General features: G+C 61.2%; 45 protein-coding genes, 2 tRNA genes and 2 riboswitches. Of the genes, 19 read left to right on the top strand and 28 right to left on the bottom strand.

Translation table 11 applies throughout. The features are described 5' to 3' along the window. Positions 1 to 925 precede the first annotated feature (925 nt). Positions 926 to 1,924, top strand: coding sequence for a hypothetical protein (locus KF827_RS13685; RefSeq protein WP_291006533.1), 999 nt, complete (start codon positions 926 to 928; stop codon positions 1,922 to 1,924). Between the two features lie 155 nt (positions 1,925 to 2,079). On the opposite strand, the gene KF827_RS13680 is transcribed toward KF827_RS13685, so the two are convergent. The 7 genes from KF827_RS13680 to KF827_RS13650 all read right to left on the bottom strand — a co-directional run bounded on the left by KF827_RS13680 (position 2,080) and on the right by KF827_RS13650 (position 9,671). Continuing rightward, positions 2,080 to 3,492 (bottom strand): hypothetical protein, encoded by a 1,413-nt coding sequence (locus KF827_RS13680; RefSeq protein ID WP_291006531.1) that lies wholly within the window; start codon positions 3,490 to 3,492, stop codon positions 2,080 to 2,082. 1 nt (position 3,493) lies between these two features. Next, the gene (locus KF827_RS13675; RefSeq protein ID WP_291006529.1) at positions 3,494 to 4,015 is read right to left on the bottom strand and encodes a Mov34/MPN/PAD-1 family protein; all 522 of its coding nucleotides are present in this window, start codon (positions 4,013 to 4,015) and stop codon (positions 3,494 to 3,496) included. Continuing rightward, positions 3,969 to 4,454, bottom strand: coding sequence for a hypothetical protein (locus tag KF827_RS13670; protein ID WP_291006526.1), 486 nt, complete (start codon positions 4,452 to 4,454; stop codon positions 3,969 to 3,971). Before KF827_RS13670 ends, KF827_RS13675 begins: the two co-directional genes overlap by 47 nt. Further along, positions 4,455 to 4,943 carry a hypothetical protein gene (locus tag KF827_RS13665; RefSeq protein WP_291006523.1) on the bottom strand — a complete coding sequence of 163 codons (489 nt, stop codon included), beginning with the start codon at positions 4,941 to 4,943 and terminating at the stop codon, positions 4,455 to 4,457. It lies immediately after the preceding gene. An 83-nt stretch (positions 4,944 to 5,026) separates the two neighbouring features. Further along, positions 5,027 to 8,386 (bottom strand): ATP-dependent helicase, encoded by a 3,360-nt coding sequence (locus tag KF827_RS13660; protein ID WP_291006521.1) that lies wholly within the window; start codon positions 8,384 to 8,386, stop codon positions 5,027 to 5,029. A 2-nt stretch (positions 8,387 to 8,388) separates the two neighbouring features. Next, positions 8,389 to 9,021: a hypothetical protein gene (locus KF827_RS13655; RefSeq protein WP_291006518.1), complete on the bottom strand. Its 633-nt coding sequence runs from the start codon at positions 9,019 to 9,021 to the stop codon at positions 8,389 to 8,391. Beyond that, positions 9,018 to 9,671 carry a hypothetical protein gene (locus tag KF827_RS13650; RefSeq protein ID WP_291006515.1) on the bottom strand — a complete coding sequence of 218 codons (654 nt, stop codon included), beginning with the start codon at positions 9,669 to 9,671 and terminating at the stop codon, positions 9,018 to 9,020. Before KF827_RS13650 ends, KF827_RS13655 begins: the two co-directional genes overlap by 4 nt. A 584-nt stretch (positions 9,672 to 10,255) precedes the next feature. Here KF827_RS13650 and KF827_RS13645 point away from each other — a divergent pair. Both KF827_RS13645 and KF827_RS13640 read left to right on the top strand, forming a co-directional pair. After that, on the top strand, positions 10,256 to 10,735 hold the full coding sequence (locus tag KF827_RS13645; RefSeq protein WP_291006512.1) for a DUF2924 domain-containing protein: 480 nt from the start codon (positions 10,256 to 10,258) through the stop codon (positions 10,733 to 10,735). Beyond that, the gene (locus KF827_RS13640; RefSeq protein WP_291006509.1) at positions 10,728 to 12,398 is read left to right on the top strand and encodes a recombinase family protein; all 1,671 of its coding nucleotides are present in this window, start codon (positions 10,728 to 10,730) and stop codon (positions 12,396 to 12,398) included. Before KF827_RS13645 ends, KF827_RS13640 begins: the two co-directional genes overlap by 8 nt. A 244-nt stretch (positions 12,399 to 12,642) precedes the next feature. Here KF827_RS13640 and KF827_RS13635 read toward each other — a convergent pair. From KF827_RS13635 to KF827_RS13605, 7 genes are all read right to left on the bottom strand, one after another. Further along, a tRNA-Ser gene (locus tag KF827_RS13635) sits at positions 12,643 to 12,735 on the bottom strand. A gap of 67 nt (positions 12,736 to 12,802) precedes the next feature. Beyond that, positions 12,803 to 13,333, bottom strand: coding sequence for a YbaK/EbsC family protein (locus tag KF827_RS13630; protein ID WP_291006506.1), 531 nt, complete (start codon positions 13,331 to 13,333; stop codon positions 12,803 to 12,805). Positions 13,334 to 13,338: 5 nt separating this feature from the next. Next, complete coding sequence (locus tag KF827_RS13625; RefSeq protein ID WP_291006503.1) at positions 13,339 to 14,019, bottom strand: 2-hydroxychromene-2-carboxylate isomerase; 681 nt, start codon at positions 14,017 to 14,019, stop codon at positions 13,339 to 13,341. A 5-nt stretch (positions 14,020 to 14,024) separates the two neighbouring features. After that, a complete protein-coding gene (locus tag KF827_RS13620; protein WP_291006500.1) occupies positions 14,025 to 14,651 on the bottom strand; it encodes a glutathione binding-like protein in 627 nt (208 codons plus the stop codon). 3 nt (positions 14,652 to 14,654) lie between these two features. Next, positions 14,655 to 15,089 (bottom strand): GNAT family N-acetyltransferase, encoded by a 435-nt coding sequence (locus KF827_RS13615; RefSeq protein ID WP_291006496.1) that lies wholly within the window; start codon positions 15,087 to 15,089, stop codon positions 14,655 to 14,657. A gap of 10 nt (positions 15,090 to 15,099) precedes the next feature. Then, a complete protein-coding gene (locus KF827_RS13610; protein ID WP_291006491.1) occupies positions 15,100 to 15,804 on the bottom strand; it encodes a glutathione binding-like protein in 705 nt (234 codons plus the stop codon). Positions 15,805 to 15,930: 126 nt separating this feature from the next. Then, complete coding sequence (locus KF827_RS13605; protein WP_291006488.1) at positions 15,931 to 18,243, bottom strand: PAS domain-containing sensor histidine kinase; 2,313 nt, start codon at positions 18,241 to 18,243, stop codon at positions 15,931 to 15,933. A gap of 243 nt (positions 18,244 to 18,486) precedes the next feature. On the opposite strand from KF827_RS13605, the gene KF827_RS13600 reads away from it, so the two are divergent. Beyond that, entirely contained in the window at positions 18,487 to 19,857 is a 1,371-nt protein-coding gene (locus tag KF827_RS13600) for a flagellar hook-basal body complex protein (RefSeq protein ID WP_291006485.1), read from the top strand. A 3-nt stretch (positions 19,858 to 19,860) separates the two neighbouring features. On the opposite strand, the gene KF827_RS13595 is transcribed toward KF827_RS13600, so the two are convergent. Beyond that, on the bottom strand, positions 19,861 to 20,253 hold the full coding sequence (locus KF827_RS13595) for a hypothetical protein (RefSeq protein WP_291006482.1): 393 nt from the start codon (positions 20,251 to 20,253) through the stop codon (positions 19,861 to 19,863). Positions 20,254 to 20,412: 159 nt separating this feature from the next. Between KF827_RS13595 and KF827_RS13590 the strand changes: the two genes are divergently transcribed. The 6 genes from KF827_RS13590 (at position 20,413) to KF827_RS13565 (ending at position 25,731) form a co-directional block, all read left to right on the top strand. Continuing rightward, the gene (locus KF827_RS13590; protein WP_291006480.1) at positions 20,413 to 20,835 is read left to right on the top strand and encodes a hypothetical protein; all 423 of its coding nucleotides are present in this window, start codon (positions 20,413 to 20,415) and stop codon (positions 20,833 to 20,835) included. A gap of 66 nt (positions 20,836 to 20,901) precedes the next feature. Then, positions 20,902 to 22,242 (top strand): TolC family protein, encoded by a 1,341-nt coding sequence (locus tag KF827_RS13585; protein ID WP_291006477.1) that lies wholly within the window; start codon positions 20,902 to 20,904, stop codon positions 22,240 to 22,242. A gap of 15 nt (positions 22,243 to 22,257) precedes the next feature. Next, positions 22,258 to 23,538 (top strand): copper oxidase, encoded by a 1,281-nt coding sequence (locus tag KF827_RS13580; RefSeq protein ID WP_291006474.1) that lies wholly within the window; start codon positions 22,258 to 22,260, stop codon positions 23,536 to 23,538. A gap of 4 nt (positions 23,539 to 23,542) precedes the next feature. Continuing rightward, the gene (locus KF827_RS13575; protein ID WP_291006470.1) at positions 23,543 to 23,824 is read left to right on the top strand and encodes a copper-binding protein; all 282 of its coding nucleotides are present in this window, start codon (positions 23,543 to 23,545) and stop codon (positions 23,822 to 23,824) included. Between the two features lie 89 nt (positions 23,825 to 23,913). Then, on the top strand, positions 23,914 to 24,540 hold the full coding sequence (locus KF827_RS13570) for an FMN-binding negative transcriptional regulator (RefSeq protein ID WP_291006467.1): 627 nt from the start codon (positions 23,914 to 23,916) through the stop codon (positions 24,538 to 24,540). A 45-nt stretch (positions 24,541 to 24,585) separates the two neighbouring features. Beyond that, positions 24,586 to 25,731, top strand: a complete 1,146-nt coding sequence (locus KF827_RS13565) for a 2'-deoxycytidine 5'-triphosphate deaminase (protein WP_291006465.1) — start codon at positions 24,586 to 24,588, stop codon at positions 25,729 to 25,731. 77 nt (positions 25,732 to 25,808) lie between these two features. On the opposite strand, the gene KF827_RS13560 is transcribed toward KF827_RS13565, so the two are convergent. Further along, positions 25,809 to 26,447 carry a redoxin domain-containing protein gene (locus KF827_RS13560; protein WP_291006462.1) on the bottom strand — a complete coding sequence of 213 codons (639 nt, stop codon included), beginning with the start codon at positions 26,445 to 26,447 and terminating at the stop codon, positions 25,809 to 25,811. 17 nt (positions 26,448 to 26,464) lie between these two features. Beyond that, a complete protein-coding gene (locus KF827_RS13555) occupies positions 26,465 to 28,648 on the bottom strand; it encodes a protein-disulfide reductase DsbD (RefSeq protein WP_291006459.1) in 2,184 nt (727 codons plus the stop codon). A gap of 117 nt (positions 28,649 to 28,765) precedes the next feature. On the opposite strand from KF827_RS13555, the gene KF827_RS13550 reads away from it, so the two are divergent. Further along, on the top strand, positions 28,766 to 29,302 hold the full coding sequence (locus KF827_RS13550) for a carbonic anhydrase (protein WP_291006457.1): 537 nt from the start codon (positions 28,766 to 28,768) through the stop codon (positions 29,300 to 29,302). Positions 29,303 to 29,325: 23 nt separating this feature from the next. Here the strand turns inward: KF827_RS13550 and KF827_RS13545 are convergent, their stop codons facing one another. The 6 genes from KF827_RS13545 to KF827_RS13520 form a co-directional block, all read right to left on the bottom strand. Then, complete coding sequence (locus KF827_RS13545) at positions 29,326 to 31,797, bottom strand: methyl-accepting chemotaxis protein (RefSeq protein ID WP_291006454.1); 2,472 nt, start codon at positions 31,795 to 31,797, stop codon at positions 29,326 to 29,328. Between the two features lie 180 nt (positions 31,798 to 31,977). Beyond that, entirely contained in the window at positions 31,978 to 32,520 is a 543-nt protein-coding gene (locus KF827_RS13540) for a hypothetical protein (RefSeq protein WP_291006451.1), read from the bottom strand. Between the two features lie 2 nt (positions 32,521 to 32,522). Continuing rightward, positions 32,523 to 33,077, bottom strand: coding sequence for a hypothetical protein (locus KF827_RS13535; RefSeq protein WP_291006449.1), 555 nt, complete (start codon positions 33,075 to 33,077; stop codon positions 32,523 to 32,525). A gap of 233 nt (positions 33,078 to 33,310) precedes the next feature. Continuing rightward, positions 33,311 to 33,814 (bottom strand): 30S ribosomal protein S9, encoded by a 504-nt coding sequence (gene rpsI, locus KF827_RS13530; RefSeq protein ID WP_291006446.1) that lies wholly within the window; start codon positions 33,812 to 33,814, stop codon positions 33,311 to 33,313. A 2-nt stretch (positions 33,815 to 33,816) separates the two neighbouring features. Further along, positions 33,817 to 34,284, bottom strand: a complete 468-nt coding sequence (gene rplM / locus KF827_RS13525) for a 50S ribosomal protein L13 (RefSeq protein WP_291006444.1) — start codon at positions 34,282 to 34,284, stop codon at positions 33,817 to 33,819. A 165-nt stretch (positions 34,285 to 34,449) separates the two neighbouring features. Then, positions 34,450 to 34,878 (bottom strand): PaaI family thioesterase, encoded by a 429-nt coding sequence (locus tag KF827_RS13520; RefSeq protein ID WP_291006441.1) that lies wholly within the window; start codon positions 34,876 to 34,878, stop codon positions 34,450 to 34,452. Positions 34,879 to 34,999: 121 nt separating this feature from the next. On the opposite strand from KF827_RS13520, the gene KF827_RS13515 reads away from it, so the two are divergent. Then, positions 35,000 to 35,074: transfer RNA gene (locus KF827_RS13515), tRNA-Asn, on the top strand. Between the two features lie 268 nt (positions 35,075 to 35,342). After that, positions 35,343 to 36,536 (top strand): hypothetical protein, encoded by a 1,194-nt coding sequence (locus KF827_RS13510; protein ID WP_291006438.1) that lies wholly within the window; start codon positions 35,343 to 35,345, stop codon positions 36,534 to 36,536. Positions 36,537 to 36,593: 57 nt separating this feature from the next. Here KF827_RS13510 and KF827_RS13505 read toward each other — a convergent pair whose 3' ends face one another. Both KF827_RS13505 and KF827_RS13500 read right to left on the bottom strand, forming a co-directional pair. Continuing rightward, on the bottom strand, positions 36,594 to 37,001 hold the full coding sequence (locus KF827_RS13505; protein WP_291006435.1) for a type II toxin-antitoxin system VapC family toxin: 408 nt from the start codon (positions 36,999 to 37,001) through the stop codon (positions 36,594 to 36,596). Further along, positions 36,998 to 37,276 (bottom strand): AbrB/MazE/SpoVT family DNA-binding domain-containing protein, encoded by a 279-nt coding sequence (locus tag KF827_RS13500; RefSeq protein ID WP_291006432.1) that lies wholly within the window; start codon positions 37,274 to 37,276, stop codon positions 36,998 to 37,000. Before KF827_RS13500 ends, KF827_RS13505 begins: the two co-directional genes overlap by 4 nt. Before the next feature lie 140 nt (positions 37,277 to 37,416). Then, a riboswitch (SAM-I-IV-variant riboswitch) is annotated at positions 37,417 to 37,556 on the top strand. 50 nt (positions 37,557 to 37,606) lie between these two features. Here KF827_RS13500 and metA point away from each other — a divergent pair. After that, entirely contained in the window at positions 37,607 to 38,527 is a 921-nt protein-coding gene (metA, locus tag KF827_RS13495; RefSeq protein ID WP_291006429.1) for a homoserine O-succinyltransferase, read from the top strand. 22 nt (positions 38,528 to 38,549) lie between these two features. Here the strand turns inward: metA and KF827_RS13490 are convergent, their stop codons facing one another. Both KF827_RS13490 and metE read right to left on the bottom strand, forming a co-directional pair. Beyond that, positions 38,550 to 39,320, bottom strand: coding sequence for an acyl-CoA thioesterase (locus KF827_RS13490; RefSeq protein WP_291006426.1), 771 nt, complete (start codon positions 39,318 to 39,320; stop codon positions 38,550 to 38,552). Position 39,321: 1 nt separating this feature from the next. Continuing rightward, on the bottom strand, positions 39,322 to 41,694 hold the full coding sequence (gene metE, locus KF827_RS13485; protein ID WP_291006422.1) for a 5-methyltetrahydropteroyltriglutamate--homocysteine S-methyltransferase: 2,373 nt from the start codon (positions 41,692 to 41,694) through the stop codon (positions 39,322 to 39,324). A gap of 99 nt (positions 41,695 to 41,793) precedes the next feature. Beyond that, positions 41,794 to 42,019: riboswitch (cobalamin riboswitch) on the bottom strand. 179 nt (positions 42,020 to 42,198) lie between these two features. Between metE and KF827_RS13480 the strand changes: the two genes are divergently transcribed. The 5 genes from KF827_RS13480 to KF827_RS13460 all read left to right on the top strand — a co-directional run bounded on the left by KF827_RS13480 (position 42,199) and on the right by KF827_RS13460 (position 48,064). Further along, positions 42,199 to 42,993 carry a response regulator transcription factor gene (locus KF827_RS13480; RefSeq protein ID WP_291006419.1) on the top strand — a complete coding sequence of 265 codons (795 nt, stop codon included), beginning with the start codon at positions 42,199 to 42,201 and terminating at the stop codon, positions 42,991 to 42,993. Between the two features lie 103 nt (positions 42,994 to 43,096). Continuing rightward, complete coding sequence (locus KF827_RS13475) at positions 43,097 to 44,611, top strand: deoxyribodipyrimidine photo-lyase (RefSeq protein ID WP_291006416.1); 1,515 nt, start codon at positions 43,097 to 43,099, stop codon at positions 44,609 to 44,611. Further along, a complete protein-coding gene (locus KF827_RS13470; RefSeq protein WP_291006413.1) occupies positions 44,608 to 45,936 on the top strand; it encodes an NAD(P)/FAD-dependent oxidoreductase in 1,329 nt (442 codons plus the stop codon). Before KF827_RS13475 ends, KF827_RS13470 begins: the two co-directional genes overlap by 4 nt. Next, complete coding sequence (locus KF827_RS13465) at positions 45,933 to 46,754, top strand: DUF1365 domain-containing protein (protein WP_291006410.1); 822 nt, start codon at positions 45,933 to 45,935, stop codon at positions 46,752 to 46,754. Before KF827_RS13470 ends, KF827_RS13465 begins: the two co-directional genes overlap by 4 nt. After that, positions 46,751 to 48,064, top strand: a complete 1,314-nt coding sequence (locus tag KF827_RS13460) for a cyclopropane-fatty-acyl-phospholipid synthase family protein (RefSeq protein WP_291006406.1) — start codon at positions 46,751 to 46,753, stop codon at positions 48,062 to 48,064. The genes KF827_RS13465 and KF827_RS13460 overlap by 4 nt, the downstream gene beginning before the upstream one ends. 16 nt (positions 48,065 to 48,080) lie before the next feature. On the opposite strand, the gene KF827_RS13455 is transcribed toward KF827_RS13460, so the two are convergent. Further along, positions 48,081 to 48,773: a DUF6134 family protein gene (locus KF827_RS13455; protein ID WP_291006403.1), complete on the bottom strand. Its 693-nt coding sequence runs from the start codon at positions 48,771 to 48,773 to the stop codon at positions 48,081 to 48,083. Positions 48,774 to 48,958 lie beyond the last annotated feature (185 nt).

Below are 48,958 nucleotides of genomic sequence, written 5' to 3'. Positions count from 1 at the left end.
TCCTCCTTGATGCCAAAAACAATACATCAACTCGGACCACTTCAATGGGGGGAGATCACCGGCACTCGCCACTTTGACTGATACAAAAGTTAAGTATCAATTGATCTTGGTCAGCGCAGTTATGATGTATGTGGCGGAGGTTGAGCGGCTTGATAGCTTAATACGGCTTCGAGATTTGCTCGCACCGGGTGGAGTAATATTTGTTACTTTGCGGCATTCTTCGGAGAAGTCGAATGTGCCTGATCTTAGGGATGAGGACTTTCGTGAGATTGTCTCTAAAGCTCGCTTAAACATTATTCGCGAGACGAGTGCTCCAGATGTCCTTGGAAGGTCGGGTATTAACTGGACCTCCTTTGCGCTCACACGAGCCGCCCCTTAATCGGGCCGCCTACGGTGGAGGTTTCTGCCGGAAGATTGATTGCGACTCTGCGTCTGAGCGCGCGTGGACGGCTAGGGTCTGATCACCTGATAACTCGTAGTTTTGGCCACTCAGTAGCTTTCGCCAGAAATCTACTGTGCCAGGCTATTCTTATCGCAGCTAATCACGTCTCGACAGATGAGCTCCAGCTTACTTAACACACCGGCTGCGTAATATTGTAGGTGGGTTCTGAATAAATTCGACAGCATGGACAGAAGAGTTTTTCGTAACTCGGAGTATTGTTCTCCGGGCGTCGTCAGTTCGTCAAACAGTTTCAAGCGTATTCATCAATATCTCCATCGTAGCGTTCCTGGGTACACCTGCCCGGGCCTCAAACTGGCGAATAGTGACCACCCCGACCCCCGGCGGCGCTGGCGAGCGCCTGTTGTGACCAATCGAGGAGGGCGCGGGCGGCGCGACACTGGACGGGCATCATGGCAAAATCGGATCACGATCAATCGAGAATCGCTACAACGATCTAAAATAGACAGATTTGGATTGGCGCATATGACCCTTGTTCCGTTTCATGATGCTGACAATATCGGCGACCGCTTTCTCGCCCTTTTGAGCCGGCACAACATTAATGCGCCCGCCGGATCCTCATTTGAAGACGAGCTATTGTCCCTGTCCCAGCTCGTCGAAGTGATGAAAAATCCCGGCCTCGCTCACGGTGCAAACCAAGTCACCTTGCTTCGCGCGGCGGCCGGACTCCACGACTTCGCAGCCAAGGTGCTTTCGGTAGAACCCGTGGCCGAGTTCAACGGCTTTCTTCCCCATTTGCGTCTGATCGCTCAGACCAAAATGGCACCGGCTTCACTCGGCCAAAACATGTCGAGCTCCTACAACGATGACACCGCCCGGAAGATGGCGGAGCTGTACATGGGCTGCCTCGCAGCGCACGTCGGGACCCAGGTTGATTTGGACTCCCCGACGGCGGCCAAGGGCGACAATCCCGATGTAATCTTCACGGCCACGCCTACGGTGTGCGACGTCCCCCAGCAGCCCGAACGATGGGCGTTGGCAATCAAGACGATAGGTACGAGCCACGGTCAAACGATCTTCGAACGGATCAAAGAAGGTGGTGAACAGATCGACGATCCGAAATGCTCCGCTCAAAAGGGTATGGTTGTGATCAACGCAAAAAATGCACTCGATCACGATGCGCTATGGAACGGAACATTTTCCAATCTACAGTCCGCGATGGACGCACTTGGAAATCAACTCGACCTGCTCGCAGACAAAGCCAACACCAATCGACCACAATCCGACTGGGACGCGACCTTCTCGGGCAAGGTTAAGCGGCCGGTGCTGTTTCTCGGTCAAAGCCTAGTAAGTCTGCCGACGGCGGCAGGTGCGCGAACGCCGACGGCCCTGAAAATGCTCAAAGCTTACGGCGCGAATGGTGCGCTTGATCCCACCGCGAGCGGGCTCGCGCACTGTCTGAACTACTTCATGCAGACCATTTTGCTCGGTCTCCCAGGCGCTAATGGGAGGCAGCCACGCTGATCATCTTTGCTAGTCAGGCCGGGGATCGGTAGACCCCAAAGAAACGATTAGGCGTTTCGCTCGGCTTGGGAGGATCACCTCGCTCCGCCAGCCCGAGCGCACAGCCTATTTCCAAGAAAGAAGAGCAGCCGGTCTGCATGTCCTCGCACGGCTTATTACTTCTTGACGGCGTTGGCAGCAGACCATTTACCAGTAGAGCCGCCCGTTCCGATGTCAAGGACTGGACAGAAGCCGAATTCATAAACTCCCGCCTCTCGAGCGCAGGCCTCCACGTCCTCGAAACACATGACCGAGCCCGCGATCACCTCGTAGGACGCTCCCCCGTTCAGGCGGCGCAAGAGTTCTGAGATCACCTGCGCTGCGGCCACTAGGCCGACGAACGGAACTCCGACGGTTCGTGACGCGAGCTGCGCGAGGCCGCATGCATCAACGCCCTTGTCCTTGAGGTTGGCGTAGGCCGGCATGTGCGAAACGTCGGGCGTTTCCACGGACAGCGTCGTCGGCCAAAGTTCGCTTGCTCGGCGAAGCCCGGGAAAGGTGTGCATGGCGAAATTGCGGAAGCTCTGCGGGCCAGAACCCAACCCGGACTCGACAATCAGGTCAAACCCCGCATCTTCCAAAGCGCCACGGGCGGCTGCGTTGTCTACCCCGCACAGCGCCACAGCGGGTTCATCGGCCCGACGCCGCGACCAAGCGCCGAACCGGCGCTCTTCGAGATACGTCGTGAAACCCCGCGCCTCCAACCACTCCGCCGCGCGTCGCGTCTTCATCCGGCCCAGAACATCAAGGTTGGTGAGAACGGAGGTGCTGTCATTGGAAAGGGCTAGGCGGTCGAAATCCTGCAACACCAGTTCCAGCCCACCAAGCGGGTAAGGCAGGCAGGCCAGGAGCCAGGAATAGGCCTGACCGAGATTCCCTAGACCAATGAGCCACAACCGAGAGGGCAGGAACGCCAGAGCCGGCTCCGTTTCGTCGGCCTCGGTCCAATCGGCTCCCGGACGCCAGAGCGAGAGACCCGAAGGGCGCTTACCGGCCAGCGGGTGATCGCCGGCATGCAGCGCGAACACCTCGGCCGCGCAAGCGGCCGACGCCAGTGCCGGCGCCAGCGGCATGACCGTGTCATCATTCATCGCCCAACCGTCTCGGACTGGGACGACGCCGGCGCGCCAGCCCTGCCAAGTCACGCGCCATGCGCGCGTCTGAGGCGTCTGCATCTCGACTGATCCAATGACCGCCACCGGCCAGTCGGCTCGAGCATACGACGCAATACGCCCGCCAAGGTTCGACACCGCATCGGCCAGGCTGGTCTCCAGTGCGAGTCCGGTAAGGACTGGCGCATCGACCAGCCCGACGATCTCGACGCCCGCCAGGAACGTACGGCGCGCCAGGTTCACCAGGGTAAGCAGGGCGACTTGCGCGGCCTGGCTCGTCTGGATTTCAGGGCCGACAGCGATGGTGAGACCGAAGGTCTTCAGGAGATCCATGGCCTCCTCGGTCGTCTGCACGCGCCCGCTGTCCATGAAATACTTGGCGGTGCGGTGCAGGGAGATGTGAAGCGGCTCGGTCATGTCAGCTCCATAGGCCGGTGTAGAAAAAGCCACGGCGCACCCGCGGCGAGCGGTCGTGCCATTGGTGGTCGCCCCGGTATTCATAGATACCCACCTGATCCCAGCGGATCGGCGCGACCGCGAAATCGGGCAGGATCAGACCGACATGGCCGGCACGGGCGACCATCGGGTTGGTGCGGTCCGCTTCGCTCTGGATCGCGCGCCCACCATGGGTGTGCACGTCAGCCACCACGGTAAGCTTGCGCTCCCGGCAGAGGGACCAGAGCCTCGCGAAAGCGGGGGCGTGCAGGACGCAGACGCCGGTCGAGTACGCCTGCGGGTCGAGATCATCGTAGAAGACGACATCGGACACCTCCCGGCGCTCGCCGTTGGCGTGGCCCAGCAGGAAGGCTCCTGCTTCATGGACCCGCTCACCCCGGCGGTCGAGTTCTTGCGTTACCGCGTCCCACAGCCGCCTGGGGCAGCTCACGCGGTGATCAGGCGCGACGAACGCCCGAATAGTCGCTTTGATGGAAAAGGTCATAGAGCTGCTCCAGATAACAGATGATTCCGCGGCGCGGCTGCCAGAGCCGGCTGGGGTGTTCGTTGCGCCAGTTGTCGTGGCCTTCGATCGACAGGCGGTCGCAAGGCAGGTACAGGCACTGGCCGTCCTTCCAATCGGGCCTGAAGATGGACGGAAGGATCATTCTGCCCGTCGGCCACTGGCCGAACGGAAGTGGCCGGTTGGCTGAGATGTCCCAGGGCTGAGCTGTTGCCGGGTTCTGGCGGTAGCCGGAACACTCGAAGCGGAACCCATAGTCATCGGGGGCACCAGGCCGCGCGTCCGCACTGACAGCGATGATCGCATGCGGCCAAGTGGTGGATACATGCCTCCAGCGGCCCTCCACCTCGCCACACCGGAATTCCGGTGCGGCGAGGTCTTGTTCGAAGAGCAGCCGGTCAGGGGATACCGAGACGTTCATCTAGCCCTCGACGCGCTTTTCAGGGACGAGGTCGAAGCACACTGAGCAGACCGGGGCCTTGGTCAGCTCGCGCAGTGGCGTATCGGTCGCCGGCCGGTCCGTCGAGTTGCAGAGCTGGAGCACGTGCTCGGCGGCGTCGTGGTGGTTGAGCTTGAACGTCTCGACCGCCCAGGCCTTGACCTTCTTGACCCGCGCGCCCGGCGCGAAGGTGCGCTCCTCGCTATTCTCGAGATAGTGCACCGTCACCTTGATCTTGCGGCACCTGCTCACGTGGATGCGGCAGCCGCGCTTGATGGGCGGCAGGGGCTCGTGGTGCTTGTGCACCAGCGGCTCCTCCTCCTCATCGATGAAGATGAAGGTGTCGCCGTCGAGTTCAATCCCGAGCGCGGCGATCACGCTGTGCAGATGCTCGTGAGTCGCGTCCTGCGGCAGTTCGGCCTCGATGAGGCCCTCCCGCTCGTAAACCTGGATGAAAACAATGGTGGTCATAGTCGATCCTTTCCGGCGCCTTGATGGCGTCCTGTGAAAGGAGCGAAGTCAGTGAGGAAAAACCGGAAGCGGGGCTGGCAGGCTCACACGCCGCAGATGAAATAGCACTGGCAGTTCGGACATTGCCGCGCTTCGGGGATCGCCGGGAACTCACCGCGCTCGATGGCGGTGATCGCCTCGGCATATTCCCGCAGCAGTTTATCGTCGTTCTTGGCCGCCATCGGAACGTATTCGTCCGTGGCTGGATAATAGGCACCCACCGAGATGGAGCGACCTGGATAACGCTGGGTGGCGCCCTTTCGGATCAGCGCATAGACACGGCTGTCCGGCTCGGACTTCGTCTTGCGGCCCGTGCGGATTCGCTGAACGCGCACCCGACCATCCGGCGCGATGACCACCCGGTCCGGCGTGTAGGCGATCGTCCTGCCGCCGACCTGCACCGACCACGGCTCCCGGTCATAGGTCCCTGTTTCGGAGGCGATCAGGCGGGCGATGGACACTACCATCGTCTCCGCCGCCGCGCGGTAGTAACCCTCGAACCCGTGACCGCCAGGGCCGTGCTCCGCCCATTGGCGAGCGAGTTCCTGCAATGCCTGGTCGGGGCTCGCCGGCTGGCCTGTCTCGGCTTTCTGTTCAAGCCAGCCCATCGTGCGATGAACGCAGCGATGGAACCGCAGATAGGCAGACGAGTCCCGTCCCCCGCGCAAACCATCCAATACCTCATAGCGATAGCGCGCCGGGCACCTCAGATAGACATCGAGTTCCCGTTCGTCATAACCGTCGCGCGGCGCAAGTGGCGACCAGGCCTGCGCAGCCTTGAGCGCAGGCACCTGACCATTGAAACGCCTCACCTGAACATGACGAGAGACGGTGTCGAGAAACTTCGAAGCGCTAGCATTGACTTGGGTGTAGCGCTCGGCCCGGGTCAGGCAAAGATGATCTCGTGCACGCGAGAGGCCTACGAAGAACAGGCATTCCTCTTCTGCGTCGTGATCCTCTTTCTGCATAGTAAGCTTGCCGAGTGTCGCCGGCGGAGGGCATCGCACCCATTGACGATTGGTCGGCATGTAGCGTGTCGCAAGCGCCGGAAGATGCACCCCGCGGAACTCCAATCCCTTGCTGCCATGGATCGTCATCACCCGCACCGCGTCGAAATCCGCAGCTTCGGAGACAACAGCTCGATACCGGCTGTCCTGGCTTAGCGCTTCAATGCGGCGGATACGCTCGAGCAAAGCCTTGCGGCCCGGGTCGCGCAGATCGGCGTGTTCTTCGACATCATGTTGCTCGCTGCACACCTTGAGGAGCTGATAGATCGCGATCAGCTTCTGCTGCGCCTGGGCGTCCGGAGCCTCCAGCAAGGGCCGAAGATAGTTACTGCGTTCGAACAGCCAGGTCGTGAGCAGCGCCCATGGCGAGGTGGTTGGACCCATGCCGGCAAGATGCTCCGCCAGCTTGCGCAGACCCGCACGGCCGGTCTCGCTCAGGCCCTCAATCTCGTCCAGTCGAGCAAGGGCTTCATAGACGGTGTGGCCTTGGTCCTGAGACCAGCGAATGACCACAAGAGCATCGCCCTTGGACGCCGCATACTCTGGTAGTTGTGCGACACGGACCAACCCAATGCCGCCAAACTCCGCGTCGATAGCGACGAGGGAGAGTAGATCTCGGACATCGTCCCTTTCGAACAGGTCCCCAAGATAAAGGAGAGGAACGCCGAGCTGCTCCAGCACATCGGTGATGCGCGAAAGCGTGAGGTGGCTGCGCGCGAGGATCGCCTGATCTCGGTAGGCAATGCCGCTCGCACGAAGGGCTTCGATCTGATCGCGGATGGCAGCAGCCTCTTCCGTGACCGTGCCTGCCACGGTGAGCGACACCTCGCCAAGCTCACCGCGGAACGCACCCCAGTTCGCCGCTGCGCCGGAGTCGGCCGCCATGTGGCGCGAGAACTCTGAGAACGCGCGCACCACCGGCCCGCCTGAGCGGTAGTTGCTGGTAAGCGATACCTTCGAACCGTTGAAATCCGTCTGGAATCGCTCGACGTTGGCCGGCGACGCTCCACGGAATCTGTAGATTGACTGACGCTGATCGCCGACCACCCACACGTCCTGGCAGCCGCCGGCCAGCAACTGCAGTAGCCGTGCGCTCGCAAAGTTCACATCCTGATATTCGTCGACTAGGATGTGCTGAAAGCGCTGCTGGAACTCCACGCGGATGTCTTCGTGTTCCGCCATCAACTGCGCGGGCAGCATGACGAGATCGCCGAAATCAACCGCGTCAGCCTCACGCAGTGCATCCTGATAGATTTTGTAGATTTCCCCCACCTCGACCGCTTTCTCGGCAGCCTCGACTTCGTCATGCGTTGCATTGGCAAGCGCGGCCCTCGCCTCGGTCAGATAGTCCTCCGGCGAGATCAGCTCATCCTTACAGCGCGAGATTGCTTGGAGGACGTAGACCAGCTCGTAGGCTGGCTCGAACAGGTTCTGATAGTAGCGCAGCGGAAGGCGCGAGAGGTTCTCTTCGAGAAGCGCGAGCTGGGCAGTCTGATCGAGAATTTTGACGTCGGCGGTGCGTCCGAGACGGCCAGGCCATTTGGTGACCATCTCCAGACCGAAGCCATGGAATGTCCCGACCCACATCTCGATCGCCGCGTCCCGATGGGAGTCGGAAAGCCGCTCACGCATCTCTTCGGCAGCCTTGTTCGAAAAGGTGAGTGCCAGGATCGAACCCGAAAGAGCGCCCTGGCCGAGCACATGCCCGACCCGGTGCACGAGCGTGCGGGTTTTACCCGTCCCCGGTCCCGCATCGACGAGGAGAGGACCACCATCCCAGGTCGCCGCCTGCCTCTGGCTTTCATCAAGCTCGATCAGAACGGCCGGGCCGCGCTCGTCCGGTTCGCGAAGGGGCGGCAGCAACAGGGCGCGAATGGCCTGGTTGAGGACGAGACCGTAGGGAAGGCTCAACTCCTCGGCGACTTCCGAAGGGCGACGCCCCCTATTCACAATTTCGGAGCGCAGCCAGTCGGCGGGGCACAGGAATTCGCCGGCGAAGATATCCGCCTGCAACTCCTTGCGTTCGCGCGGCGAATAGCCCTCCACCACACCCGCGCCGCTGTCGATGGGATCCCCGCCAAGCTGCGCCTGAAGGTTTCGTACCTCGTTGCTCGGATCGTGATGGAGCTCCGAGTGACCGATCTCGTGAGCGATCACGACCACCTCGTCCTTCGGGTCCTGGCCACTGACGACGTACACGAGCCCGTCCGCACGTTCGAAAGACCCGTGCACGCCAATCCCGAACACTTCACCGGGCTGGCAATAACGCAGCTCCAGATCGGCATCTTTCAGGGCGGCATCGACGAGAGCGCGACCGCGACGATCACCCTGGGCGACACTCAACGCTTTTGAATGGCGAGCGCGTGCCTTCAACCGAATGTCGCGCCAGGCGTCCATGGTTAGTCCTCCTCAAGCCAGTAGGACTTGCGCTCCGGTGACATGCTGCTTCGCCGGATGCTCTCCTCATAACTGCACTGTATAATCGTGGGCTGCTGCGACGCCTTCGCGTGGCCCATGGAGGGATGGGACTGCGCGTAGGCAAGCGCATGGTCGAACTGCGCACGGGTCGCCTTAAGTTGGCCAAGCAACGCCCTAACCAATCGCGGCCCGATAGGAGGTGACATCCGCCCACGAAAAAGGTCCGACAGGACATCGCGGCCGACATCGATGGCGCGGCCGATCTGCCGTGTATCCAATCCCGCACTGGACAGCAGTTGGTCGAACGTCGCCTCCGGCGCAGCTTGAATTTTGCCCTGTTCAGCTGCTTGAGCATTGTAGATGGCGTTGAGTGCACGGCTGCGGGCACGGTTCATCATCAGTTCGTCGACCACTTCCTCCTCTGCTTCTTCCTCCTCTGCTTCTTCGTCAGCAGCCCAATCACGCATGATCCCGGCATGCGCGCGGATGTCGTCAGCGAACTCAGGGTAACGCTGTGTCCAGTCGATGATCTGATTAAGCGTCGGGGTGGCGCATTCCTGGTGGAATGCGAACAAGACCTCGTCCCGCCTCGTGGCTTTGGTTTGGTCCGTCATGACTTAGCTCCAAGAATGGTTCTGATCTCTTCCTGTGTCTCCTTGACCCAGGTCTCAGCGGTCTTTGCGCTCACGCCAAGCGCCGAAGCGATAGACTCGACCTTGGTGGAGTTGCGCGGCACGCCATCCATATGAAGACGGAAGGCGAGAACCTTCCGCGGATCGGAGATCCGCTTCAGCACGCTCTCGACCTGAGCACGCTCCTCGTCATCCGTCGCCAGGGCCTTATGTCCGTCCGGGCGCTGCTCTTCGTCCTCGGAATAGACGTACCGTTCCGAATGCAGTTGCTCACGGCGGATAGCGTCGGCGGCGCGGAGTTTGATTCGGGCAACAAACGCTGTCCGCATCCCAATGCCGTCTGCTGAGGTCGGCTTAAGGACAGCCTCGATCAGTTGTTGATGGACCTCTTCGATCATGTCCCACCCCTCGTTGCGATGGTTCTTGCCGATGTGCTTGCGCAAGATGCGCATCATGCGTTCGGCAATTTCATTCATGAGGGGATTGATGACGCGTGGATCGCCAAACGCACCGATTTGCTGGGCCGCAGCAACTAATTGCCGGCCCTGAATCATTCCAAGCGACTGGTTCTTGATGACCTGCCGCCAGGCGGCAATATCGTCGGGATCAGGTCCCTCTTCCAGTTTGTCCATAGTCCTTCCCCAACAGCCTTGGCGACGCGGTTCGGAGGTGGAGCGAAGCCAGATTGAAAAAACCGGAAGCGCTCCGCAGTATTTTTTACGTCGTCAGGTTGCTATGCTCAAGCTAGATTAGAACAGTTTGCGAACAAGGGGGATTTGCCCGTCAGTCGGGAGGCTAAGGTGAAAAGGCTTTGATGTTGGGACGGCGATCCCGCGCCTGTTGCGCGACGTCCTACCCCTGGGCAGGACTACATCCGTGAAGACGTAGTCAATCGCCCGCTCATCCAGTTCGGCGATCCCCGAGAGGCGGATGGGTTGATTGTCCGCTGCGGCAGGAGCCTACACTAATATTTATGATCGTATGCCTGCAATCTTACCTGACGACGCCATACCCGCTTGGCTAGGGGAGGTGGCAGCAGCAGAAGACGAATTGCTCATATTGCTTCAGCCGTGGGCCGGTGTTCTCGACATCGATACCCCATCACCTGCTGCAGGCAGAAAGCAGAGCCCATACGCGAATTCGGACACTTTGGAGCACATTTCGCTGGCTATGTCGGCCACGGTAAGCGTGTATGCGTCTCAAAGGAGCGCTATACATGTTGGGCTCGGCTCAGGGTCAGAAAGGCCGCATATCGGCTGAAATTAAGAAGCTGGAGGAGTTCCCGACGGCGCGGTTGAAGCAGCGCTGGCGTCGAAAATGGCCCGTTCAGCTCCCCAAGCAGGTCAGCCGAGAGCTTCTGGTTATAAGTTTAGCCTGGGAACTCCAGGCTTCAGAATTCGGAGGCTTGCCGCGGGAACTTCAGCGACAGATCGACACGTTTGCCAGCGATCTGAAGCGGTCCGGTAAGATAGATGGCAACGCCCCCATCCGCATCAAGCCGGGCACGCGGCTGGTACGGGAATGGCAAGGCGAGCGCCATGAGGTCACGGTGCTTGAGAAGCGCTTCGCATATAAAAACAAGCAGTTTGACAGCCTCTCTGAGATAGCCCGGGAGATCACCGGCACCCGCTGGTCCGGCCCGGTCTTCTTCGGATTGAAGAAGGTTTCTCGCCCGCGAGCGACCGTAGATGCCTAACCTGCGTTGCGCGATCTACACTCGCAAATCTTCCGAAGAAGGGCTGGAGCAGGACTTCAACTCGCTCGACGCCCAGCGTGAGGCCTGCGCTTCCTTCATACAAAGCCAGCGGCATGAAGGCTGGATGCCGATCCCAGACAGCTACGACGATGGTGGGTTGTCAGGCGGTACGATGAACCGCCCCGCCCTGCAACGTCTCCTCGACGATATTGAGAAGGGCCTGGTCGATGTCGTGGTGGTCTACAAGGTAGACCGACTGACACGCTCGCTCTCCGACTTCGCCAGAATCGTGGAGATTTTCGATAAGAAGGGCGTGTCCTTTGTATCGGTCACGCAGCAGTTCAATACGACCAGCTCCATGGGACGCCTGACGCTGAACGTCCTGCTCTCCTTCGCGCAATTCGAGCGTGAAGTAACAGGTGAGCGCATCCGGGACAAAGTCGCCGCCTCCCGCCGCAAAGGCATCTTCATGGGTGGCAACATTCCGCTGGGCTATGACTTGGATAATCGGAAGCTGGTGATCAATCAGACTGACGCCACATTCGTGCGGTGGATTTTCGATCGCTATCTGAAACTCGGCAATGCCTCGCTGCTCAAGGCTGAACTCGACCAAGACGGCATAAAGACGAAGGTACGCATCAGCAAGACCAGCCGGCAGATGGGTGACACGCCCTACACCCGGGGCATGCTCTACTACATCCTTAAGAACCGCGCCTATATCGGTGAGGCCGTCCATAAGGGAAAATCATATCCAGGCGAGCAAACCGCCATTGTCGACCAGGATGTCTTCGACAAAGTCCAAGCCTTGATATCGGCCAACCGTCAGAATCACGTCACTAAGAGCCGCACCCAGGATCCCAGTCTGCTGGCAGGACTCGTCTTTGACCACTATGGCCGCCGCCTATCCCCCAGCCATACTAACAAGAATGGCCTTCGGTACCGCTATTATGTCTCCGGACCGGCAAAGAGCCACGGACAAGATCTGCGCGCGATCCGTGTGGCTGCAGGCGACCTAGAGCAACTCGTCATCGATCGCCTTGTGTGCATGCTGAATTCACCACAGCGATTGGCGGAAATTCTGAATACCGACGGATTGACCGAAGGCCACACGCTCAAGACTCGCGAGGCACTAGTCGAATCACCTCAAGCGTCCGCAGATGTGCTTAAGCGCGTCGTCCACAAAGTCATCGTCGGCCAGGAGGAATTGACTCTCCAGATCGACAAGACCGGTCTAGCTGCCGCCTGCGGTCTGAGCGATGCCGGTCGGCCCCGGGGGTCGAAGGAGCAGATTTACTCCATGACCTTCAAAGCCAGCTTCCGCCGAATCGGCAGCGAGACCAAGATGATCATAAATGATGGACAATTGGGGAATGATAAGCCACGCCGCGACCTGGCACTCATCAAGGCGATGGCCCGGGCACATGCATGGGCCAAGCAGTTGCACGCCGGCAAGGTCAGATCGCTGAATGAGATTGCCACGGCCGAAGGCCTCACCCGAGGCTATGTGTCGGCCATCATCAGGATGGCTTACCTGGCACCGGACATCACCGAAGCCATCCTTGAAGGCCGCCAACCGCAGACCTTGATGCTCAAGGACATGATGAGGACCATTCCGCCGAATTGGACCGATCAGCGGCGAATGTTCGGTTTCACGGTCGCCTGATCCTCACCCAAAAGCTGGAGAATGATTCGGGCCGTGTAGTGCACGGCCACGCTCGTTCAGCGGCGGAAATTCAAAACGAGACTTCGTGGGTGGGGTCCGGAGAAAACCGGCCGTTCAGCCAGCCAATGACGTCCGAGATGCCGCCCCGAAGCGTCGATCTCCCGGGCCATATCTGCGCAAAGCGCGCGGAATGTTTGATCATTTGGCGCCCCGCGGAGAACCAGTTCTCCAAGGGCTGACTAGGTGGCGGAGGGGATGGGATTCGAACCCACGGTACAGGTTTACCCTGTACAACGGTTTAGCAAACCGCCGCCTTCAGCCACTCGGCCACCCCTCCGCACGCGAGTGGGTTTTACATTACACGGCGTATGCGGGGCCTCTTCTAAGGGCCGGGGGCTGGGCTGTCAACGTTCCGGGGCGAGATCATCCGCCCGGATACCCCCGGTCCAGGCGCAAAGTTCCTGGAATTGCAGGGGAAACACTGTCTTGGGATGGCCGGCGGCCGCAAAAAGCTGGGGAAAGCGGGTCAGGCTGCCATCTATCGCCAAGGGCAATCTGCCCGGATGGCCAAGCGGCGAGACACCCCCGATGGCGAATCCGGTGGCCTCGCGCACCAATTCGGCCGAGGCCCGCTTGGGGGGCCCAGACAAGCCCAGCGCCCGGCCAAGCGCAGCCGTGTCGCACATGCGGTCGCCAGCCACCAGGGCCATCACCGCCCCCATGCCGCGGCTGCCATCGCCGTCCGCTCCGATGCCGCTCCCATCAAACACCAGGGATTTGACGATGGCGCCCACCGGACAGCCCAGGGCAGAGGCGGCCTCGGCGGCTGTGCGGGCGGAATCGCCCAGCGCGATAACCCGCTCGCCCGCACCCAGGGCCAGCAGAGCCTGGCGCACGCGTCGCACCGAGGCATTCTCAAGAATATCGGCACTCATGCCGCTTACGCCCCCTGCCCGGCTTCCTGCGGCTTTTCATATTCCAGCCAGGGCGAAGCGGCCCAGGCCAGCGCCTGTTCCAGGCGGTCGTTACCCCAGAACACCTCGCCGCCAGTGCCATTCTCGCTGCTGCCCACCACGAAACTCGGCGCACCGAACAAGCCGCCCTCGATGGCATTTTCCACCTGGCGGGTCAGCCGCGCCTTGATGGCGGAGGATTTCATCGCGGTGAGCAGATCGGCGGCATCATGGCCGAGTTCGGAAACGATGCCGGCCAGCACCAGATCGTCGCCGATATCGCGATCCTCCACGAAAGCCGCGCTATACAGCGCATGGATCAACTGTTCACCCCAGCCGCGCTCCTGCGCCACCAGGGTAAGCCGTGCGGCATTCAGCCCGGCCGGCGGGTAGCGTTTGGGCAATTGCCAGGGAATGCCATACAACGCGGCATGGCGCTTCAGGTCGCGCCAGCGGTAATGCCGCTCAGCCGGCGACATTTCCATGAACGGCCCGGTGCTGTTGGAGCGGCGCTGGAAAATCGGCCCGAGCAGGAAGGGCCTCCAGTCGATCTCGCAGTCCGGTACGCGCTCCCTGGCCAACGCGCCCACCCGCGATACCGCGAGATAGGCATAGGGCGAGGCATAATCGAACCAGACGCTGAGCCGCCGGGGCTTTGTGGTGGACATGCGGATCAGGGCACCTCGAAGCCGCGCTTCACGGCGGGGCGTGCACCGATGGCATCCATCCAGCGCTGCACGGCCGGGAATTTGGCCAGATCGACACCCTGCCATTCATAGCGCGTGGCCCAGGGATAAGCCGCCATGTCGGCAATCGAATAGTCGTTGCCGGCAAGATATTCGTTCTTCGCCAGGTGGCCGTTCAGCACGCCATAGAGCCGCGCCGTCTCGGTGGTGAAGCGGTCGATGGCATAGGGCACCTGCTCCTTGGCGAAGCGCAGGAAATGATGGGTTTGCCCCAGCATCGGGCCGAAGCCGCCCATCTGCCACATCAGCCATTGCAGCGCGCGCATGCGGCCCTGGGCATCCTTGGGCAGGAACTGGCCGCTCTTCTCGGCCAGATAGATCAGGATCGCGCCGCTCTCGAACACCGCATAGGGCTTGTCGCCATAGCCGGCCGGCGGCGCATGATCCACGATGGCGGGAATCTTGTTATTGGGATTCACCGCCAGGAAATCGGGCGCGAATTGCTCATCCTTGGAGATATTGATCGGAAAGGCCTGATACGGCAGACCGGTTTCCTCCAGCATCACGGAAACCTTGCGGCCATTCGGGGTGGCCCAAGTGTAAAGATCGATCATCCTTCAAACCCTCTTCAGGAAGTGAAACGCACTGACGGTATATTTCTGCCGGTGATAAAACCGATGCGCATCCAAACGCTGGGTGCCGCTATCCAGATCCACCACGCCGAAGCCCTCTTTGCGAGCCAGCGCTTCCACCCAATCCAGCAGGGCCGCGCCATGCTGTTTCGAGCGCTCGCTGGCGCGGGTTACCAAATCATCCACGTAGATCACCTTGCCATGCACCAGGCGCTCCTGGCGGCGAAAGCCCAGGCAGGCAACCGCCTGTCCGTCCGCTGCGGCAATATAGGCCAGCACATAGCCTTCCTGCTGCTGACGGCGCACGCGCGCAATCAGGTCTGCGGCATCTTTCAGATGCGGACGCAATTCATGCAGGGCAGCAAAACAGGCGGCGATCTGCGCGTCGCTTTCGGCGATGATCACTGGCGATTGGCTCATGGCGCGATACTCAGGCCTTTACTACGGCAGCGGTCTGGCCGAACAGCATCTTGCGCGCTTCCTCGGTCACCGTTGGCACGCCCTGGTTCACTTCCTTGCCCTTCTCGTAAACGATCTTGGTGGCAGGCCGGGCCCAGATGGCATCGAACCAGCGCTTGAGATTGGGAAAATCCTCAAGCTTCTGGCCTTGGCGCTCATACGGCACGATCCAGGGATAGCTGGCCATGTCGGCAATCGTGTATTCATCGCCGCAGATGAAGGCGCGGCCTTCCAGCCGCTTGTTCAACACGCCATAGAGCCGGTTGGTCTCATTCACATAGCGGTTGATCGCATAGGGAATCTTTTCCGGCGCATACTGGCTGAAATGATGGTTCTGGCCGCACATCGGGCCAAGCCCGCCCATCTGCCAGAACAGCCATTCGGTGCAGACCACGCGGCCGCGCGGATCGGCGGGGATGAACTTGCGGTATTTGTCGGCCAGATACAGCAGGATGGCGCCGCTCTCGAATACGCTGATCGGCGCACCGCCGCCGGCCGGCTCATGGTCCACGATGGCGGGCATGCGGTTATTGGGGGCGATCTTCAGGAAGTCGGGCTGGAATTGCTCGCCCTTGCTGATATTCACCGGCTTGATCGTGTAGGGGATGCCGGCTTCCTGCAGAAACAGCGTAATTTTATGGCCATTGGGCGTCGGCCAGTAATACACGTCGATCATAGCGCTCCCCTTGTTTCAAAAACTCCCGGCCCGAGATAGCGCAGCCGGCAATATGGTCAACCATGTAGCCCCGAAATGTCTGACGCGCCAGGGCCATACCAGAGCCATACCAAAGTTATGCCTGGGTCATGCCGCCCGCACGGTTTTGTCTTTCAGCGGCCGGTCATCGGGCGCCCGCACCGGAAACAGGATGGAAAACACGCTGCCATTGCCCGGCCGGCTTTGCACCGAAATGCTGCCGCCCAGGCTCTGGGTCACCAGGGTGTAAACGATATGCAGGCCCAGGCCGGTGCCGCCGGTGCCGCGCTTGGTGGTGAAGAATGGATCGAACACCCGGGGCCGCACTGCCTCGGGAATGCCGCGGCCATCGTCGCTCACTTCCAGTTCCATGCGGTCGGCGCGGATCGGCGCCACGCGCACGCGGATCAGGCCAGGCTTGTCGCGATCCGTATAGCCATGCTGCAGGGCATTCATCACCAGGTTGGTGACGATCTGGCTGAAGGCGCCTGGGCGATGCTCGATGCTGAGGCCTTCCGGGCAATCGATCTCCACGCGATGCGGCGTGCGGCGCAGAGCCGGCGCCAGGCTGACCAGCACTTCATGCAGATACGGCCCCACCTCGAACAGCCGCGGTTCGTCGCTGGCCTGATCGGCGGAAACCTGTTTCAACGCCCGCATCAGCCGTGCGGCGCGGGCCAGGTTGGATTGCAGAATGCGCGCGGCCTCGGCGGCGGCGCTCTGGAAATCCTCCAACCAGGCACGGTCCAGCGGCTTCTGGTCATCACGCAGAATCTCGCCCAGTTGATTCAACTCCTCGCCCAGATGCGAGGCGGCGGTGACGCCGATCCCCAGCGGCGTGGAAATCTCGTGGCTCATATTGGCCACCAGCGAACCCAGCGACGCCATCTTCTCGGCCAGGATCAGATTGGATTGCGCCTGACGCAGATCGGCCAGCATACGCTCGGCTTCGGTCTTGGCGCGGCGCAACTCATCCTCGATATGATGACGCTCGGTGATGTTGGATCGCAGCACCACCAGGTCGCCGCCGGCGGTCACGCGCTCCTGCACCAGATACCATTCGCCCTGCAGCGTGCGCACATCCAGGCTACGCTCCTGCATCTCGCTGCGATCCAGCATATGGCTCTGCGCGCCCGGCTGGCGTTCGGCCGGATCGAACACCCCGCGCTCATATCCCACGGCCAGCAGCTCATCGAAATGCTTGCCCTGGGCATCCTCAGCCGTAAGACCATACAAGCCGGCATAACGGCTGGAACAGATCACCAGGCGATCCTGCGCATCATAGATGGCAAAGCCATCGCCTGCGGCTTCCACGGCATGGCGCAGCCTGCGCTCGGCGGCCACCCGCTCGGTGGCATCGGCAATGGTCAGCGCCAGAGAACCATCGGGCAATCGCCCCAGGGTGAAATCCAGGATGCGACCGGTCGGCTTATGGCGCGCCGACAGCACATTCACCTCGCCTGAGGCGAGACGATCCATATGCTGGCGGAAATCATCCACGCCATGCTGGCCGAAATCGCCGCGGGCGGCCAAGCGGCGCAGCAGGGAATCCAGGCTCGTGCCCGGCTCGGCCAATTTGGGGTTCACCGCCATCAATTCGATAGCGCGGCGGTTTGCGGTGTGCAAATGCCCGTGGGGATCGAACAACGCCACGCCCATCGGCAACGCATCCAGCGCCCAGGCCTGATAGGCCTCGCGGCGCAAAGTTTCGGCGCGCGCCGCATCGCGTTCGGCATGGGCCCTGGCGGCCATGCTCTGCGCCAGGAAATTCCGCCGCCGCATCTCGCGGGCCTTGCGCATGCCGAAAAAGCCCAACAGGTTCACCGCCAGCAACAGCAGGCCGAGGATATAAATCTCGTCCAAGCTCTGCTCGAAACTGTATGCGGCGCAGAACAGATAGGCGATGGAAAGCCCGCCGGCATTGAACACCGCCGCCAGACCGCCGGTGGCTATCACCAGGTAATAGCCATATACGGCCGCGAGCGTTACCACCGCCGGCAAGACCAGGCCCTGCGGGGCGATCAGCCATTGCAGCAAGAATTGCAGGCTGAGCATGAACTCGCCAAACGTAATGACGGCAAACAACCGGGTGGTGGTTTCGGCGCGCTGCACGGCAAACAGATAGATCCCCGAAACGCCCAGGCCGAACAAACGCAGCGCCGCTACATAATAAAACGCCGCCTCGCCTGCCAGCAGCCAATAATCACGCGCCAGCGAAAGCATGAACAGGATGGTGATCACATAGCCGGAGATACGCGCCATATCCCGTATCTCATCCAGGATCGTGGCGCGGAAGGCGGTTTCCAACACGGCGTCGCGGAATTCGCCGCTATGGCTGAAATAGCCGGCGGCAGGATCCGCGCCAGGTGCCGGACCTGCAGCGGAAGGATCAGGGGTGGAAGGGAGCGCGGTTACCGACATGCGGCCATTATCGCGCTCCGGCTGCCTGCTGCCAATGGCAGAGCGGAGCCATCATCACACCGCCGATATGCCGCCGCCTTGCACCGGCAGTTTTCACCCACCCGGCAAAATCTGCCGGGTGCCGGCTTCGGCGGCGGCCATAAAAATCCCAGTAAACCGCCTTGTTAGACAAAAATCAGGCTTGGCATGGGCTTTGCTGATAGAGGGCCAACGCTATTCTTATGCCCGCCACAGGAGGCCAGCATGACCTTTTTCGGAGCCCTCGGCACCGCCGTTTCCGGTGTGAATGCCGCTGCCACCTGGGTTAGCAATATCTCCGACAACATCGCCAACTCCACCACCAATGGCTACAAGGCGGTGGAAACCCGGTTTTCCGACCTGGTGCATAACAAGGTGCTGGGCGACAGCCCGGTGATCGACAGCAACAAGCATGGCGGCGTGCTCGCCTATGCCAAGTTCGAGAACCGCGCCCAGGGCGGCTATCTGCAAACCGGCGTATCGACCAATTTCGCCGTCAGCGGTGCCGGCTTCGTGCCGGTGGGCAAAGCCAGCAACGTCACCTACAGCACCAATGCCGATGGCGAACTCGTGAAGAATGTGACGCTGGAGACCGCACCCTATTACACCCGCCTGTCTGACTTCACGCTGGATGCCGGCAATTATCTGGTCAACTCGGCCGGCTATTACCTGATGGCCAGCCCGATCGGCACCACCAATCCGGCGCTGTTCCAACTCGACGACAGCCCGATCGACCCGATCCCCAGCAGCAACATCGATTTCACCGCCAACCTGCCCGCCAACGCCGAAATCGGCGCCAGTTTCAACAACACCACCACGATCTACACCTCGGACCCCGCCAGCACAGGCGAAGGCGTGAGCATGACCTGGGTGAAGGGCGCAGGCAACACCTGGGATCTCACCATCTCCGCCGGCGATACCGGCCAGACCACATTCGGCCCGGTCACCGTCAGCTTCGCCAATGGCTCCACGCCGCCCTTCCAGACCGGGCGCCTTGAAAGCCTCGCCACCGCCGATGCCGGCCTTACCGTCAGCGCCTCTGCCGATGGCTCGCCCGCCACGATTGCCTTCACCGCCGATTTCGGCGGCGTGCAACAGGCCCTCACGCTCAATCTCGGCAATTTCAACGGCGGCTTCGATGCCACCGCCACTTCAGGCCTTACGCAATATTCCACCGCCAATGGGCGCCAGAGCAATGTGGATATCACACAGGACGGCCTGCCCGGCGGCGACTTCTCTTACCTGTCGTTCAATGAACTCGGCCATATCGTCTACAATTACGACAATGGCCGCAGCCAGACCGAATACCAGGTGACGCTGGCCAACTTCAACGAACCCGACCGTCTCGATCGGATTGATGGCACCGCCTTCCAGCCCACCCGGGCATCGGGCAGCGTGTTTCTCGGCAATATCGACGATCCGGATAATCCGGCCGGTGTGGGCCATTTCGTAACCGGCGCGGTGGAACAATCCACCGTGGACGTTGCCGAGCAGATGACCAACCTGATTCAAGCCCAGCAAGCCTATGGCCTCAACGGCCAGGTGATCACTGCCGCCGACCAGATGCTGAGCCGGTTGATCGAATTGAAGAGCTGATAGTCAGGCCGGCGTACAGCGCACGGTCATTTTCGGCACGGTGTAGCGGCACAGCATATCGGCGGGCTGGCGGCTGCCAGCGGCTACCTTTGGCGGCGCGATCTTGAAGATATCGGTTTCCATCCGCCGCACGGCATATTGGTTGGAAAACCGCAGCCAGCCGAAACTGTCGAAATAGCTGCTCAGGCCATTGGAAAAAACCAGTTCGCGCTTGCGGTTCTTTTCCACCGAAATGCCGTTGGAAAACATCAGCCGGCCGCCGGCCTCTTCCTTCATGGTCAGATCGTTGGAGCAAATCGCCTGGGTTTCATCGGCGGTCAGGCGGCATTGGAAAGGCGGCGTGGGTGCCGAGAGCAGCACCGCAAAAATCGTCGCTTCCATCAGATTGATCGCCATCTCCTGCCCTCCCTGTGCCGCTCGGCCAGGCCACACTCGGCCCGGCCAAACTCGCCCGGCCAAACTCGCCCGAGCTTGACCTTCCCACCTGGGAAGGTTCTATAAAGCCTGATGATGCACCCGCGCGCGCACAGGATCAATCCACCGCTTTTCCGCCCTATGCTTTTCAGGCGGCGGATCGTTGCCGCCCTGGCTGCGCTGGCCATGCTCTGGGCCGGTATGCTGGCGCCGCTGCTGGCCGCACAAGCCATGGAGCGGACAGCCATGGAGCGGACGATGAGCCTTTCAGCCGCAACGCAGATGCAGACGGTTGAAACCAGCCATGATTGCCATAATGCGTCGCAATCCGAGGCCGCTGTGCCACTAGCAGCAGATATGCATTCTGCCATGCAAAACGATCATGGCATGCCCTGCCCGCCGGATTGCCAGTTCTGTGCTTTCTGCGCCATCGCCGCTGCATTGCCAGCGCCGGCAGTTGAAACCATCCCCGAAGCTCTGGCCCTGCTCCCTGGCCTGCTGCCAAATGGCCGCCTGCCCAGCGGCCGCAGCCTGTCGCCACCGCCCGAACCACCTCGCGCCTGACTTCCGCCACATCCGCGCCGGCCATTGCCGGTGTGTTGCCGGAGTCCATTCGCAAGGTGATTCACAATGCCGCATTCCCGATCCTGGGCTGCGCTGGCCGCGTTATTGGCGCTGCCGCTTGCTGCCTGTACCCAACCGCTGACCCGCCAGGCTTTCGATGACGTGGCCAGCCGAACCGAAAGCATCGCCGGCGCCCGCCCGGCCTGGCCACAGGATGCGGCGGAAACTGCCGTCAATGCCGAGGCGATACGGCAATTGCTGGCCAAGCCGCTGGATGCCGAAGCCGCCATGCGCGTGGCCTTGCTGAACAATCCTCGCCTGCGCGCCGATTTTTCCGCCCTGGGCTTGAGCGCCGCCGATTTACAGGCCGCCCGCCGCCCGCCCAATCCGGGTTTCAGCTTTGCCCGACTGCGACGCGGCAGCGATATCGAAATCGACCGCGGCATCGGGGTCGATCTGCTGGGATTGCTGAGCCTGCCATTGCTGTCCGATATCGAGGCACGGCATTTCGAGACCGCCAAGCTGAATGCCACGCGGCACGCGCTGAACCTTGCGACAAAGACCCGCACCGCCTGGTATCAAGCGGTGGCGGCAGCGCAGACACTGGCACTGCATGATCGATTGCGGGATGCCGCCTCCGTGCAGGCCGATCTGGCACGCGAGATGCGGCGCGCCGGCAACATCCCGCTGCTGGATCAGGCCCGCGCGCAATTACTGCAGGCTGAAATCGCGTTGGCCCATGCCGCCGCGCGGCAGCAGGCCTGGTTGACACAGCAAAGGCTGGGCCTGCTGCTGGGCCTGGAGGATGGCTTCGCCCTGCCCGACAGACTGCCCGAGCCACCGGAACAGGCGCGCCGGATCGCCGATATCGAGGCGCAGGCGATTGCCAACCGCCTGGATATCCGCATCGCCGAAGCCGAACTTGCCGCTATGGCGCGTGCCGATGGCCTGAGCAATGCCACGCGCTTCGTGAATCTGCTGGAAGGCGGCCTAGTGCGTAACAGCGAAAGCGGAAGAGCCGACCAGACCGGCTATGAATTGCGCTTCGAATTGCCGTTATTCGATTTCGGCGACATCAAGAGCAGTCGCGCGGCTTATCGCCATGCCCAGGCACGCGACAATCTGGCCGCACTGGCCCAAGAAGCACGCGCCGAGACCCGCGCGGCCCACGCCACCTATAACACGGCCTTCGATCTGCAACGTCAGCGCCGCACCGAAATCCTGCCGCTGCATCAGCGTATCCAGGAAGAAATGCTGCTGCGCTACAACGGCATGCTGGCCGGGCCATTCGACCTGCTGGCCGAAACCCGCGCCGGCCTGATGGCCGCAATTGCCGCCATCGAAGCACAGCGGGATTTCTGGCTCGCCGACAGCGCATTGCGCTTTGTCATTCATGACGCCCTCTGATCCGCGGAGACATTCATGCTCAACCGACGCACCCTTCTCTCCGCCGCAGCCGGCAGCGCCGCCTTTGCCGCCGTGCATCGTTCAGCGCTGGCCGCCCTGCCAGAGCCGGCCTATCCCGCAGGTCCGGCCACCGCACCGCCGGCGTTGCCCGCCAATGGCAGACCGTTTCAGCCCGTTGTTACGCTCAATGGCTGGTCGGCGCCCTGGCGGATGAATAACGGCTGGAAGGAATTCCATCTGGTAGCCGAACCGGTGCAACGCGAAATGGCGCCAGGCATGATGGCCAACCTCTGGGGCTATAACGGCCAGTCGCCCGGCCCAACCATCGAGGTGGTGGAAGGCGATCGCTTGCGCATATTCGTCACCAACAAGCTGCCGGAGCACACCACCATTCATTGGCATGGCATGCTGCTGCCCAATGGCATGGATGGCGTAGGCGGCCTCACCCAGCCGCATATCCCGGTGGGCAAAACCTATGTGTATGAATTCGCCGCGCGCAAGAGCGGCACTTTCATGTATCACCCCCATGCCGACGAGATGGTGCAGATGGCGATGGGGTTGATGGGCAGCTTTATCGTGCATCCGCGCGATCCCATGCTGCACCGGGTGGATCGTGATTTCGTGTTTCTGCTCAACGCCTACGATATCGAACCCGGCAGCGCCACGCCTAAAGTGATGACGATGACGGATTTCAATCTGTGGAGTTGGAACAGCCGGGTGTTTCCCGGCATCGATCCACTGGCCATACGGCAAGGCGACCGCGTGCGCATCCGGGTGGGTAACCTCACCATGACCAACCATCCGATCCACCTGCATGGCTATGATTTCCGGGTCACCGGCACCGATGGCGGCTGGGTGCCGCCTGCGGCGCAATGGCCGGAGGTGAGCGCCGATATTCCGGTGGGCGCCATGCGCTGCATCGAATTCGATGCCACCGAACCGGGCGATTGGGCGCTGCATTGCCATAAGGCGCATCACACCATGAATGCCATGGGCCATGCCGTGCCCACCATGATCGGCGTGGATCATGGCCATGTGACCAAACGCATGGTGTCGCTGATCCCGGATTACATGGCGATGGGCCAGAACGGCATGGCCGAAATGGGCGACATGGAGATGCCGTTGCCGGAAAACACCCTGCCGATGATGACCGGACGCGGGCCGTTCGGTCCGCTGGAAATGGGCGGCATGTTCACCGTGGCGAAAGTACGCCGCAATCTGGCGCGCAACGACTACCGCGATCCCGGCTGGTACGACCATCCGGCCGGAACCGTCGCCTATGAATGGAAGGGATAGAAAGATGAAAAAAACGATCATGGCATTTGCCGCTATAATGCTGGCCTTGCCAGCCTGGGCACAGACCGGCCAGACCGATGGCGAGGTGCGCAAGGTGGACAAGGCGCAAGGCAAGGTCACGCTGCGCCACGGCCCGGTTGCGGCCTGGAACATGGGCGGCATGACCATGACCTTCCAAGTGCCCGACCGCGCATTGCTCGAAAAACTGAAGGAAGGCGACAAGGGCCGCTTCACACTCCGCAAGGACAACCAGGGTTACTGGCTGCTGGAAGCCGAGATGCAATAGCAAACTGGCACCATCGACCGGTGCCTGAATGGCGCTGGTCGATGGGTGCGGAATCCGCCATGGTGGCGGCCTGACCGGGAGGCCCAGCCATGTATGTTCCGCCGCATTTCCTGCAATCCGATCCGGCCGCCCTGCATGCCGCGATGGATACAATCGCCTTAGCCACATTGGTAAGCCATGGCGCCGATGGCATGCTGGCCAGCCATGTGCCGCTGCTGCTGGATGCCGCACGGGGCGCCCATGGCGTGCTGCGCGGCCATCTGGCGCGAGCCAATCCGCAGGCACGGCAAAAGCCGGATCAGGCTTTGGCGATCTTCCTGGGGCCGGAGGGCTATATCTCGCCGGGCTGGTATGCCAGCAAGCGCGAGCATGGCAAAGTGGTGCCGACCTGGAACTACATCGCCGTGCATGCCAGCGGCCGCCTGCGCTGGATCGAGGATGGCGCGGAACTGCTCGGCCTGGTGCACGACCTGACCGAGCGCCACGAGGCCGGTCAGGCCCAGCCCTGGGCGGTGAGCGATGCACCGGCCGATTTCATTGCCGGCATGTTGCGCGGAATCATCGGCTTCGAACTGGAAATCACCGGCCTGCAAGGCAAGTGGAAATTGGGGCAAAACCGCCAGCCCGCCGATATCGCGGGCAGTGTGGCGGGCCTGCGCGGGCAAGGCGCGGACGATCTGGCGGATGCCATGGAGCAAGCCTCGCCCATGGCATGATGGCAGCCATTGAAAAAACCGGCATTTCCGCCATAGTGCGGGCCGATGAACCAGACCGTGACGCCCTCCTCGCTGCTGCCAGACTCCAGCCCGGCGGATACCCGGACCGGGGTGCTGCCGGCGCAGCAGATTCATGCATTGATCCGCGCCAAGGATATCCGGGCGATCAACGACATCACGCCCGAACAGGTGCAGCCGGCCAGCCTTGATCTGCGCCTGGACAAAATCGCCTACCGCGTGCGCGCCAGCTTCCTGCCCGGCCCCAATGGCAATGTGATGGACAAGCTGCGCCAGCTCGATGCCTACGAGATCGACCTGAGCCAGGGCGCGGTGCTGGAAAAAGGCTGCGTCTATGTGATCCCGTTGCAGGAATCGCTGGACCTGAAGGCGGATATCACCGCCACCGCCAATCCCAAAAGCTCCACCGGCCGACTGGATATCTTCACCCGCCTGATCACCGACAAGGCCAGCGCCTTCGACCGGATCGAACGCGGCTATAAAGGCCCGCTCTATCTGGAAGTGGCGCCGCAAACCTTCAGCGTGATCGCACGGCCCGGTGTGAAGCTGAATCAGATCCGCTTCAAGCGCGGCAATCCGCTACCCGTAGGCCAGGCCGAACTGCGCGAGAAATTCGCCAACAAGGAATTGATCGAAGGCGGCAGCCAGCAGGCGGATTTCCGCGGCGGTCGCATCGACTTCTCCATCGACCTGATCGGCACCCAACGCAACGGCCTGATCGGTTACCGCGCCCGCAAGCATGCCGACCGTATCGACCTGGAAAAGATCGGCCATTACGATCCGCTGGATTTCTGGGAGCCGATCCATGGCCGGCCCAATCATCCGCTGGTGCTCGATCCGGCGGATTTCTACATCCTGGTCACCCAGGAAACCGTGAAGATTCCGCCGGATTACGCCGCCGAGATGCTGCCCTACGATACGTCGGTGGGTGAATTCCGGGTGCATTATGCCGGCTTTTTCGATCCCGGCTTCGGCTGGGGCGACACGCCATCAAAGGCCGTACTGGAAGTACGCTCGCATGATGTGCCCTTCCTGCTCGAACATGGCCAGGTGGTGGGCCGCCTGCAATACGAATACATGGCCAGCCGCCCCGAGCGGCTTTACGGCCAGGGCGGCGGCTCGAATTATCAGGGCCAGGATCTGGCTCTGGGCAAGCAATTCCGGCGCGGCTAGAGCGCTTCAAGCATGGACCCTCGCAACAAGTGCGAGGGTGACGACTGGTGTTATGCCGATCAATTCGCAGACTTGGCTCAACTCGCGTATTTGATCGTGCAGCCATAGGCGCGCGTGAGCGGCGGATCCATGACCTTGCCGTCTTTCGCCGCGACCAATGCCTCGCGCACATAATTGCGCGCGGTCTTCACATCATCCAGGCGAGTGGAGGGCTTGTCGTCGATGGCGCCGATATAGGCCAGCTTGCCGCTGGGATCGATCACATACATATGCGGCGTCACCTGCGCGCCATACATCTGGCCGATCTTGCCATCGGTATCGAACAGTTTGTAACTAGGCGCGGCATTGCGCTCGGCGGTCAGCTTGCGCGCCTGTTCCGGCGTGACGAAACCCTGCTCGCCCTTATCTGACGACAGCAGCGTGAGCCATACCACGCCCTCGCCCACGGCCTGCTTCTGCAACGCCTGCATGTTGCCGGAATTGTAATGCTTCCGCACGAAGGGGCATTCGTGATTGGTCCATTCCAGCACCACGGTCTTGCCCTTGAAATCGGAGAGCGCAACGCTCTTGCCATTCATGTCGGTGGCGCGGAAATCCGGTGCCGCAGCGCCAACCTTGGCCAGCGGTTCGGCCAAGCCCGGACCGGACAGGATTGCGGAAACGCTGAGCACGGCACCGAAAGCAAGAGACATACGCATGATATCGCGACGCTGCATGGCAGGTTCCTTTCGCATCAGAGTTTGTTCAAGGCTTCGATCACCAATCCTTCGGTGAGCAATTGCGGCAACACCACCGGCGCACGCGCCGGATCGGCCGGGTACAACACATAAAGCGGCACGCCGGAGCGGCCGAATTCGTTCAGGTAGCGGGTGATGGCGGGATCGCGCCGCGTCCAATCGCCCTTCATCGGCAGCACATTGCGCTGTTGCAGTTGCGCCGCCAGGCCGGCAGAAGACAACGCCGCGCCTTCGTTCACCAGGCAGGTGATGCACCAGGCCGCCGTCATGTTCACCAGCACCGGCCGGCCCTGGCGCCGCGCCTCGGCGATGCCATCGGCATCGAAGCGGTCCCAGGCAATGGCCGAACCCTTGGCGCCGGGCATGCTGCCAGCCGATGTAGTGCTGGCCGATGCAGCATCGCGCGCGGACGGTGCCGCATCATCCGCCCCAGCCAGCGGCACGCGCAACAGCAGCAAAGCCGCCACCACGCCGATACCGGCCAGGGCAATCCCGACCGGACGCCAGCGCCCCTCGCCGAACCGGCCCCAGCCCCAGACGGCAAAGCCCAGCGCCAATACGCCCAGCAAAGCCGCCAGCATGGTATCCGGCCCGGTCTGTTGCGCCAGCACCCAGATCAGCCACGCCGCCGTTGCGAACATCGGGAAGGCCAGGAATTGCCGGAAGCTCTGCATCCAGCCGCCCGGCTTGGGCAGATAACGCGCCAAGCCCGGCACCAGACTGAACAGCAGGAAAGGCAAGGCAAGGCCAAGGCCGAGCGAAAGGAATACCGCCAGGGCCACCGGCTTTGGCGCAGTGAGCGCAAAGCCCAGAGCCGCCCCCATGAACGGCGCTGTGCAGGGCGTGGCCACCACCACGGCCAGCGCACCGGTGAAGAAGGCACCCGTGCTGCCGCCCCGGCCGGCCAAGGCCGCGCCGATATTGCCGCCGCCGCGCAATTCAAACAGCCCCATCAGATTGAATCCGACCAGCGCCATCAGATAAGCCAGCAACAGCACCACCACGGGATGCTGTAACTGATACCCCCAGCCGATCGCCGCGCCGCCATCGCGCAGCACGATCAGCAGGCCGGCCAGCAGCGCAAAGGTGGCCAGCACGCCGGCGGTGTAGGCCAGGCCCTCGCGCCGCACTTCGGCACGATGCGCATTGCCCAACCGCGCAAAGGCCAGGGCCTTCATGAACAGCACCGGAAACACGCAGGGCATCACATTCAGGATCAGGCCACCCAGCAATGCCAGCAGCATGGCCTCTATCACGTCAACATCGCCGCCCGGCATGGCCGGTGCAATACCGCCGATGCTGGCTGCGGCCATCGTTGGCACCACACCGGGCGTGGCGCGCAGTTCAAACGCCTGGCGCGCCACCAGCCCGCCATCCAGCTTTTCCGCCAGCACCAGCACGCCTTCCAGCGGCGCCACCGGTTTGCCCGCATCGATGCCGCGTTTCAGCGCCAATTGCAGCCCTTCGGCACCCACGCTCAGCGGCTGCAACGCCGCATGATTGAGGGCATTGCCGTCATAGGGAAAGAAATAGGCTTCGGCCAGACGATCGGCCTGCAAGCCGGTTGCCGCCACATGCAGCTTGAGTTTGGCATCGTCACCGCCCAGCGTGGCCTGCCATGGGCTGGGCTTGGGCTGGGCCAGGCTGGCTGCCGAGAATAACCGGCCATACCGCGGATCGGCCGGCGCGCTGGCTGCGGCCACGGGAAGCGTCAGGCTGAGTTCCGCCTCTTCCGGCACGCAGATCTTTTCGCAGACCAGCCAGGTGGCATTGGCATTCAGCGTGATGCTTTCACCCGGCTTGGCATCGGCTGGCGCGGTGATCGCCACCGGCAGCACGAATTCGTCCTTGAAACCGTAATTCACCAGGCCTTCGATAGGCATGCGATAGGGCGCGGGCCATTGGATATCCCCCGCCTTCCAGCCTTCGGGCAGGCTCCACTCGATTTCCGTGGGCAAACCTGAATCGCCGGGATTGCGCCAATAGGAATGCCAGCCGGCGATATGCTTCAGCCGCAAGCCAAGCTGGACCGTCTCGCCCGGCGCGATGGCGCTGCGCTCGGCCACCAAGGCGGCTTCGCTGTATTTGCTGCGAAACGGCTCCGCCGCCTCGGCCGGATGACCAGCCAAGCCCAGCAGGCAGGGCAGCAAAAACAAGGCGATACGGGGAAGCTTACGCATGCCGGCAAGGTAAACCCTGCCCCGCGCAGGTCAACCCCGCTTAAGGCCGGATTGCCACCTTCACGCTGGATTGATCGGCTTCACCAGATTACGCTGGTGGAAAATGGGGAATTTTGAATGACCTGCTGCAATTCGTCGCATTGGCCGCGTCGCCGGTTTCTGGTGCAGGTCGGCGCCGGGCTGGCAGGTTGGGGCCTGCTGCATGGCGCACCAGCCAGTGCCCATAGCGCACCAGCCAGTGCCCATGGCACCGAGGCCCTGCTGCTCACCTGCATGGATTACCGGCTGACCGACGATGTTGCGCGCTATATGGCCGGGCGTGGCATGGCCGAAAAATACGATCATGTGATTCTGGCCGGCGCCTCACTGGGTGTGTTCATGGCCGATTACCCAGCCTGGGCGCAAACTTTCTGGGACCATGTTGATGTGGCCATCAAGCTGCACGCCATCAACAGCGTGATCATCCTGGATCACCGTGATTGCGGCGCCTACAAGCTGGCGCATGGCGCGGCCCATGCGGAAAACCGCGCCGAGGAAACCCGCCTGCATGCCGCTACGCTGCACAAACTGCGCGATGCGATTGCCGCGCGCCATGCTGCCCTGAAGGTGGAAACCCTGCTGATGGCGCTGGACGGCTCGGTGGAAGCCGTCTAGCGCCAAAAGCCTAACGCCAAAGCCTAGCGGCTGAAATGCCGCGCGATATCCGCTCGCGTGCGTTCGTCGCTGGTGGTGTAGGAAACACCGATATACTTTTCCTCGACGCGCGCCACGCGGATATTCACATCCAGTTCGCGCAGTTGGCCGGCAATGCGCACCTGCACCTTGGCTTTGCGGGTTTCGCCTTCCTGCAGGCGTATATCCACCGGGCCGAAGAACAAGCCGTAATTGCTCCAGTTGCGCAGCGGATAGCGGTGATTGTCGATCAGCACACAATCGCCGGTGCCGGTATCGTAGCGCAGGTCGCGGCGCCGTTCGGCATTGCTGCGGCTCTTGAAGAACCCTACCAGTTCGGCCAGCAACTGCGCCTGATTGGACAGCGACTGCGTGGCGGCATGGGTTTCTTCCACCAAGGCAGCATTCTGCTGGGTCATGGTATCCATCGCGTTGAAAGCGGTGTTCACCTCGGTAAGCGCCGTGGCCTGCTCGCTGCTGGCCCCGGCGATTTCGCCGACGATCTCCGACACTTTCTTCACGGCCTCGACGATATCGGCCAGGCTGGCGCCGGTCTGCTGCACCAGCTTGGCGCCCTCGCGCACATGGCCGCCGGATTCAGCGATCAGCGTTTTGATTTCCTTCGAGGCGTTGGCCGAACGCTGCGCCAGGGCACGCACTTCCTGCGCCACCACGGCAAAGCCCTTGCCGGCCTCGCCGGCCCGCGCGGCTTCCACGCTGGCATTGAGCGCCAGCAGATTGGTCTGGAAGGCGATCTCGTCGATCAGCGCCATGATGTCGGCTATCCGCGCCGAACTGCTTTCGATGCGCTCCATTGCCGAAACAGCCTGCTGCATCACCAAGCCGCCTTTGCTGGCGGTATCGCGCGCGGCAACGGTGAGGCGATCGGCCATGGTGGCATTCTCGGCATTCTGTCGCACGGTCTGGGTCACTTCATGCATCGAGGCAACCGATTGCTCAAGCTGGGCCGCCTGACTTTCCGTGCGCGAAGCCAGATCCTCGCTGCCCGATGTGATATCCTGCGAAGCGGCGCGCACCACCTCCACGCTATCGATCAAACGGTTGGAAAAACCGCTCAGCGTTTCCATGGTGGCATTCACATCGTCGCGCACCTTGCCGAAAATGCCGCTGTATTCATAACCGATGCGACGATCCAACTGGCCATCGGCCAGGGTATGAATAACCTCGGCGGCTTCATGCAGCGCCTTTTCCACCATGCCTACCATCTGGTTCATGCCAGCGGCGAGATCGCGGAAAAACCCTTCCTTGCCGGCAAGGTCGATACGATAGGTCAGGTCGCCGCGATTGGCGGCCTGCACCAGGTCGCGCACCTCGTTCTCGGCCTTGATCTGCGCGGTCACGTCCTGCCATTCCAGCACCGTGCCGAGACGTTCGCCCTCCCGCGAGACGACCGGCGCTGCCGTCAAACGGAAATCATGGCCGGCCAATTGCAGCGATGCCTTGTGCGGCGCGGCCAGGCGGTCGATCAGATCGGCCTGCATGCGGGCATCCTTGTGGAAATCGTCGATCGAGCGGCCGATCAGCTTGTCGGTATCGAACCCAGGATAGCGCTGCTGCAGACCGGCGCCCAGGCCGGCGAACAACCGGCGGAAAGCATCGTTGACGAACACGATCTTCCGCTGGCCATCGGCGATGATGATGTTGGCGCTGCTGTTGCTCAACGCAGCGGTCAGCACTGCCGCATGGCGGAAATTGCCGGCGATATCGCCGAACAGCGCGCCCAGCCGGTTGATATCGCGGATCAGCCCATCCTTGGGCGGCTGCACCCGGATATTGCCATCCGCCAATTGCTGCACAGAATCCGTGAAGGCCGCCAGCGGCCGGGTGACATAACGGAAATAGCCCAGTTGCAGCAGCAGCGTGAACAACACGGCCATGGCCAGCATGCTGGCGAACACCACCTGGGCATGCTTATCCAGCGCCACGCTTTCACTCATATGCTCGCCGATTTCGGCCATATGCATGTCGATCAGATCCGACACCGCACCGGAAACCGGATCTATGGTCTGGTAAAGCAGTTGCGTGACGACATGATCCAGGCAGGCGCGGTCCTGTTCGCGCAGGCAGGCACGCAAACGGCCGGTCATCGCATCGGCGGGTGCGAACAGGCTTTCGACTTTATCCACGCTGGCCTTCACCTTGGCATCGGTGGCTTTGGCGCGGATATTCGGCCAGGTGGCTGCGATAACTCCCGCAGCCTTTTCCACCGAAGCCAGGCTATCGGCAAAAGGTTGATTGCCGTTACGCGCCTTGTGGGCGGCATCGACAATATCCACCGCATAGGCATCGGCTACCTTCTTCAGCTCTACCGTAGGCGTGACATGCTGCGAGAAGGCATTCTCGAAAACCTGGGTCTGCTCATCCGCCGATTTCCAGCCGACGCCCGAGGAAATCACCAGCAGAGCCAATACAAGCGCGGAGCCGACAAGCGAAAACACCGAAAATGAGATACGCATACTGCCTCCCACAACAGCCCCAGGCGGGCCGGAAATATTGATTGCGGAATCAGTATGGAAAAGGCCGCCGCAATCTCCGGCTCTATAGCCGAGATAGCAAAAGCTGAAACATTATTTTCCAGTAATGGCGTTTTTATGCCGCGGCAGGTGGCAACAGCCAGGCTTTTGCCGGCTAAGCGATCAGGCCACGCCCGAACGTTCGTCGTCCATCACCCGCACGAAGAAGCCTTCATTGGCCGGCAGCATGCGCTCCAGTATCGAGCGCGCCACCACATGGTTGGGGGCGGGAATTTCGTAGAACCGACCTTCATTCCACTGGAAGGCCGTTTCCGAAAGCTGCATCGAGCGCTGGCCAAGTTGCGGGTTATGCGCCAGCAAACGCCAGGACGGAAAGCGCGGATCGATGCCTTCCATCGGGCTTGCGGTGTAGATGAAGGGCAAATCCACTTCCGCATGCCGCTTGTTGATGGCTTGCAGTTCGTCCTGCGCGCGGCCGATCTGCTCATCCAAGGTGGCAACCGCATTGCTTTCTTCTGCCACCGATTCATCGAAGCGCACCCGGTCATGCTCGGTAAATTCGCGGCGGGCGATCACTTCCTGCACCTCGCGCTCCACCGTGCTCCAGCCGGCGCGCAGACGCTCGGATATGGTCAGCACGATCAGCAGGAAGATGCCGAGATTGGCAGCCACGACCAGGGTTTCGATGAAATCGCCCAGCGTCACGCCTAATACTCCGTGAGCTTGAGCTTGCCGGTGAACGGGCGGATAGCCAGAATCTGGCCATTCGTGCCGGCCCATTGCTTCACCATGCGTTCGGCGGTGGCCTTGTCTTTGCCCCACAAAACAAAGCGCGCATAGCGGCGGCCATGCACACCGCTGCCGGTGGAGCCGCTGCCATCGAAAGGATAGGTGTTGGCCGGGCCCACCGCTTTGGCATAACAGCCGACCGCGCCTGGCGAGGGAATGCCGATTTCATAAACCACGTTGGAGCGCGGGTCGGAAAGCCGGATTTCGCTGGCTGTCGCCGCGGCACTTTCCGCCTGCACTTGAGCCAGAGTGCGTTCCCGTTCCGCTTTCAGATCGCGCTGACGATCCACCTCGGCGCTGCGCTCGGCCAGCTTCTCCTGCGCCAGGCGCAAACGCTCCACCTCTTCGTCGTATTTCAACTCGCGGCGCGCGTATTGCTCGGCCATCTGTTCAAGCCAGTTGGCCGAGAGGCCGACCAGGAAAAACAGGCCGATTACCGGAATCAGAGAAAGGACTAGGTTGCCAAGGGTCATCTCATCCCGCTTCGGGCAGACCAGTACGGCTCTGAGATAAATATATCGGTGAGCCGCAGGCTTCTGCCTTGTAACGACAATCAGCGATTCTCCGGCGCGAATCAACAATTGTGTCGCCGTTTCGTATAAACAATCGGTAATAGTATCGTTACGCCAACAAAAAAGGCCGGGGTTTCGCCCGGCCTTTCCGTCTGTCCTCCGTACCCGGAGGGCAGCAAATGGATACCCTGATATCAGCGCTTCGAGAACTGGAAGCTGCGGCGGGCCTTCGGCTTGCCGTACTTCTTGCGCTCGACCACGCGCGGATCGCGGGTCAGGAAGCCCTGGGCCTTCAGGGCCGGGCGGAGCGCCGGCTCGAAATAGGTCAGGGCCTTGGAGATGCCATGGCGCAGCGCGCCGGCCTGGCCAGACAGGCCGCCGCCGACCACAGTCGCCTGCACGTCGAACTGGCCGGCGCGGTTGGTCAGCACGAACGGCTGCATCAACAGCATGCGCAGCACCGGGCGAGCAAAATAGTCATTGCTCTCCTTGCCGTTCACGATCAGCTTGCCGGAGCCCGGCTTCAGCCAGACGCGGGCAATGGCGTTCTTGCGCTTGCCGGTGGCATAGGAGCGGCCGAACTTGTCCAGCTTGCGCTCGTTGCCGCCCTCGGCGGTGGCCGGGGTGGCGGCGCCGGCCGCCTTCTTCAACTCCGAGCCGCCCTGGCTCAGATCGGCGAGAGTACGTGCCTCAGCCATGATCAGTCGGTCCTCTTGTTCTTACGGTTCAGAGCGCCAACATCCAGCGTTTCGGGCTGTTGGGCCTCATGCGGATGCTCGGCGCCGCCATACACCTTCAGCTTGGTGAGCTGACGGCGGGCCAGCGGGCTTTCCTTCGGCAGCATGCGCTCAACGGCCTTCATGATCACGCGCTCGGGGAAACGACCCGACAGGCGCTGGCCGATGGTGGCGCTCTTCACGCCGCCCGGATAGCCGGTATGCCAATGGAACACGCTGCGCTCGGCCTTGCGGCCGGTCACGCGAACCTTGGCGGCGTTGATGACAATGACATGGTCGCCGGTATCGACATGGGGCGTGAAGATGGCCTTATGCTTGCCACGCAGACGCATGGCAACCAGGCTGGCCAGACGGCCCAACACCAGGCCATCGGCATCGATCAGCACCCACTTCTTGTCGACCTCGGATTCTTTCGCGGAGAAGGTCTTCATCTGAGAAATCCTAAGACAGGTCGCCCCGTCGCCTGGATTGGCGCCGGGATCGGGGGCGGGTTATGCCGTCAGTCGCGCACGCTGTCAAACGATTTTCGGCTGATTTTCATATATTTATAACGAGGTAAAATAATACCACATATCTATTGATGCAATATCAATGAGTTAGGTGGTTTTTCGGGCGGGTGGAATGGCATAGGTCACCGTGGCATGGGCCACCGGGCCGGCATCCTGCCCTTCCGAGTGGATCAGCACATCCATCACCGCCAGGGTCTTGCCGCGCTTGAGCATGCGCGCCTCGCCCACCAGGCCGGTCGGCTCCGGTTTGCGCAGGAAGTTGATATTCAGATTCGTGGTGACCGCCAGCGCCACCGGGCCAATCTGCCCCAGCAGCAGCAGATAGGCGGCGCAATCGGCCAGGGTCATCAAGGTAGGGCCCGAGACCGTGCCGCCCGGGCGCAGATGGCTGTCATTCACGCCGATGCTCAGACGCAGGCTATCGCCCTCGAAATGCTCGATTCGCATGCTCATCGGGGCCATTTGCGGAAACTCGCGGGCCAGGAAGGCCTGCAATTCGTCTTTTGTCATGCGCATCTGATATCCTCCCGCCTCCCGACTTAGCATGGCGCGGAAAACCGGAAAACCGACGGCCGAAAAAATCACCCTCAAGGCTTGCGAAGCCGAGCCCCTGCGGCTAGTTTGCGCGCCGCGCTGTTCCCAGGTAGCTCAGCGGTAGAGCAGGCGGCTGTTAACCGCCTGGTCGGGGGTTCGAATCCCTCCCTGGGAGCCATTTTTCCTGTCGCGACCTGATTTTCCGCTTCTTGAGCAAAAAATTTCATCAAAGTTAGAAGTAGCTGAGTTCTATATCCTGTTGCAGGTAGGGTTGCGGGAATCTCCATAACCGCTCTTCGCGTCACACTTCCACAATAGTATTGTAAACAATACCTGTACGCAAAATGACGCCCCTATTCGTTTCGCCCAATTTGCCGCACCCCGCGCGAAACATTCTCCAATGGATGCTCTGCTGATCTGGACATAGCCGTTAAGGGAATCTGGCAATGAAAGTCACCCTTACACAACACCCGGTTGGCCAAGGCGGATTGATGAGCGGAATACTCACTTCCGACGCTTCAAGTTTCCATTGGGTTTATGACTGCGGATCGAATCAGACGAGTGCTTTGAAACGTGAAATAGACTGCATCAAAACACGAGGACATGTAGACTTCCTATTCCTGTCCCACCTCGACAGCGACCATGTGAACGGCATTGATCATCTGCTGTGCGCAACCTCGGTTAAAGAAGTAGTCCTTCCGTATCTGGGAAATATTGATCGGATTATCGCCGCTGCACACGATGATGCGACTGGCGCATTGACCGGGACATTCCTAACGTTTCTCACAGACATTGAAGGCTGGTTCGCTGCGCGTGGTGTTGAACGCATCAGCTACATCATGCCCAATAGCGACGACGGCGAGGGAGGAGCAGGAGATGGACCGATTTTACCAGGAGAGGACGACAAAGGCGGCCACAAAGTTGAAATCATAGCGCAATGGTTAGATAAACTGACCAGCATAAATTCTTCGCTTATTGGCCAATCAGTGGGGCAAAAAGGAAGCGGCGCAAGTTTGCAGATATTAGGGTTAAATTGGCTATTTGCCCCCTATGCACATTGCCCCTCGAGCAAAATACTCGAGCTTTTCCAAGCCGAACTTCAGTCATACTTCCACGGTCGCCACAACGATCCCAATTTTCTCATAGATGTGCTGCGCAATAAGGAAAAGCGGGAAAAATTGCGAGCGTGCTATGACCTAATCTGGTCCGATCATAATCTCGTGTCGATGTCACTGTATGCTGGACCAATACACTCTGGGAAATGGCAAAGCTGTTGTCAGAGGCTTCCGCACGGCCTGCAGTATCATCCTTATCATAAACGTGGTGTCGGCTGGCTTGGCACCGGAGATATGCATCTGAATATCAGACGGCGGCGCCAAGCATTTCTCAAATACTATAAGAAATTACTTCAGCAAGTGAATGTCTTTGTTCTTCCGCATCATGGGGCATGTCAAAACTTTGCGTCATCGCTGCTCAGCCCACTCCCTCGCTACGCCCAATGCGTTGCTGCGTCCGGTCGAAATAGCTACGGGCACCCCCACCATTCTGTGATTCATGCTGTGCAAGCTGACCAGAAAATCTTTGTGCATGTCAGCGAGAAAATACTCTCAGCATTGGCATGGCATCACAGCGCCCTCTAAGGCTTGCGGATTGCATAATCGGTTTTTGCGCCCCCGCCCGATAAAGGCCGCAGTCGCCTATCCGCGATCCCAGTTCTCCATCCGGAGCGGGTCCGGAATGCGGGCAAATGCCTTGTCATTCGTCACCAGCATTGCATTGGCGGCAACCGCCTGAGCGGCGATCATCATATCGAGCGGGGCAAGCGTGATGCCCTTGGCTTCGCAAGCGGCGCGGAGATCGGCATAGGTCTGTGCCGCATCATGATCCCATGCCAACACATCGACGCGCAGCAGGAACTGGCGCACGCGCTCGGTCAGCATGGCTGGATAGCTTCGCCGGGCGAGGCCATACAGCAACTCGCCTTCCGTCACCGCTGAAATCGCGATCTCCTCCATCGGCAGCGATGCCAGCCGCAGGCTGATCTCCGGCCTGTCGCCGCGAATGACATGGCTGGCGATATTGGTGTCGAGCAGATAGCCGCTCATTCCTTTCCATCCTTGAAAGGCCAGCCCTTGAAAGGATCGCGGTTATGGGGCGACGGATCGCGGTCGGCCGGCCCCATGAAATCGCCTGGCACATCGCCCTTGCCATACAGCGCGAACAGGCCGTCCCATGAAGCGGGCTTGCTGGAAAGGATCACGTCTCCGGTTTTCGGGTCGCGGCGCACGAAAACCTCGCTGCCCTCGAAGCGGAATTCCATCGGCAACCTGACGGCCTGGCTGCGGCCGGTGGTAAACAATTTCGCGGTTCGATATCCCATGGCAGCCCTCATTGGTAGCTATCATAATATATAGCGTCACGCTCGGTATATATCAAGATATGTACCATCTCCTCTCCTCTCTGAAGCCAGCGTATTCCCCAAACCCTCTTGTAAATCTGCCCGCCCGCTTCTATTTTCCCGGCCGACATCAAGAGTTGGGCGGACGCCCAACGCCAACCTGCCGATCCGGGCAAGGTGGCGATCCTCGAGGCTAGCGATCCCCAAAGGATAGCGATCCTCGCGGGATGATGTGGCCCGACCGGCAACCAAACGGAAAAAGCCACCTCAAAGCGTCTGCCCTCGATCGTAGTGAAGGGACCAGTCGCGGCAATGCCCATCAAGATTCCAGACACCCTGCCCGCCCGCCAGACGCTGGAGCGCGAAGGCGTGATCGTGATGCGTGAAACCGATGCCGTGCGCCAGGATATCCGCCCGCTGCGCATCGGCCTGCTCAACCTGATGCCCAACAAGATCGATACGGAAACCCAACTGGCCCGATTGTTCGGCGCCACGCCGCTACAGATCGAGCTCACTCTGCTGCGGATTTCCAACCATGTGTCGCGCAACACGCCGGCCGACCACATGGCCTCGTTCTACCGCCCGTGGGACGATGTGCGCACCGAGCGGTTCGACGGCTTCGTGATCACCGGCGCCCCGGTAGAGCGCCTGCCCTTCGAACACGTGACGTATTGGGATGAATTGCGCCGGGTGTTCGACTGGACGCAAACCCATGTGCATCGCTGTTTCAACATCTGCTGGGCGGCGCAGGCCTCGCTGCATCATTTCTACGGCGTGCCGAAACACGAATTGCCGCACAAGGCCTCGGGCGTGTTCCAGCATCGCTGCCTGGCGCCGGCCTCGCCCTATATGCGCGGCTTTTCCGATCTCTTCACCGTACCGGTTTCGCGCTGGACCGAACTGCGCCGCGCCGATGTGGAACGCCATGCCGGCCTGGAAATCCTGGCCGAAAGCGATGAAACCGGCCTCTGCCTGATCGATGATGCACGCCATCGCAGCCTGCAGATGTTCAATCATCTGGAATACGACACCACCACGCTGTCGGACGAATATCACCGCGACAGCGCCAAGGATCCGGCCACGCCGTTGCCGCAATACTATTTCCCCAACGACAATGCCAACCAGCCGCCGCCCAATCGCTGGCGCGGCAATGCGCATCTGCTGTTCGGCAACTGGATCAACGAAATCTACCAAACCGCACCATTCGAACTGGCCGAAATCGCTGCGGCCTGAAAGCCGCAGCGACACCCGGCCATCAACTCACGCTAGCCGGCCGGTGATCGCCATCCACCGCCACCATGGTGAACGAACCGCTGCCGCATTGCCGGCGCGCACCGGTTTGCAGGTTTTCGGCGCAAAGCAATACTTCAACCGCCATCGAGCTACGGCCCTGATCGGTCACCCGCGCCACCAATTCTATCACCTCGCCTTTCTGGATCTGATTGGCGAAATCCACCCGGCGCGAACCGGCCATCACCACGGTTTTTCGGCAATGGCGGGAAGCCACCACGAAAGCCGCCTTGCCCATGGCGGCAAGCGCGTTGCCGCCATAAAGGCTGCCGTAATGGCTGGTCTGTTCGGGAAACACCATCTCCACCATATGCAGGGCATCGTCTCCGGCTGATACGGGTTTCTCCACAAGCGGCGGCAAGCGTCCGCCGATTGCATCCAGCGCATCGCCAACCCCCACCATGTTGAATACACCGATGGCGCAACGCCGGCGTTCAGCAGAGATCGGCGCTTCCGCCATCATCTCCACTGTCACGGCAAGCGAGCGGCGGCCGACACGGGTTACCTGCCCGGTCAGTTCCACGATATCGCCCAGCCGCGCCGGCGCTGCGAAATCGATACGCTCGCAGGATGCGGTGACGAAATCCACATGGGCATGGCGCGAAGCGGCGATGAAGGCCACCTTGTCCATATGCGCCAAGCCGATGCCGCCGAATAGCGTGCCGTGATGATTGGTATGGCCGGGAAACACGATATCGAGCAATCGTGTCGGACCGGCAAGGCCGATACGCCCCATCTCAGGCCTCCGCCAGGCTGGCGCGCAACTGCCGCGCCGCCGCCACCATGTTCACCAATGCCGGCCGCACCTCTTCCCATTTACGGGTTTTCAATCCGCAATCGGGATTCACCCAGATCTGCCAGGCGGCCAGCCGATCGCTGGCCTTGACCAGCAGTTCGGTCATCGCCTCCACATCAGGCACACGCGGCGAATGGATATCGTAAACGCCGGGCCCGATTTCGTTGGGATAACGATAGCCAACGAAGGCATCGAGCAATTCCATCTTCGAGCGCGAGGTTTCGATGGAAATCACATCGGCATCCATCCGGCCGATGGAATCGATGATGTCGTTGAACTCGGAATAGCACATATGGGTGTGTATCTGCGTGCTGTCCTCCACGCCGGAAGCAGACAGCCGGAAACACTCAACCGCCCATTCCAGATAAGCCTGCCATTCACTGCGACGCAGCGGCAGCCCCTCGCGCAGGGCAGGTTCGTCGATCTGGATCGCCTTGATGCCAGCAAGCTCCAGATCAATCACTTCCTGCCGCAGCGCCAGGGCAATCTGCCGGCATACCGTGGCGCGAGGCATGTCGTCGCGCACGAAAGACCATTGCAGCATTGTCACCGGCCCGGTCAGCATGCCCTTCATCGGTCGACTGGTCAGCGATTGTGCATAAGCCGACCATTCCACCGTCATCGGCTTGGGCCGCGACACATCGCCGAAAATGATCGGCGGGCGCACATAGCGCGAGCCGTAGCTTTGTACCCAGCCATGTTTGGTGAATGCATAACCGGCCAGTTGTTCGCCGAAATACTGCACCATGTCATTGCGCTCGAATTCGCCATGCACCAGCATGTCGATCCCGATCTCTTCCTGCCAACGCACCGCCTGCTCGGTCTCTCGACGCAGAAAGCCGGTATAATCTGCCTCCGACAGGGCCCCTTTGCCATGGGCCGCGCGTGCCTTACGAACCGCTTCGGTCTGCGGAAACGAACCGATGCTGGTGGTGGGGAATGCAGGCAACTGCAAAACAGCTTGCTGTAAATTACGCCGATGCTCATAAACACTGGTGCGGCGTGCCATTGCCGGCGTAATGGCGGCAAGCCGTTGTGCCACGGCCGGATCGTGCACGTTGGCCGAGGTTGCCCGTCGACGGATAGCAATTGATGCGGCATTCAGTTCCGCCCACACGGCTTCGCGGCCCTGCCGCAATGCCTTACCCAGCAAAACCAGTTCCTTCAGTTTCTGCACGGCAAAAGCCAGCCAGCTTTTCAGGTCGGCAGCCATGTCGGTTTCCAATTCCAGGTCGATCGGCACGTGCAACAACGAGCACGACGGCGCGATCTGGATCGGTCCGGCATCGTGGGAGACGATTACCGCTTCAAGCCGATCGAGAATCCCGGCCAGATCGGCGCGCCAGATATTGCGACCATCCACCACGCCCAGCGACAACACCTGATCGCGCCGCGCACCGGCCAACAGCGGCTGTAATTGTTCGGGCGCACGCACCAAATCCACATGCAGCCCGGCCACCGGCAGGCTTTGTGCGCATGCGAGATTGTCGCCCAACTCACCGAAATAGCTTGCCAGCATGATCTTCAGGTTCGGCACGGCGCGGGCAAACAGGCCGTAGGTATGCCGCAAGGCGTCACGGCTGCGTTCGTCTAGGTCGAGCACGAGGCAGGGTTCGTCGATCTGCACCCAATCGGCGCCGGCCGCCGAAAGCCTGCTCAGCATTTCCACATAGACCGGCAGCACCGCATTCAGCAATGCCAGCGGATCGCCCGTCGGATCCTTGCTTTTGCCAAGTTTCAGATAAGTCACCGGCCCCAGCAACACCGGCCGCGTGTGATAGCCCAGCGCCTTGGCCTCATTGAATTCATCCAGCGGCTTGGTTGAAGCCAGGGTGAATATCTGGCCCGGTTCGAATTCCGGCACCATGTAGTGGTAGTTGGTATCGAACCACTTGGTCATTTCCAGCGCCCGTACACCCAATGTCGGCGCATCATGCGCGCCATGGCCGCAACACGCAGCTTGCGCGCCGGCCTGATTGCCGCGCGCCATGGCGAAATAGGTATCCAGCGGCACGGCTCCGCCCTGCCAGCCGTAGAAAGCCGGAATGGCGCCCACCATCACGCTGGTATCGAGCACATGGTCGTATAGCGAAAAATCGTTGGACGGCATGATGCCGATCCCCAGTGCATGCTGGCGCGCCCAATTGGCGGCACGCAGGCCTGCGGCAACCTCGTAAAGAGCATCGGCGTCGATCCTGCCGGCCCAATAATTTTCCAGCGCGGTTTTCAATTCGCGGCGCGGCCCGATCCTTGGCAGGCCCAAAGCGGCGACCTGAACGGAACGGGTTTGATCAGACATAGTTTGGTTAGACATCGGCTTAACCCCATGATTGGGGGCAAAGGCCGAGCGGACGCATGCAGAATTGCGGGCCACGCGGCCCGCTGCAGGCATTCCACCGGGACACCCCGCCCAGGAACGTATCGCTGTCGGGGCAGGTCTCCTGGCTTGCGGGTCTTCGCTTTGTCCGGCCTTCCCGGAACCGAAAGGTTCCAGTGACGCGAATGGACTTGGCTCGCCGCTTACAGTTGCGGGGGCAGCGCCGGCATTGCCCAGGCATATCCTGGGCGCACCGGCTTCCCTCTTAGCTTTGGCGCCCCCCAATCGAGAGGCCCAAAGAACCACGACGCAGGCATGCTGAGCGAAACGAATTTCGCTGTCAATATAAATATATGCTTATGTAAGTATATTTTTATTTATATCACTGGGCGAAAAAATAGACGAAATATGTCGAATTTCCCCGCTTTCCTTCCCATGCCTGTGATCGCTGGCACAGCAGAAAAACCTGACAGCCCCCTGCCGGCAGGCTAGACTGTCGGCATGCAGACACTCAGCCAGACCACCGATACCGGCAATCATCGCCCCCAGCCGCCCCAGCCCTGGAAGCTGCTGATCGTGGACGACGAACCCGATGTGCATGCCCTGACCAAGCTGCTGCTGCGCAATTTCAACCATCGCGAACGTGGCATCGAATTCCTCTCTGCCCATTCCGCTGAAGAAGCGCGGCCGATCCTGCGCGATCACCCCGATATCGCGCTGGTGCTGCTGGATGTGGTGATGGAAAGCGATCATGCCGGTATCGAGCTGATCGACTATATCCGCAAGGAACTGGGCAATACCGCGATGCAGATCGTGATCCGCACCGGCCAGCCCGGCCAGGCGCCGCCGCTTACCCTGGTGCGCAGCCACAGCATCAACGACTACAAGGAAAAGACCGAACTCACCCAGCAGAGCATGCTGCTCACCGTGGTGAAAGCCCTGCGCCTCTATGAGGAATTGCAGCCGACCTATGCCTCGGCGGCGAAATACGATGCGCTGGACACCAAACTGAAGGCCGGCGCCGACGACCGCGAATTGCTGCGCCTGCTGAAAGGTACGGCGGATGCTGGCGAGGAGGAAGGCGGTTCGGATTCCCGCCTCTCCAGCCTCACCGACCGCGAACGCGAAGTGCTGAAATGGCTGTCGCTGGGCGATTCCAACAAAGCCATCGCGCTGCGCCTGGGCGTACAGGAAGTGACCGTGAAGGCCCATCTGCGGCAAATCTTCACCAAGCTGCAGGTCTTCAACCGCACCCAGGCGGCTTCGCTCGCCCTGAGGATGCACGACCTCGACTAAATCCTGCTTCAGTCTGATCTGATCCGCCGGGCTGTGATCCAGCCCGGCGCCGGCAGCGTATACTTGCAACATATCGCAGCCGACAGATTGAGTGCGCCTTCCCATGGCCGAACAAGCCGCCCCCGCCCTGCTCTGGTTCCGCCAAGATTTGCGTCTGGCTGATAATCCGGCCCTGCATGCCGCAATGGCAGACGGCCGACCGGTTCTGCCGGTCTATATCCTGGAGGACGGCATCCCCGGCGGGATTCGTTCTTGGGGCGGAGCCAGCCTGTGGTGGCTGCATCATGCCCTGGCGGCCCTGGATAGCGACCTGCGAAAACGCCATGGCAGCGGATTGCTGCTGTTGCGCGGCGATCCGCGCAAGCTGCTGCCGGCGCTGGCCACGCAAGTCAGCGCCGCCGCACTGCATTGGAACCGCCGCTACGATGCCGAGGGCATCGCCGTCGATACCGAAGTGAAAGCCCGGGTGAAAGCGCTGGGCCTGAGCGTGGAAAGCCATAAGGCGGCTTTGCTGCATGAACCTTGGGAAATCCGCAATCAATCGGGTTCGTGGTTCAAGGTGTTCACGCCGTTCTGGCGCGCCTGCCAGCAAACCGGCGCACCTGCCGCCCCCCTGCCGGCGCCGAAAAAGCTGCGATTGGCTGCGTTACCGAAGCTGGGCGATAGTCTGAAGGATTGGCGCCTGCTGCCCAGCAAACCCGATTGGGCCGGCGGCCTGCGCAAAAGCTGGACCCCAGGCGAAGCCGGCGCGGCAGCACAGCTTGCTGATTTTCTGGATCACCGTATCAAGGGATATACCGGCAACCGCGACCGGCCGGATTTGCCGGGTACATCCCGGCTATCGCCGCATCTGCATTTCGGCGAGATTTCACCGCGCCAGATCTGGCATGCCGCCCGCATGCGCGAGGATGCCGGCAGCCTGCCATCCAGCGATCTTGCAAAATTCCTCAGCGAGATCGGCTGGCGCGAATTCTCGCACCATCTGCTGTTTCATTTCCCGGATTTGCCAAGCCGCAATTTCCGCCCGGAATTCGATGCCTTCCCCTGGCGCACCGATAAAAAGCTGTTGCAAGCCTGGCAACGCGGCCGCACCGGCTATCCCATCGTGGATGCCGGCATGCGCGAGCTGTGGCAGACCGGCTGGATGCATAACCGCGTGCGCATGATCGTGGCGTCTTTCTTGGTGAAGCATCTGGGCCAGGATTGGCGCAACGGCGAGGCCTGGTTCTGGGATACCCTGGTGGATGCCGATGCCGCCAACAATGCCGCAAGCTGGCAATGGGTGGCGGGATCCGGCGCCGATGCCGCACCGTATTTCCGCATCTTCAATCCGATGTTGCAGGGCGAGCGTTTCGATCCAGCCGGCGTTTACATCCGCCGCTGGCTGCCCGAACTGTCCGCCCTGCCCGATGCCTGGCTGCACAAACCCTGGGCGGCACCGGAATCTGTGTTGCGCGCGGCCAAGTTGGCTTTAGGCAAGGATTACCCACATCCGGTGGTGGACCACGCCACGGCACGTGAAAAGGCACTGGCAGCCTTTGCCTCGTTGCGCGATAAAGAAACCGATGGGAAGGCCAGCAAGACGGTCGCTAAAAAAGCGGCCAAGGGGGCGGCATGAATAAAACCGGCCAGCGCATTGCCGTGATCGGTGCCGGCATCAGCGGCCTGGGCGCGGCCTGGGCGCTGTCGCGCCATCATGCGGTTACGGTATTCGAGGCCAATGCCTATCCCGGCGGCCATAGCAACACCGTGCAGGTGGATTACGATGGCACGCCGATTGCCGTGGATACCGGCTTCATCGTTTTCAATGACTGGAATTATCCCAATCTGGTAAAGCTGTTCGCGCATCTGAACGTTCCGAACATGCCCAGCGACATGTCGTTTGCCATCTCGGTGGGCCTCGGCGCCACGCGCGGCCAGTTGGAATGGAATGGCAGCAATCTGGCCAGCCTGTTCGCCCAGAAGCGTAATCTGCTGCGACCCAGCTTCCATCGCATGTGGCGCGACATTCTGCGTTTCAACCGCAGCACCGTTGCCGATCTGGAAGCCGGCGCGCTGGAAGGCATCAGCCTGGGCGATTATCTCGCCCGCGAAGGTTACTCCGAAACCTTCACGCTGGATTACCTGCTGCCGATGGGCGCGGCGATCTGGTCGGCGCCGATGGCCGAGATGATGGCCTTCCCGGCCGTCACCTTCGCGCGATTCTTCCGCAATCACGGCCTGCTCAGCGTGAACGACCGGCCGCAATGGCGCACCGTGCAGGGCGGCAGCCGCGAATATGTGCGCCGCCTGCTGGCCGATAGCAAACTCGACCTGCGGCTCAACACGCCGGTCGCATCGCTCAGCCGCGACACCGAAGGCGTATCGCTTGCAGGCCCGCAGGGTCCGCTCGGCCGTTTCGACCAGGTGTTGCTGGCCTGCCATGGCGATCAGGCCTTGCGCATTCTCGGCAGCCAGGCCACGGCGCAGGAACGCGACATCCTCGGCTGCTTCCGCTTTCAACCCAACATCGCGGTGCTGCATCGTGATGTGAAGCAGATGCCGGTGCGCCGCGCCGCCTGGGCAAGCTGGAACTATCTTTCCGAGCCGCGCCGCGACCTGAACCGCCGCGTCGGCCTTACCTACTGGATGAACAAGCTGCAAAGCATCGATCCCGGCAAGCCGCTTTTCGTCACCATGAATCCCATCGAGCAGCCTGATCCGAAGCTGGTTTTCGCCCGCTTCGAGTATGAGCATCCGCTATTCGACCGCGCCGCCGTGGCTGCGCAATCGCGCCTGAACGACATACAGGGCAAACAGCGGTTGTGGTTTGCCGGCGCCTGGGCTGGTTATGGTTTTCACGAGGATGGCTTCACCGCCGGCCTGCGCGTGGCCGAAGCGCTGGGCGCGCCGGCGCCGTTTGCCGCCGATAGCCGGCAGCGCCTGCTGGAGGCGGCTGAATGAATATCAGCGAAACCGCCAGCCTCTATCGCTGCCGCGTGATGCATGAACGGCTGGCGCCATTCCGCCATCGTTTCGAATACCGGGTATTTTCCCTGCTGCTGGATATCGACAGGCTGGCCGATCTGGCTGCGCGCTCGAAACTCTTCGCCTATAACCGCTTCGGCCTGTTGTCGTTCCACGACAAGGATCATGGCCCGCGCGACGGCTCGCCGCTACGCCCCTGGGTGGAGGCCGCCTTGCGCGGCGCCGCGCTTGAACAATACGGCGCACGGATCAAGCTGTTCTGCTTTCCGCGCCTGCTGGGCTATGTGTTCAATCCGCTCAGCGTGTATTTCTGCTACGATGCAGAAAACAGGCTAGGCGCCATCCTGTATGAAGTGAAGAATACCTTCGGCGACCAGCATGGCTATCTGCTGGATACCCGCGCCTCCACCCATGGCCGTATGATCAGCCATGATGCCGGCAAGGTTTTCCACGTCTCGCCCTTCATCGCCAAGGATGGCGATTATCGTTTTCGCATTCTGCCGCCGGCCGAAAGCATCGCCATCCATATCCGCCATGATGGCCCGGAAGGCCCACGCCTGATCGCCACCCAGACCGGCAGGCACGAAGCCTTCAGCGATGCCGCCTTGCTGAAAGCCTGGCTGCGCCATCCGCTGATGACCTTGAAGGTGATGGCCGCCATCCACTGGCAGGCGCTGTTCCTCTGGCGCAAGGGCGCGCCTTTCTTCAGCCGGCCCGACCCGCCGGCACAACCGGTAAGCCTGCCGAAAACGTTTGAAGCAACACCAGAGAAATCAGGGGAGTTTGCGGCATGAGTGAATATGCTGCCGATCGCAAGGACCGTTTTACCCTCGATGGCAACCAGAACCATAACCGCCCAGACTCCATCGCGCCGATAGAGCTGCATTCGGCCCAGGATGCCTTCCGCCTGCATGGCCTGAACCGCTGGACGCGGCTGATGGTATCGCTGGCGCCGCAATTGTCGCGCGGCTCGATCACCATCGGCCTGCCCGATGGCCGCCGGGTGATTGCGCGCGGACCCGAGGCCGGGCCGGATACGGAAATCACCCTGCGCAACAACCGTTTTCCCAAGCGCATGCTGCTGGGCGGTAATCTTGGCGTGGGGCAATCCTATGTGGAGGGCGATTTCGATTGCGACGATCTCGCCACGCTGTCGGAATGGGCCTGCCGCAATGGCGAGTTGGACGACACGCTGATGGGCAAGCCCTGGCTGCGTGTGCTGCGCCGCCTGGCCTTTGCGTTTTCCACCAACAGCAAACGCGGCAGCCGCCGCAACATCGCCTATCACTACGATCTCGGCAACGATTTCTACCGGCTTTGGCTGGATCCCTCGATGACCTACTCATCGGCGGTGTATGAGCATCCGGGCCAGAGCCTGGAAGCAGCGCAAGCCGCGAAATACCGCCGGCTGGCCGGCGAAGTGCTGCGGCTCTCGCCAGGCGAAACGGTGCTGGAAGTCGGGTGCGGCTGGGGCGGCTTTGCCTGCCTGGCGGCAAAGGAATTCGGCGTCTCGGTGCATGCCATCACCATCAGCCGCGAACAGCACGATTTCGCCAAACGCCGGGTTTTCGAGGCCGGGCTGGCCGACAAGGTGCAGGTGGAATTGCGCGACTACCGCGACACGCAAGGCACATACGACGCGATTGCCTCCATCGAAATGATCGAGGCGGTGGGCGAAAAATACTGGCCCACCTATTTCGACATGCTGCGCCAGCGCCTGCACGACACTGCTCACGGCAAAGCGGGCCGCGCGGCTTTGCAGGCCATCGTGATCCAGGACAAGTATTTCGAGGCCTATCGCGGCACGATGGATTTCATCCAGGCCTACATCTTCCCCGGCGGCTTGCTGCTGTCGCCGCAGAGCATCCGCGACCAGGCCGCGCAGGCCGGCTTGCAGGTCACCCGCTCGGATGGCTTCGCGCAGGATTACGCCCGCACGCTGCATGAATGGACGCGGGACTTTTCAGCAGCCTGGCCGCAGATCCGCGCCCAAGGGTTCGACGAACGCTTTCGCCGCATGTGGATGTGGTATCTCGGATATTGCGAAGGCGGCTTCCGCGCCGAAACCATCGACGTACTGCAATTGCGGCTCGACCCGGCCTGATGATCCGTCAGCCGGGTTACTCGCCAACCAGCCGGTAATCCACGATCGAGCCATCCGACTCCGCCTGGAAACGCGTCTTGGCCCAGCGGCCTTGCGCGTCGTACCAGATTTCCAGCCGCAGATCGCCATCCAGCGCATACCGCTTGCTGCCGGGCGCCACGCCATCCTCCGCCTCAACCGGCTTTTCACTCACCCCCACCTTCAGCAGCTTGCCCGATTGCGTGTTCAGCAGCAGGTCATGGCGGGGAAATGCGCTGTTCCAATAACTGGTGGGCATGATATTGCCCGGCGCCAGACCGGTGTAATCCGTGCCCTTGACGCGCAGGCTGTCGCCTTCCGCCTCGGCATCCAGGCGCAGCTTGGCGCCGTTGTCGTCGGTGCGGGAATGGATCGAAACCAACCGCCCGCCGCGCCAGACTTCCTCGCTGCGATGATGATAGGTATACACCGTCACCATGCCGAGCAATTTCACCGTCAGTTCGATCTGCGTGGCCACGCGGGTTTCATCGCCCTGGCGCTCCACGCTCACCCGGTGATAGCCGATATCCTGATTCTTGCGGATGGCGCGGAATTCCCGCGACCAGCTTTCATCGGCGGCAGCGGCCGCTCCGGCCAGCCAGCCGATCAGAACGGCGCCAAGAATGGCCGCCAGCGTTAAGCGGTAAACCTTGCCCACCCAGAAGCGGGGTGAATCCTCACCTAAGTTCAACGGTTTATCATACCCAATTTTGAATGATGTCCTAACCTGCAACCATTTGCTTAGAAAGCCAACTAATAAATTTACGAATTTCATTCGGTTAGAGAATCTACTGAGGATAGTAGTTTTAGAGTGTGTGGTAGCCATCGCACTTCTTGGACCGTGTTCAACCACACTCAACCTTCACTCGGCTGGTT

Source organism: Ferrovibrio sp., from assembly GCF_019636075.1.
GTDB lineage: Bacteria > Pseudomonadota > Alphaproteobacteria > Ferrovibrionales > Ferrovibrionaceae > Ferrovibrio.
This window is presented reverse-complemented; position numbering and strand designations above follow the sequence as displayed.

Bases quoted from the DNA above. Each gene is read 5' to 3' on its own strand.
- KF827_RS13685 (WP_291006533.1), top strand. From the start codon at position 926: ATGACCCTTGTTCCGTTTCATGATGCTGACAATATCGGCGACCGCTTT.
- KF827_RS13680 (WP_291006531.1), bottom strand. From the start codon at position 3,492: ATGACCGAGCCGCTTCACATCTCCCTGCACCGCACCGCCAAGTATTTC.
- KF827_RS13675 (WP_291006529.1), bottom strand. From the start codon at position 4,015: ATGACCTTTTCCATCAAAGCGACTATTCGGGCGTTCGTCGCGCCTGAT.
- KF827_RS13670 (WP_291006526.1), bottom strand. From the start codon at position 4,454: ATGAACGTCTCGGTATCCCCTGACCGGCTGCTCTTCGAACAAGACCTC.
- KF827_RS13665 (WP_291006523.1), bottom strand. From the start codon at position 4,943: ATGACCACCATTGTTTTCATCCAGGTTTACGAGCGGGAGGGCCTCATC.
- KF827_RS13660 (WP_291006521.1), bottom strand. From the start codon at position 8,386: ATGGACGCCTGGCGCGACATTCGGTTGAAGGCACGCGCTCGCCATTCA.
- KF827_RS13655 (WP_291006518.1), bottom strand. From the start codon at position 9,021: ATGACGGACCAAACCAAAGCCACGAGGCGGGACGAGGTCTTGTTCGCA.
- KF827_RS13650 (WP_291006515.1), bottom strand. From the start codon at position 9,671: ATGGACAAACTGGAAGAGGGACCTGATCCCGACGATATTGCCGCCTGG.
- KF827_RS13645 (WP_291006512.1), top strand. From the start codon at position 10,256: ATGTTGGGCTCGGCTCAGGGTCAGAAAGGCCGCATATCGGCTGAAATT.
- KF827_RS13640 (WP_291006509.1), top strand. From the start codon at position 10,728: ATGCCTAACCTGCGTTGCGCGATCTACACTCGCAAATCTTCCGAAGAA.
- KF827_RS13630 (WP_291006506.1), bottom strand. From the start codon at position 13,333: ATGAGTGCCGATATTCTTGAGAATGCCTCGGTGCGACGCGTGCGCCAG.
- KF827_RS13625 (WP_291006503.1), bottom strand. From the start codon at position 14,019: ATGTCCACCACAAAGCCCCGGCGGCTCAGCGTCTGGTTCGATTATGCC.
- KF827_RS13620 (WP_291006500.1), bottom strand. From the start codon at position 14,651: ATGATCGATCTTTACACTTGGGCCACCCCGAATGGCCGCAAGGTTTCC.
- KF827_RS13615 (WP_291006496.1), bottom strand. From the start codon at position 15,089: ATGAGCCAATCGCCAGTGATCATCGCCGAAAGCGACGCGCAGATCGCC.
- KF827_RS13610 (WP_291006491.1), bottom strand. From the start codon at position 15,804: ATGATCGACGTGTATTACTGGCCGACGCCCAATGGCCATAAAATTACG.
- KF827_RS13605 (WP_291006488.1), bottom strand. From the start codon at position 18,243: ATGTCGGTAACCGCGCTCCCTTCCACCCCTGATCCTTCCGCTGCAGGT.
- KF827_RS13600 (WP_291006485.1), top strand. From the start codon at position 18,487: ATGACCTTTTTCGGAGCCCTCGGCACCGCCGTTTCCGGTGTGAATGCC.
- KF827_RS13595 (WP_291006482.1), bottom strand. From the start codon at position 20,253: ATGGCGATCAATCTGATGGAAGCGACGATTTTTGCGGTGCTGCTCTCG.
- KF827_RS13590 (WP_291006480.1), top strand. From the start codon at position 20,413: ATGCTTTTCAGGCGGCGGATCGTTGCCGCCCTGGCTGCGCTGGCCATG.
- KF827_RS13585 (WP_291006477.1), top strand. From the start codon at position 20,902: ATGCCGCATTCCCGATCCTGGGCTGCGCTGGCCGCGTTATTGGCGCTG.
- KF827_RS13580 (WP_291006474.1), top strand. From the start codon at position 22,258: ATGCTCAACCGACGCACCCTTCTCTCCGCCGCAGCCGGCAGCGCCGCC.
- KF827_RS13575 (WP_291006470.1), top strand. From the start codon at position 23,543: ATGAAAAAAACGATCATGGCATTTGCCGCTATAATGCTGGCCTTGCCA.
- KF827_RS13570 (WP_291006467.1), top strand. From the start codon at position 23,914: ATGTATGTTCCGCCGCATTTCCTGCAATCCGATCCGGCCGCCCTGCAT.
- KF827_RS13565 (WP_291006465.1), top strand. From the start codon at position 24,586: ATGAACCAGACCGTGACGCCCTCCTCGCTGCTGCCAGACTCCAGCCCG.
- KF827_RS13560 (WP_291006462.1), bottom strand. From the start codon at position 26,447: ATGCAGCGTCGCGATATCATGCGTATGTCTCTTGCTTTCGGTGCCGTG.
- KF827_RS13555 (WP_291006459.1), bottom strand. From the start codon at position 28,648: ATGCGTAAGCTTCCCCGTATCGCCTTGTTTTTGCTGCCCTGCCTGCTG.
- KF827_RS13550 (WP_291006457.1), top strand. From the start codon at position 28,766: ATGACCTGCTGCAATTCGTCGCATTGGCCGCGTCGCCGGTTTCTGGTG.
- KF827_RS13545 (WP_291006454.1), bottom strand. From the start codon at position 31,797: ATGCGTATCTCATTTTCGGTGTTTTCGCTTGTCGGCTCCGCGCTTGTA.
- KF827_RS13535 (WP_291006449.1), bottom strand. From the start codon at position 33,077: ATGACCCTTGGCAACCTAGTCCTTTCTCTGATTCCGGTAATCGGCCTG.
- rpsI (WP_291006446.1), bottom strand. From the start codon at position 33,814: ATGGCTGAGGCACGTACTCTCGCCGATCTGAGCCAGGGCGGCTCGGAG.
- rplM (WP_291006444.1), bottom strand. From the start codon at position 34,284: ATGAAGACCTTCTCCGCGAAAGAATCCGAGGTCGACAAGAAGTGGGTG.
- KF827_RS13520 (WP_291006441.1), bottom strand. From the start codon at position 34,878: ATGCGCATGACAAAAGACGAATTGCAGGCCTTCCTGGCCCGCGAGTTT.
- KF827_RS13510 (WP_291006438.1), top strand. From the start codon at position 35,343: ATGAAAGTCACCCTTACACAACACCCGGTTGGCCAAGGCGGATTGATG.
- KF827_RS13505 (WP_291006435.1), bottom strand. From the start codon at position 37,001: ATGAGCGGCTATCTGCTCGACACCAATATCGCCAGCCATGTCATTCGC.
- KF827_RS13500 (WP_291006432.1), bottom strand. From the start codon at position 37,276: ATGGGATATCGAACCGCGAAATTGTTTACCACCGGCCGCAGCCAGGCC.
- metA (WP_291006429.1), top strand. From the start codon at position 37,607: ATGCCCATCAAGATTCCAGACACCCTGCCCGCCCGCCAGACGCTGGAG.
- KF827_RS13490 (WP_291006426.1), bottom strand. From the start codon at position 39,320: ATGGGGCGTATCGGCCTTGCCGGTCCGACACGATTGCTCGATATCGTG.
- metE (WP_291006422.1), bottom strand. From the start codon at position 41,694: ATGTCTAACCAAACTATGTCTGATCAAACCCGTTCCGTTCAGGTCGCC.
- KF827_RS13480 (WP_291006419.1), top strand. From the start codon at position 42,199: ATGCAGACACTCAGCCAGACCACCGATACCGGCAATCATCGCCCCCAG.
- KF827_RS13475 (WP_291006416.1), top strand. From the start codon at position 43,097: ATGGCCGAACAAGCCGCCCCCGCCCTGCTCTGGTTCCGCCAAGATTTG.
- KF827_RS13470 (WP_291006413.1), top strand. From the start codon at position 44,608: ATGAATAAAACCGGCCAGCGCATTGCCGTGATCGGTGCCGGCATCAGC.
- KF827_RS13465 (WP_291006410.1), top strand. From the start codon at position 45,933: ATGAATATCAGCGAAACCGCCAGCCTCTATCGCTGCCGCGTGATGCAT.
- KF827_RS13460 (WP_291006406.1), top strand. From the start codon at position 46,751: ATGAGTGAATATGCTGCCGATCGCAAGGACCGTTTTACCCTCGATGGC.